This window comes from Streptomyces sp. NPDC033216, from assembly GCF_055577115.1.
Map to the genome: position 1 here is coordinate 1 of NZ_JBVIQK010000039.1, position 42,800 is coordinate 42,800.

Genomic DNA, 42,800 nt, shown 5'->3' on the forward strand with positions numbered 1-42,800 from the left:
GATCCACGGCCGCGACTGTCTCTTCCCCACGACCACACCAACGATCCAGCGAGCCGACAGTCACATGATCAACGGCTTTTGTTAGAGCCAATAAGACCGTGCCAGGAACGGGTCGATCGCCGCCCAGGTTGCGTCCGGGGATCGTGGGTTCATCGCCCGGTCCACAGGCCGCGGGCGACGCCTCGAGCACGTTCTCACCGAGGCGGGGCATGCCGCACTCGCGGAGGGGCGACAGTTGTCGATCGGCGTGCTGCAGGACCTGTTCGCACCTCTCGACGAGGCGCAACGCGCGCAATTGCTGCGATCGCTGCGGAAACTCACCGAGGACACGTGATCAGACATCACGCGGCTCAATCACCCCGGGGCGCCACCTCGAGAAGCGGGGGAGGGCGCAGCGAGGACGGTGGCCTGACCTGGGCAGACGCCCGGAAGGTCCGCATCCTCGTCCCGGCCCCGGCCAAGGGGGCGAAACTCACCCTCGCCCAGCTGCGCGCCGCCCTCAGGCGCAGCGGCCGCACCCCTGCCTTCGATACCGGGACCACACGCCCGCGGGACATCTTCCGCTCCCGGTACGCCCATCAACTCCCGGCCCTCCAGGACGCCTTCGGCCACCAGCTCCTGGCTCTGCTGCAGATCCAGGCCTGGCAAGGTTTCTACTGGCTGGAGCCTGTCCGGCCCAGGGCCTCAGGCGGCGAACGGGTTGGTGTGGCCGGGCAACTGCTGCCCCGGGCGCAGGAACCGCTGGGCGCCGTGTTCGTCGCGCACCGTGAGGAACCCGGCGTCCGTCAGCCGCTGTGCGATCCTCTCGCGGCGGATCGCGCCCACCTTGAACGCCACGGTGAAGAGCAGCGCGACCGCCCCGCCTGAGGCGACCGCTTCGACTGGCGAGCTGTCGATGAGCATGAGGACGGTCAGGACCGCGCAGGCGAGGTAGCCCAGCGCCTTCTGCTTCCGGTCGGCGACGTACTGGGCCATGACGTCGAAGGTGACGAGGTCCTTCAGCACGGCCACGGCACCGACCGCTTCGGGGAGCGGCTTCAGCGAGCCCTGCTCCAGCCCCGGCACTGTCCCGCCGTTGCCCGCCTGCGGATGGGCGGTGATGGTGGCCGCCTCGCGGACGCGCGCGTCGGGCCGCGGGTCCCGGTACATCCGGACCTGGACGAGGGAGTTCTTGAACCCGGTCCTGTACGCCGTGCCGTACGTGTAGCCGTACTGCTCCGCCACGTGCGCCAGGGCGGCCGCCTTCAGCGTGGAGCCCTGGGGGGCGATCTCAACGATGGCCTGCTGACGGGCGATCTGCCGGAGCATCCCCGCTATGTGACGTTCTACGGACATCATGTTCCCCGCCCCCTGGGACCCTGCGCCTGGGCCGACCGGCGCATGGCCTGGTACTCCCGCAGCGTTTCGCTTACCGGCCCGGTCAGAAGGGCCGTGGGGAGTGTAGTGGGTGAGCGCGGGCGCCGGTGGAAGTCCTTCGCCGAGTGCCCCCTGATGCGAAGCTCCAGGGAGCCGGCGGACTTCTGCCACGGTGAGCGAAGCCACGACGCCGGAACCGTTTTGCACCCCCTTTCCTGTAGCGTCGGCCGACATGACCGTGAGGTAGGCGTGGGCGAGCATGGACCACGTGATGTGCCGTACCGGCCGTATACCGGCGGAGTTCGTACTGGTCCAGGCCGCACTCGTTCTTCGAAACCTGAGGGGCGGATGCCGGCAGGAAGCGATCTTTCACCGACCAGCGCTGGGAAGGCGTCCGGCAGAGGCGTCCAGGAACGCGGCAAGTGCCGTCTGTGCCGCGGTGAGCCCGCGCGGGCCGGCACTCAGGGAGTCGTACACGAACTCCACCGTGGTGTCCTCGATGCCGCAGAACTCCGATATTCCCACCCTGAGCCGGCGCTCGATCGCGGTGTCCCAGCCGAACTCGGCGAACCGTTCGCGCGGGTGGCTGGACAGGCCCAGCCAGAGCATCCGCTTGCCACTCAGGCGCTGGCGGCTCCGGCCGTAGGCGAAGCCGTAGTTCCAAACCCGGTCGATCCAACCCTTGAGGATGGCGGGCAGTCCGAACCACCAGACGGGGAAGACCACCACGATGACGTCGGCGCGGTCGATGCGCCGCATGTGGGACCGCACCTCGGCGGAGTACTCCTTGTCCTGGTTCCCCCAGTCCGGCTCGTCCTCGGGGCCGGTGCGGGGGGCGAAGTCCTCGGCGTACAGGTCGAGCAGGTCGACGGTGTATCCGTCCCCGGTCAGGCGTTCCCCGGCGCGGTGGGCGACCTGGGCGGTGAGGGAGTCGGTACGCGGGTGGGCGAGCACCAGCAGGGCGCGCTGTGCCACGGTCCTCACCCGCCCAGCCGGACGAGCATCTTGCCGGTGTTGGCGCCGCGCATCATGCCGAGGAAGGCGGCCGGAGCCTGCTCGATCCCCTCGAACACGGTCTGCTGAGTACGCAGCGTGCCGTCGGCGAGCCAGCCCGCGGCGCGCTCGATCCACTGGGGGAAGAGGTGGAAGTAGCTGCTGACCAGCATGCCGCGCAGGTTCAACTCCTTGGCCGCCGCCTGGAAGAGGTTGTCGGGGCCCGCGGGCGGTGTGGCGGCGTTGTAGTCGCCGATGGCGCCGACCAGGGCGATCCGGCCACCGGTGCGCATCGGGCCGATCGCCGCACGCAGATGGCCGCCGCCCACGCTGTCGAGATAGACGTCGATGCCGTCGGGCGCGGCCTGGGCCAGGCCGGACGTACCCGCCGGCACCGTCCTCGACGTGATCACCCGCCTGGTGGACCGCTCGCTGGTCACCATGGTGGACAGCGAGGACGGCCCCCGCTACCGGATGCTCGAGTCCGTTGCCGCGTACAGCCTCGAACGGCTGGAGGAGGCCGGTGAGACGCGGCTCGCCCGCCGCCTGCACCGGCTTCATCACGTCCGGCTGGCGGAGCGGGCACAGCCGTGGCTGTACGGCCCCGAGCAGCGCCACTGGCTGCGACGCCTCGACAGCGACAGCGCCAACCTGCGCTCCGCACTCGCCTACGCGGCCGGGACCGAGGCGGAGACCGGGGCGGGGACCGAGACCGCGTTCGGGGCGGGGACCGGGGCGGACACGACGGATACCTCGGCCGCGACCGACAGCGACAGCGTGGCGGACGGCCCGTCGGATGCCGATCCCGAGCTGGCAGTACGCCAGGTCAACGCGCTGGCCTGGTACTGGTTCCTGCGCGGCCGCCTCGGCGAGGCCCGGCGGTCGTTCGCCATGGCACTGGGCCCTGGTGCCCCCGACGACCACGAGGCCGCCGCCCGCCACAAGGGCTTCCACGCGGCCCGGCGCAGCGCACAGGCGCGCCAGGCCGCCTTCGCGCTGCCGGCAGGCGACACCACGCGACACCGGCACACCCTCGACGAGGAGTACCCGGAGTACGAGGAACACAGGGAGTACGAGGGGGCGGACGCCAGGGCCCGCTTGTTTCTGGCCCTCGCCCGGTGCGGCTTCGGCGAACCATCGGGTGAAGACCTGACCAAGGATCTGCTGGCCGAGTTCCGGGCCGCCGACGACCGCTGGGGCATGGCCGCGACCCAGAGCACCCGCGCGACCCAGGCCCTGTACCGGGGCGATCTGGCGGATCTCAAACGGTACGCCGTGGACAGCGCGGCGCGCTTCGACGAGCTCGACGAGGGGCGGGGGAAACTGCGGGCGGGCGAGCAGCTGGGCGTACTGGCCGAGATCGCCGGTGATTACGCCGAAGCCGCCCGTCTGCACCGCGACGGCGTGCGCGTCGCCGAGGAACTCCAGCTGTGGACGGACGTCTCGTTCGGATGGTCCAGGCTCGGCAGGATCGCGTTGCTCACCGGCGACTACACCGCCCCGGCCACGTACCACGAGCGGGCCAGACGCCTGGCCGCGGCACAACTGCACCGGCCCGCCGAGCAGTTCGCCGTAACCGGACTCGCCCTGGGTGCCCGTCGGCAGGGCGACCTCGAGAAAGCCGAGGCGTATTTGCTTCCCTGGCTGGAGTGGAACCGCGAGAAGAAAGTGGATTCCGGCATGGCCCTCATCCTGGCGGAGCTCGGTTTCGTCGCCGAGCAGCGCGGCAATGTGCCTCAGGCGAAGAGGCTGCACCTGCAAGGACTGGACGCGGCACGCCGGACAGGCGACCCGCGAGCGGTCGCACTCGCCCTCGAGGGGCTGGCCGGCGCGTACGCGGACCCGGACCCCGCATACGCCGCCCGGCTGCCCGGCACGTCCGCCGGGCTGTACGTTGGCGCAGAGGAACGTCGTAAGACCCGGGTCCCACACCCACCGCCCTCTCGTACCACGCGATCACCGATGTGCGGCGCGATCACCGGTGAACGACACCGGGGCGCCCACTGAAATGACGGCTTCCGGTTCCTTTCGGGCAGTGCGGGGAGCCCGCCATCCCATTCGCTGCGCCTGCAAGCCGCCCCTCCCGCCCGCATTCGGCAGGGGACGTGGGCGCCTCCGAGGTGCTACCAGGGTGGGGACAGGGGAATGGGATCGCAGATCGCTGCGGAGCGGACACAGGCGTGTCCCGAGTGCGGTGTGGACGCGACTGCATGAGCATCTCGGTGCCCCGCCCGGCCTGCTGACCTCAAAAGTGCTGCAGATGCAAACCTGGCCGAGTCCGACGACCTGGACCGGAAGGAGCAGCTTCCCCGGCCCCCGCGTGAGGGTCGGTGGGACGAGCTGGCCAAGGACGTCGCCGCGATGGCCAACACCTGCGGATCATTTTCCGCCTCTCCTGCGGCGCCGCAGGGTGAGGATCGCGAAGATGAGAAGCCCGATGATGATGATGGCTATGGTGGCTCCGACGCTGCCCCCGACAGCGGCGCCGGAACGAGCAAGCGGTGATGACATGTTCTTCTCCTCAGCCTGTCACAAGCCGGTCACATGAATGGGCCGGCACCCGCGCCCATGGCCCAGTAGGCCACGCCGATGCCCTGATCCATTGCTTTGGAAGCGCCGAGCAGCTTTGCTCCGACTCCCACCTTTCCGCCTACCGCACCCACAAGAGCTCCGGCGGCAATCGAAGACCCGCTCTTTCCTTGCATGGCCCCGCCTGCCAGCCTCCATACCGATCGATGCAGCGGTGAGGCCGGCCGCTACGAGCGCGCCGCCGGGTGTGAAGACGGAGGCAAACCCCAGCGCTTGGCCGCCGTGGCTGAGCCATTCACCCCCGGACAACCCGAGCAAGTCCAGGCCGCTGGGGTCGATGCGGTTGACGGGGTCTCTGGCGGCGTAGGCGTAGGGGTTGCTTTCCTTGCCGGAGGGGTCGGGCTGGGTGAAGCGGCCGAGCTGGGGGTCGTAGTAGCGGGCGCCCATCTTGTACAGACCGGACGGGTCGAGGTAGGTGCCGGTGTAGCGGCAGGGCTGGTTGGTGCCGGTGGTGGTGCGTGCTTCGCCGTAGGGGCCGTAGCTGTAGGTCGCGGTGCGCTTGCCACCGGCGTCGACAAGGCCGATGACGCTGCCCTGGACGTCGGTGAGGTAGTACTGGCTCGCCCCGCCGGTCGTCATGGCTGTCAACGTGCCCGAGGCTTCACGGACGAAACCGGTGGAGTTCTCCCGCGTCATGCCGGTCGCGGCGTTGGTGAAGGTCGAACTGCCGCGCGTGAGACGGTCGTTGTTGTCCAGTCCGGCGTAGGTGTAGTTCGACGCAGCACCGGAGGCCGTCAGGTCGGACAGCTGGGTGAAGGGGGGGCCACTGGCCGCCGGAGCGGCTGCCGGTGGGTGATGCTGCGGAGGTCTCGTTTCCGTCACCGTCGTAGCCGAAGCCGGTGTTGCCGTCGAGTGAGGTCAGTTCGCCTGCGTTGTTGTACTCGCGGACGGACTGGGCGTTGTCGCAGGCGGGAAGGCTGGTGCCGGTGGAGCGGCCGGTGATGTTGCTGGCCTTGTCGTAGCAGTGGGCCCAGCCGGCGGTGGTGGAGCCGTCCTTGGTCTCGACGGCCTTGGTTGGTGGGCGCCGTGGTGGGCGCGACTACCACCAGCCTGGGCGCCAGATTCGGCATGCTTGTCCGCCCCGGCCCGCGGTGGCTTCCGTCCAGGCCGTCAGCGGCGACGGCTGTGCGGAAGGGATCGCCGACACGGTCCTGTGGAGTATCGCGATGTACGAGGCAGCGGTCTTCCCGCTGACCCCCGACAGGGCGAGGGCCAGCCACACCCTGGCACCACGTCAGGTACCCACCCCGACAACGTGACAGCGCCAGCCGAGGGCTCCGAATCATGAAGGGGCGCTGAGCTGCCAGGCATCGACACCGACGTCACACTGGTCATCGAGCCAGGGCAGTTCGGAACCGTCGGCCGGCGAAAGGCGGGTGGCCCGGGCCGGCTCGCCCCTCGAGAAGAGCCTCTGGCAGCGCCCCGCCTTGTCGCGCATCACGTGAAGCGGGTGATCCGGCGGAGGAGGGACGGCGGTGTGAGGCCGCGCTGGACGGCCAAGAGGTACGCAGCCGGGCTCTGTGCCTCCAGGGCCTTAGTCTGCTGAACGTGGGTGTGGCGGAGGCTCGTGAGGGATAAGGCTGCGCCTACCGCACCGCCGAGCAGTGGGTGACCGGCGAGGACGCCGCCTCCACCGGCCGCGGCGGCCAGCGCGGGGATCTCGAACTTGACGTTGAGGGCGCTGTAGACGGTGGTGATTCCCTGTCCCTTCATGGCCGCCCGCAGCGCTCGCAAGGGAGCTTCGAAGCGCTGTTCCACCGCCATGTGCAGGTAGCGTTCGCGTGCCTCGGGCAGGGTCGCCCCGGCCAGTTCCTGCTGCAGCAGGTCTACCGTCTCCGCCACTGTCCTGGTGAACGCGGCGAACTCGTCACGGTGGTCCTTGCGTAGCTTGACGATTTTCTCGACGGGCACGTCCCTGAGATCGGCCGGGACGGCGATGCGGATGGCCAGCAAGCCGACGACATCAGCGGAAGGGGCGGGCGGAAGGGACGAGGCGGAAGCCACGGGTGTGCGCAGGAGGACCTCAGCGATGCGGTCGGCGTTCCAGCCGTTTGACGCGAGGTGGGCGTCGGGCTGGTCGGTCGTGGGCGTATACCGGCCCTGGGCGGCAAGCGCCTCGGTGAACGCGCACTTGTACACCCAGGCGAGCGCGGCGTTCATGGTGACCCATCGTCCCTCCATGAGGGACCGCCTTGCCTGGAGACCGAGAGCACGACGTCCGTCAGTGGCGAGACCGGCGGCGAACAGCGCCTCCCGTACCTCAGGGGTGAACTCCTCCCAGTAGGCGGCTGCTGCCCGGGCCTGAGAGGGGCGCATGGAGCGGTTGCTACCGGATGAGGCTCTGAGCGAATGCGGGGACGCGGGATCAAAGAGCGCCGCACTGTGGCTGTGTCTCTCTTCCCATGACTCCGACACGCCGTATCCCGCAGCTCGTAGTGCGTCCGCGTAACGGTCGAGCAGGTCCAGGAACATGGGCGCCACCTGCCGTGCCGCGGAGGTCGGCCCCAAGTTCGTGACGAAGCCGATCTCCTGGGCGAGGACACGGGCAGTCCTGGAATCGGACAGGCGATAATCCTCAGGGACGACTCGCGCCAGCTCTCGCCAGTAGAGCGCTGCGGTCTTCAGCCAGCCTTCATCCCGGAAATGGATGTATGGGTAGTAAAGTCCAATATGCGGTAACAAGGCTTTCTCCTCCCCGATGGCAGCCAGTACGGCAGCCACGCCCGGGCCACCGTAATGCGCAACAATCCCGTGTTGCCAGAACTGCCGAACGGAAGGCGCACGCCGCTCAGGTCCAGGGCCGCCCGGTGGGCAGGTGCAAGCATCTCGCCGCTTTCGGCTGCCGCTGTCAGGCGGCGCCGGTCCGGGGGCTACTGCTACTCAGCGCGGCTGTGGTCCTCGGGGCTCCGCAGGCCCGCCGCGACGCGTCGTGGAGGTGCCGGATCTCGGCGACCAGCTCGCCCTCCTGGCGGGTCTGTTCCTCGGCTGCCGGACGAGTGGCGAGAGGCCGTACGTACCGACCGCTTTGCGGCCGTCGTTCCCGAACGCTCCTCGGCCGACGGGTCCTCACTCGCACCTGAGACAATGGCGATCAGTCACAGCGGGGGCGGCGCGATCGGTTGGGACCGTTCTTGCCGCGGCCGGGGAGGACGGTGCTCGGCGGCGGTGTGGCTGAGGGCGGCGATACCGTCGGAAGACGGACTGAGGATACGGAGCGCTGCTGTTCATGCGGTTTCAGAAGAGCGCTGTCATCGCGGTTGTGTGTGCCTTGGTCGCTGGTGTCTCGGGGGACCGTGCCGGCACCTCCGCGCCCGTGCGGGGACCTGTGGAGAACCTCCTGGACGGCAGGGACTGGGCTCACTTCGCCGGCGCGAAGCCCACGCACGCAGGGGTACGGGTCACCCCCCTCGACCGGCGCGTCACACGCCAGGACGGTACCGGCGGACAGCCGAACCCACCGGTGAACCTGCGCGGTCCCCACATGGTGTTCCGAGGGGATGTCCGGATCGAAGCCGGCCTGCGGCGTGCGAATGACACGGATGCCTACCTGCATCTGTACGGTGAGACGCCGGTCATCTACGACGAATGGCGCTACGAACGGCGCGGCGTGCGCATCGGCGTGGTCGGCGGGAGCCTCCGGATCGACCGCTGGGACGGGGACTCCGACAGACCCGCGATGACCCGGACCTTCGGGAGCGGCCTGGGGCCCGAAGTCCGCCTCGCCGTCGAAGTCCGCGCGAACAGGCTTGTGCTGGAGGCCGACGGCAGGGTCGTGGGGACCGTTCCCGCGCGGGACGTCTTCGGACACGGCCGCATCTGGTTCGGCGCGGACGCGGGAGCCCGCGGGAAGGGCTGGACCCTCAGCGATCTCCACGCGCAGTCACTGGGCCGGGGCCGGATGTCCGTCGTGGACGCGCCTGGCCTGCGAGTACCCCGGTCCAGCGATGCGATGCGTGATCTGGCGGCGGCTCTCCCACGCCCGATCCGTATGGGAACCGCCCTGGCCGCGGGCCCCTTGCTGATTGACAGCGCCTACCGCCGGACGGCGGGTGAGGAGTTCTCCATGCTTACGCCGGAGAACGACTTCAAGCCGCAGTTCGTCCATCCCAGACGCGGTGTGTTCGCGTTCGCGGAAGGCGATACCTTGGTGGACTTCGCCGAGGCCAACAGGATGAAGGTGCACGGCCACACCCTCGTCTGGTTCGAAGCCCTGCCCGCATGGATGCGCGCCGAGATGACGCACGAGCAACGCAGGCGCGTCATGGTGGAGCACATACGCGCGGTAGCGGGCCACTTCCGGGGGAAGGTGGCGGAATGGGACGTGGTGAACGAGCCCATGTCCGACGAGGACGAGGACTACTCCAACGGCAACCGGGGCGTGCGGCCACAGTTGTGGTTCGAAGCGATGGGTGAGCAGTACATCGACATCGCCTTCCATGCTGCCCGCGAGGCCGACCCGCGCGCGGTGCTGTACCTCAACGAGTACGGGGTGGAGGAGGACGGTCCACGCTGGGATGCCCTCTACGCGCTGCTGATCCGGTTGAAGGAGCGGGGCGTTCCGATCGGTGGCGTCGGTTTCCAAGACCACGAGTACGCCGTCGGCGACCGTACCGACCCCGAGGTCTTCCGACGCAAGGTCCGGGCCTTGGCCGGGCTCGGCCTGAAGGCCCGGGTCTCGGAGGCGGACGTCCTCGTCGACGAGGACGAAGAGGACATCCAGGCCCGCCAGCTGGCGGGGAAACTCGCAGTCTGCGGCGAAGAACCCAACTGCACCTCGTTCTCGACCTGGGGTTTCACCGACAAGTACGGCTCCACGGCTGACCTGCGACACTATCCCCCGAGTCCGGGAAACGCTCTCCCCTGGGACGCGACGTACGAGGTGAAACCCGCCTACTGGGCACTGCGTGACGTCCTGGACGACGCTCGCCGCTCAGGTACTGGATAGGTAGCGAACACCGCGAACGACCAGCGGGACCGTTTCATCCTGATTCCGCAGCTCGCGGGGCTGGTGTGGTCCGGGAGTGACGGACTCCTGCCGGTCAGCATCATGATCACTGCGGGGGTGATCGTCGGCCACCTCTTCATGGATCCGAAGCAGAAAGCGGCGTTGGAGGAGTTCCTTGCCCGCCAGGCACCCCTCGATGAGCAGTGAGCGTTCTCCATCCTCGGTCTGAGCTGGCCAGGTGCAGGCAGAGGACGGCTTGGACCAGGCTGGTGATCCGGGTGGTCGAGCATCGGAGCTTGCGCAGGAGTCGCCAGGTCTCGAGGGTGGCGACGGCCTGTTCGACCAGGGACCGGATCTTCGCGGGGGAGCGGTTGACGGCTTTCTGCCCGGCGGACAGCGTCTCCCAGCGGCCCCAGTACGGGGTGCGGACCGGGGCCTTGACCCCCGCTGCCCACCCCCAGGCGTTCCGCTACGGATCCGGGTGTTCAACATCGGCAGGGCCTACAACCTGTTGAAAGAACAGCCCCGCGCCGTCGTACAGATTTCTGATGCCGACTGGGTAGCCGCCTGCCACCTGAGCCTGCTCCAGCCGGGCAATAAGGCGCGTGCTGGTGCCCGGTCTTCGGCCCGGACCAATCCGCCTTCAACGCCGAACACGCCCTGCAGACCGACCTGAACGAGCCGGTCATCATCGCCACGATGGAGGTCGGCGGCCATTCGGCCATCCTGCTGATCGACGGCGTCCACCGCATGTACCGGGCGATGACCGAAGGCCGGGCAACGCTGCCCGCGCACACCCTGACCGTCGCTGCGACCGCGACGATCCGCGAGCGCTGACCCGCGTCGCCTGTACCGGCTGGTACTCCAGCCGGATTTCGCCGTCTGACCTGGCCTTTCACCGGGTGGCGGGAGTGTAGCGGGACTTTGGTCGTGTGAGGGCGGTCTCACGGAGACCGCCCCTCGATCGTGCAACAACGCCGCTGGTAGTGACAGCGGCGGCGACTGCTTGGCGTCGGCGGCGCCAGCTCGACCAGCTCAGCGTGTGATGTCGTCCTCGGCGTCCGCTCAGGTGCGGGGGCCGGACACGACACGCTGCCAGGAGTCGCCGAACCTCCGCCACTGTGAGCTCGATGGCCCCGACTGTCCCACCTGTTGTGCCCCTTTTCCCCAAGACTGGTGTGCCGTGGCGGCCAGGAAGGCGTGCGCGAGCATGGCCAGCGTGATGTGCCGATACCAGCCGACGTAGCGGCGGACTTCGTACTGGTCCGGGCCGCACTCGTTCTTCGCGGCCTGGAAGCGCCGGGACACAGCGGCAGGAGGCAAGAGGGCCCGGGCATTCCTCGCGCGGAGAGGACGGAGAAGAGCGTTACTCGGTAAGATCTTGACGGCCTTTCAGGCATGGCAGGCGGGGACAGCGGCAGTCGGGCAAGGACGAGACATCCGGCCGCTGCCTGCTTGTCCCGGTCGACGGGGCAGGCGGGGAAACGAGAGACGGGGGCAGCGGTGGATGCGGCATCGATGACGCTGCGCGAACTGTTCGGACCGGACCGGCGTCTTGTCGTACCGGTCTTCCAGAGACCGTACGTCTGGTCCGAGGACAGGAATTGGCGGCCGTTGTGGGAGGACGTCACCGCTCTGGTCCGCCGGAGGCTGGCGGGGGACGAGGTCCATCCGCACTTCCTCGGCGCCGTGGTCCTGGACCAGCTGCCGACCCCCACGGGGGCGATGCCCGCCCGGCAGGTCATCGACGGCCAGCAACGGCTGACGACGCTGCAGGTGCTCCTCGCGGCGATCCGCGACGTGGCGAGGGAACTCGACGTCCACGACAAGTACGTGCGCGCGCTCGCCAAGCTCACCGTCAACGACGACGACATGGCCGACGACCCGCACGCCCTTTACAAGGTGTGGCCCACCCACATCGACCGGGCGTCCTTCCGCGACATCGTGGACGGTCGGCTGCGGCGGGCCGCCGACGTGGCGGCCCCCGCCGCTCCCGGAGCCCCGGCGATCGTCCAGGCGTACTGGTTCTTCCGCGACCGCACCCTCGAGTGGGCACAGGAACTGAGTTACGAGAGCACGGCGGACGAGGGCTTCGACGCCCTGGTGCGCGTGGTGCGCGACAAGTTCGAGCTCGTGGTCATCGATCTCAAGCCCGAGGACAACGCCCAGGTCATCTTCGAAGCGCTCAACGACCGCGGCACCCCGCTGCAGGCCTCCGACCTTGTTAAGAACCTCGTCTTCCAGAAGGCGGAGGAACAGGGGCTTCCGGTGGAGGAGCTCTACCGGGACGTGTGGGCCCGGCTCGAGACGCCCGACTGGCGCAAAGAGGTACGACAGGGAAGGCTGAAGCGCCCTCGGCTGGATGTCTTCCTCACGCAGTACCTCACCTGCGAGCTTGCCGAGGAGGTGCTGACTCCCGAGCTCTTCCTGACCTTCCGCAGGTACGTCGCGGACTCCGAGTCGCCCCTGGCCGACTTGATGCGGCGCATGGTGGACCGGGCGGGCGCCTACCGGCAGCTGACGGCCGAGGAGCAGCCGGCCACCCCGGAGGGCCGGGTCCTGCGCACCGTCGGCGTGCTGGACGCCAACACCGTTCTGCCCGTCCTGCTGTGGCTGGTCACCCGCTTCGACGAGGACGACCGGGCCGGTGCGATGAGGGCCCTGGACTCCTACCTGGTGCGCCGCACGGTCTGCCGTCTGACGACGAAGAACTACAACCGGCTCTTCCTGGAACTGCTCAAGGAGCTGAAGGCCAAGGACGACCCGGCGGTGGTGACCGACTTCCTGCTGCGGCAGGACGCCGACTCCGGCTACTGGCCCCGCGATCACGACATCCAGTACGTCCTCCGCTCGCAACCGTTGTACAAGCACCTCACCCGCGCCCGGTTGAGGCTGGTGCTGGCCGAGCTGGAGGCCACGCTGTACTCGGGCAAAACCGAGCGGATCGTCCATGAAGGAGAACTGACGATCGAGCACTTGCTGCCCCAGTCGTGGGAGGCACACTGGCCGCTTCCCGACGACGCGGGCCGCGGGAGCGTGGAGGCTCATCAGCGCCGGGAGGCACTCGTCCATACCCTGGGGAACCTGACCCTGCTCACCAGCAGGCTCAATCCGGCGGTCTCCAACGGCCCCTGGGAGCGCAAGCACGCCGAAATCCTCCAGCACAGCGCGCTGTCCCTGAACCGTTCCCTGCCTGCGCAGTGGGACGAGGAGGCCATCGTGGCCCGGGCGGACCACCTGACGGAGGCGTTCTGCCGGCGCTGGCAGCGTCCGGAGGGAGGCGCACCCGCTCTCCCAATCGCACCTCTCTCGGCCTCCGGGGCGGCGGCACAGACGAACACACCCGTCGCCAGGCCGGCGAGGGTCAAGGTGCCCCAGGCCCGCCGTGACGTCGCCCTTCACATGCGCGAGGCCTTCGCGGGTCTCCCGGTCGGGAGCGTCCTGACGGTCGCGCAGATCGTGGCGGCCCGCACCAGCCAGTACGAGGCTGGTGAGATCAGCGCCGGCGCGGTGAACGCCAGACTCAACAGCGACAACGTCCCCGGCCTACGGGTCGTCCCCGGCTCCAGCCCGCTGTCCGCCCGCAAAATCACCTGATCCGCCGTCGCGCCGGGGCGAGTATTCGACGGATGGATTCCGCGGGGCGTCGTGAGGATCCTTCAATCCAGCCGCAGCCATTGACCGAGGGCCGTGAAGTCTTCGTCGGTGGGCCGCGGGACGGCACGGCGCGATGGAGGAGTGCCTGCAGGTGCTGCACGCAGTTCGTACTCGACCGGAGTGAGCATCTCCAGGGCCGAGTCAGGGTCCCCTTGCATGATCGACGTCTGTCCGGATTCATCCGGTGATGCCGAGGGCGGCCAGGGGCCTTCGCAGCATCCCGACCGCTTCCCCGAGCAGGTCATGGCCTCACGGGCATGCGTGGACAGCGTTCTGAGAGCGGCCGTATCCACGCAGCGCAGTCCCAGTGCCCCGCAGACCCTGCGCCCCTTCCGCTACACCCGCGAGAACCTCGAAGAGCGTCTCGACCTCATCTACACCAGCCTTGCCCAGGACGCAGAGGCGTACGACCCGGCGGACCCGGACATCGAGCCGGTCTTCCGCACCCGGGACTCCGTCCTCGAACGGCTCAAGCAGCTCGCCCCCTTCAACCTCCTCGACGGTGTCCGGCTGCGCTACCTCACCGAAGGCAAGCCCATCGACGAGGTGCACGCTCTGCTCTTCCGGATCTGGAAGGAGGAGGTCGGCGACGGCAACCCGGCCCTGAACCACTCGAACCTCTACCGCACCTGCTGCAACAGCTGGGGATCTACCTGCCGTCCGTCGACTCGTACGCCTTCGCTGCCCGCACCGATCTCCTGGACTCCGCCCACACCGTGCCGGCGTTCGAGCTGGCGATCTCCGCTCACCCCGAGGCGTACGTGTCCGAGCTTCTCGGCATGACCCTGTTCCTCGAATGGGAAGTCCTGGGAGTCGCGCCCGTGGCGCAGCTGTTGGACCACCTCGGGATCGACTCGCGGTTCTTCCGCATGCACATCGGCATCGACAACGCGGCGGACGGGCACGGCGCCCTGGCCCGAGAGGCCGTGATGCAGCATCTCGACCAGGTCCACACCCTGGGCGGCGAACGAGCCGTCCAGCAGCAGTGGGAGCGGATCTGGAACGGCTACGTCGCCTTCCAGAGCACGGGCAACCTGGGTGAGGAACTGGTGGCACGGCTCACCACACCGCCCAGGGCCGAGGAGCGCCTGCTCACCTCGATCCGGGACAAGGCGTCGAGAGCGGCGCTCGACCACGACGGGAAGAAGCTCGCCGGTACCTGTCTCAACGACTGGTTCGCCGACCCGGAGGGACTCCTGAACGCGCTGAGCGAGTCCGACTGGGTCTGCCCCGGAGATCCGGACGCCAGCGCGTTCTTCCGGCTCCTGGCCTGGGACGGTCCGATGTACAAGGTCTCCGACACCGAGGTGACCGGACTCTGGCGGGACTGGATCCGCGCGCTGGTCGAGCAGCGCACGCAGGAGCGGGCGTACTCCCCGCTGGAGGCGATGGTCCTCCTGGCGGACGCGGTGCGCGCCCGACCGGCCGCCCACCTGTCCGACGCGTGCACCCTCATCGGCCCGCAGCCCGGCGACCCCGACCACCTCGTCGAGAGGCCTGTCGCCTGGTGGGCACTCCAGCCCGCCCCGGTACTGCTCGCCGCGATCGCCCATCCCGCCAACGCCCTGTTCGACGCCGCTGCCGGCACCGGCGGCGGCGGTCCGCCGCCCGCCGAGCGGGAGGCCTCATCCCAGCCCGGCGGGAGTTTCGTCCACGCGATCTTCGACCGGGCGGATCACACGGATCTCACCAAGGACCTGCCGGTGCCGAAGCCGGTACGCGACATCGTCTGCGACTGGGTCGAGGCAGGCTGCCCGCTGCCCGACGCAACAGCTCCCCTCAGCCGGGTGAGCATGTCCACCGCGCAGGCCGCCACCGATGCCGACAACCCGCTGCGGCCGCTCATCAACGGCAAACGATCCATTGACGCGTGGGGGCGACTACGCGGACGTTCTGGTGGCCGGCGCCGGTCCAGGCGGCTGTGCCGCCGCCCTCACCCTGGCGGCCACCGGTGCCGACGCTGTCCTCGCGCACCGGCCGCACCTCGCCAATGGCATGTCGGAGAGAGCCTCGCACCCACCGCACGGCCGCTGCTGGACAGGCTCGGCATCCTGGACAGGGGCGTGTCGCACGGGCACGAGCCGTGGTACGGGACCCGCTCCGTCTGGGGAGACAGCACCCTCACGGCGTCCGACTTCAAAGGCGGCCCCTACGGCCCGGGCTGGCTTCTCGACCGGCGCGCTTTCGACGTCTCGTTGCGTGACGCCGCCCGCGAGGCGGGGGTGCGCCGTCACGACGACAGTGTCACCGCCGTGAGCCGCGTCGGGCAGCTGCGGCGCGTGTCCTTGTCCGGCACCGAGGTCGTCATGCGCTACCTCCTCGATGCCACCGGGGCGAGTGCCCGCGTCGCCCGCAGGCTGGGGCCACACGTCGTGGCCACCGACCACCTCGTCGCGATCGCTGCCGTGCTCTGCGGGCGTACGCCGGCGGGCGACACCGGCAGCGGCGCCGAACGCACCTCGCTCGTGGAGTCCGCCCCCCTCGGATGGTGGTACACCGGACGGCCTGTGGGAGATTGCGAGGCCGTTGCTGCCGCCGGCACGGGTAAGGCCGCAAGGTGGCGGGGTGGCCAACATCGATGATGAGGCGGTCTTCGCCGCGATCATCTACGTGTTGGTCAGTGGCTGCGCCTGGCGGGCGTTGCCGCCGTGCTTCGGAGCGTCGAAGTCGACCGTGCACCGCCGCTTCGCCATCTGGTCGCGTGCGCGAGTCTGGGGACGACTGCATCAAAAGGTCCTGCAGATCCTGAACGAGCGGAACTTGGTCGACTTGTCCCGTGCGGTCCACGACTCCGCGCACGTGCGCGCTAAAAGGGCGCGAACACAGGTCCGAGCCCCGTGGACCGGGGTAAGCCCGGTTCCGAGATGCACGTCCTGTCGGACGCGAACGGACTGCCCCTACGCGTCGGAGTCTCCGCGGCCGACACTCACGACAGCCAGTCCCTGAAGCCGATGCTGTCCCCTTTCCACATGGGACACGAATTTCCATGGAGCCGACTCCGAGCCCCAGCGCCTTCATGCCGACAAGGCGTACGACGTGCCTCACCTGCGGCGATGGTTATGGGGCAAGCGCATCGGCGTCCGCATCGCCCGCAAGGGCATCGACTCCAGCGAACGGCTCGGCCGACGCAGGTGGGTCATCGAGCGCACCATGTCCTGGCTGACCGGCTACCGCCGCCTCAACCACCGCTATGAGCGAAAACCCGGCAACTACCTGGCCCTTCTCGGACTGGCAGCCGCTCTCTGCTGCTACAAACGCCTCCTCAAACTGACCATGCAGGACACGGCCTTACTACGGCGCCCTCAAGCCGCTGCTCGAAGATCACGCCGAGCACCTGGCCAAGGAGATCGACAGACGCTGAGCCTGTGCGTGGATGGGCAAGGTCAGGCCCGCGCGGTCCGGAATGCCAGATACCGGCTGAAGGCTTCGTTGCTGTCGGGGGTGAAGCGCCACTCCAGCAGGGCCGACCGCAGCTCCGGCTCGGTCAGCCAGCCATGCCAGGCGACCTCATCGGGATCGGGGACCATGGCGTCCGGCACCACGGCTTCGTGCACGCCGAGCCAGTGAGGGCTCAAACCGCTGCGGTTGATGAAAGTGAAAAGCAGGCGCGGCAGCGCACGAATGCCCAGTTCCTCGGCCAGTTCCCTCGCGGCGGCCTGTTCGTAGGACTCGCCGACGTTTGCGGCGCCACCGACCTCGACCTCATAGAGCCCGGGGAAGCGCGATACCTGCTCCGACCGTCGGTGGACGAGGATCCGTCCACGCTGATCACGACACACCGTCACGGCGACTCGGTGCAGCCAACCCTGCCGGATGGCCTGCCGGCGGCTGACCACCATCCCCAGCACACGATCTTGATCGTCGACACGCTCCACCAGTTCATCCACGACGCACACCCTGGCAGAGCCCGCTGACAACGCCGCTTCTCTGAGCCCGCAGAGGCCGACCCAGGAGAACTGGGCCCTGTCCGGCGGATCATGGTGATCATCGCAGGGGATAGGGTCAGCGGCGCCGTATCCATGACGGGTGATCGCTGGAAGGGGCTGCTGGACGTGTGGCCGGACTCGTGGGCAGTAGTAGCCGAATCCGACCGAGCGCAATGGGACTATGCGCCACTTGAGCGGGTCCGCCCACTGCGCTTCGGTATGAGCGTGGAGGAGGCGACCATCGCCATGGAGGGATGCGGATTCGCCTCCGACACCGTTTCGGAGCTCGGCAAGTTCGGCCCATTCAGGCAATTGCGCACGCGATTTGCCGCAGTGGGCGCCCCGTGCCACCAAGTGGCCGTTGTGGCCTACTTCGTCGGGCCGATGGGGCTGACCTGCGCCGCTGTTGACGCCTTGACCGGACCCCAGGTCACTTTCGAGGGAATCCGGCTGATAGGTCGACCCCCCTCAGAGCTGTCAGCTGAGCTCACCGCCTACCTGGAGAAAACCGGCAGGGGCATCGAGATCACCACAGGAGGGGACATCGGCTCGCAGGAGCTGGGGATGAACCCTCGAGCGCAGCGAGCTGGCGACATTCTGCTCACGCGGCTGGTTTTCGGCAGGCCCAACGACTGGGTCAACACCATGTTCGACTGCATCGCGGCCGACGAATGGCGGTGGCATTGAGCCCGCTTGCCCTTCCCCGGCAGAAGAACCTCCGCACGCAGGTGACTGTCTGACCCCGCCTACTTCGTCGCAGACGCCTTCGCCCACCCGAAGGAGAACAACGTCACGTCAGCGGCCAGACGACAGCCACCTCACCGTCCGACCCCATCGATGACGCTGAAGGCCGCCTGGGCTGCGTAGCCGCCACCCCCGCACCCGCACCCGTCAGCGTCTCGGCCGGAGATGCCTCTCCTGGATCCAGGACCATCCCGAGGATTCTCCTCTGACGGAAGACAAGCAGGCTTGAGCGGTCAGTACGCACGCAACCCAGCACGTGGCGAGCCCTCCGGCCCCGAGCTTTGCTGGCATGCGACACCGCACTGCCGCGGCACAGCCGCGCAACACAAAGGTTCCCCTGATGAGCTTCGCTGTCACACCCGACGAACTCCGCAGCACCTTCGGACTCTCCGGCGTGGTCTACTTCCCCCGCTACGAATCCCCTGACAACCAACTCGACACACGAACCGCAAACTTCCTCAGTCAGGTCGGACTCCCACACGACGAGACATTCAAGTCCCAAGCCAGCATCGTCCAGGAAGAGTCGGTCCTCCTGACCGAATGGTTCCGACCCGAAGACGGACCTCTGCCCGAGGAATGCCACTCATGGCTCGTCCTCGGATACCTCGCAGCCTCCGTCATCGCCCTCGACCCCCACACCGGCAAGGTATACGCATTCGGCGAAGGCGAACCCCTCAACGCCTACACGCCTCTCCACCGCGACACCGAATCCCTCGTCTACACCCTGAACCTGTTCAAGAAGTTCGAAGATCAGGAACGAGACGACGCCGATGTTGAGGAGCAAGTCGAGCAACTGCGTGCAACTGTGGAGACCTTCGATGCGACTCCCTTCGAGGATGATCAGTCGCAATGGAGCCTCATCCTTGACGAAATCCTCGAAGGTATCCGGTAAGCCTTGAACAAAATGAGGAGCTGCCCAGGGCAATGATGACCATCACCGCGTGACACTTCTGCGGCGAGACCTGCGCCCCGCTCATCCCCAACGCCACCTGGCCCGCGCTGCCCGGCCGGCCAGCCGCCACGACCGCACCGGCGCAGGCGCCTGCCCGGCCCGTCATCGTGACGGGCGGATTCTCCCCACTCTCCGCCACCCCGGCCGAGAACACCGCCGCACCCGCACGGCGCTCACGCCGCACCTCCCAGCGCCTCGACCGCCGCCGCTTCGGGCAGGCACGCTGAAAGAGCTCGGATGCGGCACCGTGACGGGCGCGGCACCACGCACGGGCTGAGGATGGGACACATGCTCTGCCGGCTCAGGCGTCCCAGGCACGGGGACGGTTCAGCGTTTCCCATTCGGGGCGCAGCAGGGAGAACACGGCGAGGTCATGTCGGCGGCCGCGGTGAAGACAGGCGGCGCGGCTGATCCCTTCCTGGGTGAACCCGGATCTGGCAAGGACGGCGCGTGCAGGGGCGTTGTCGATGTGGGTCGCCGCGGTGAGCCGGTACATCGGCAGCTCACCGAAGGCCAGGTCCACCACAGCGTCGAGGGCAGCGGTGCCGTGGCCGTGCCCGCGATGTTCAGCGGCAAGCATCAGCTCGATCTCAGCTGTGCCGTCGACCATGTTCTGGCCGGTCAGCGCCACGTATCCGACAGGAGGGCCGTCGGGCGGGAGGATGAGGAAGTCGTCGCGGTCGTCGTCTTCCATGTCGCGCTCGATGCGCTCGCGCACGGCGGTGAGCGAGCGTGGCCAGATTCCCAGGTGGTGGGCGGCTACCGGGTCGGACCGCCATCCGTGCATGAGCCCGGCGTCCTCCACGTCGACAGCCGCGAGACCGACGGACTGGGACCGCCAGGAAAGCTCTCTCACCACTTCTGCTTCTGCGCCCTGCTCGTCGCCCGCGGTCCTGACGTCTTCGGTCACAGAAGGATGCTAGGGGCGTCTTCAGGCCGGGACCACCAAGTTTCTTCCGTGAAGGTCTCACCGTCGTAGGCGGCCGGCGGCCTTTGGTGCGGCCTGTGGCGCATGTGGTGGCCGATCCGGTCCGCAGCCTTGCAACGACGGTTCGGATGCCTCGGCGAGGGCATACGTTGAGCTGCCCTGTTGTTGACAGGTCCGCACCCCCTGCGTGCGGCAACGGTGGCCTGTCCTGCGCCCATGGCCACAGGCTCACCGGTCAGCTGCTCTATCCTTCTGCCGTGGCGAACCGGCGGCGGTCTGTGATTGACGCGTTGTGGGCTGTTGACCGGGCGCTGGGCGGGCAGCGGCGTCCGACCCGGGTCCAGAAGTGGGTGGCCCGGCACCCGGTCGGTGCCGGCCTGGGAGCGGCAATGCCCTTCACGCTCTTCCTCCTGACGCTTTCGCGTGAGGAGGAACCCGACGATTTCGCGCTCGCGGTGTTTTTCGGGCTGATCATGGGACTCGTCTTTTACCTCACCGCCGTCTCGGAACGGCTCCGGCAGCACCGACTCAAGCGCCTGGGACTCTGGGACGGAACCTGAGAGAACCGCGGGGCGGCAAGAAGCTCCCGTCCTTCGCCTCTTCCTGACGCTGGTGTGTCCAGGCTGGCCCGCCGTGGCACGCGCTTCACCCGGGTGCCGGTGAGGCGGCAGGAGCCGGCCGCCGGTGCCCGCCCACCGGCATCCCGGCACTGCCGAGGTGGTCGGTGATCTCGCCTTCCAGGGCGGACTCCAGCAGCCGCTTCGTCAGCTGCTGCAGCAGCCCGCCCTCACCGGTCAGCTGCAGACCCTCGGCCTGGGCTCGGCCCACCAGCTTGTCGATCAACTGGTCGTCCACGGCCTTTGCCTGCACAGCCTCCACGGGCTCGACACCCTCGGATCCGGACACATTCTCACTGCTCATCGGTGCAACTTCCATGATCGGGAGTTACACCGAACGTCTTACAGACCCACCGAGTGCGAAGCAGCCTGAAGAGCTGGCGAGGTGCTCAGCCGGTGGTTCGTGAGGTGTCCGGGGACCGGGCGAAGTCGGCGAGCGTGTGAAAGTCGTTCTCCCGTAGGCCGATCCGCAGGTTGACGTGGTGGAGGAGTCCGTGCCCTTGGTGGTGGGCGGTCACGTAGGTCTGATCCAGCTCGCTCTGCTCGTCGTCCATCCAGGCGAAAGGACGGCCGCCCGCGTAGTCCACCAGCGGTCCGGTCTTCCAGTGGACTCCATCAGGGCGTTCTTGGAGCAGGGCGTCGCCGAAGGCGACGAAGGGAAGTTCTGGAAGGCCGAGGACCGGTGCGATCCACCGGTTGGCGTCGTCCATCCATGTGGTGGCCCAGCACAGTTCGAAGCCGAGCTGGAGCAGGATGTGTCAATGCTCTGGGTTGAGCCAGACTCGCAGGGGCCGCCGTCGGGACGATAGGCCCTGTCGTCCCGATGGGCGTCGTTCCGGGGCACCCCGAGTGTGGTGTAGCCGTCGGGACGCCGCTCCGGCTTGGCCGCATAGGGGTTGAGTGGCCCGTCCACGACGAGGAACAGCAGTGGTCGGTTCACGGTTTCCCCCGGTCTTGCGCATTGTGGACTGCCCTGATCAGCGTAGCGGTGGGATTGTCTCGGCATGGAGTCGGCTTGAGTGATGATCATGATGTGGCGAGTGTGATCACGGCATCGGAACCGTCCTGGATAGCCCCGTTCGCGGGGCTGAGCCCGCGCTGCTTCGGCAGACTACTGACCACGCTGCGGCGCGATGGAGCAGATGTGATCACCGAGGCCGGCCGTGGAGTCTGCCGCTGGAGGACCGGGTGTTGCTGGTCACGGCCTACTGGCGCACCAATCTGACGTTGCGGCAGCTCGCCCCGCTGTTCGGCGTCTCGAAGTCAACGGTCAGCCGAGTCATCAACCACCTCGGACCCCTGCTCGCGCTCCAGCCCCGCAAGCGGTTCGCCAAGGACACCGTGCTCATCGTGGACGGCACCCTGGTCCCCACCCGGGACCACACCGTCGCCGAGCGATCGAAGACATCTCATGTCGCTGGAGGTCAACTCGGTGGGTGCTGGTATGACGTCCAGCCCCAGTGATCGGAGGTAATGGGCCTGACATGTCGTAGCCGCCCGGTAGCATCGCCGCGCGCCACTAGGCGGAAATCAGAGAGGACCGAACATGCAGGTCGCTGGCGTTGAGTTTCGGGTGAACCACCCGGTTCTGGCGCTGGGGTCGACCGACTGGCTGCCGGTGTTGGAGCTGGGAGGCGAGGCCGCGGTCGGATGCGACACCCATGTGGTGGTCCGGGTTCAGGCTCAGGTTCGACTCATCAAGGTCCGGCTCTTCACCGAGCCGCTCGACGAGGGGCTGGGGCCGGATCCTTCCTTCACGACTGTCTTCGAGGGGCCGATGTCGTTGGCTGACGGACGGCTGGTCATCGGTGACGTCATGGGGGTGACGCGCTTCGTGAGCCTCATCGGCGAAGCGGGTAGGCGGCGAATCCGTGTCTCAGTGAACGAGCCCGGCTGGAGCGCGGCCGCAGTCGACATTTTCGTGGGCCCGAAGCTCTAGGCAGCGAGCCCGACGGGTGCAGCGAAGGCCTGTTCAGGGTCGTAGGTCATGTGGTTCTGCAAGCAGTGGTACAGGCAGCCGAGTAGCTTGTTGAACAGGTTCCTGAGAGCTGCGGTATGGCGTTCCCCACCAGCGCGCCGGCGGTCATAGTGGGCGCGTGGAGCCTGCGTGCGCAGGGCTGCGAAAGCCCACATGTGCCCGGCTGAGGCTAGTCGCTGGTTCTTGACGGTCCGGGCCACAACCACGTGGCTGCGGCCGGAAGCCCGCGTGACAGGGGCCGCGCCGGCGTATGCCTTCATGGCTCTGGCGTCCGCGAAGCGTTCGCGGTCGTCTCCGATCTCGGCGAGGACGCGTGCTCCAGAGAGCACGGAGAGCCCTGGGAAACTGGTGATGATCTCGGCATCCGGGTGCGCGAGGAATGCCTCTTCCGTGGCCACCGCCAACTGGGCCACGCTGACGCAAGCGGCGTCGACCTGTCGGATGAGCGCCACTGCCTGCTGTCCCAAAGCCTGTTCGACCTGCGGCAGCTGCCGCAGGGAGTCCGCGCGAAAGACTGCCCGAAGTCGCTCGACCTCGGCTTCGATCCCACAACGTGGACGTTCACCGCGCTTGAGTAGCGCGCGCAGCTGGCTGCGGGTGAGCTTGGCGGCGTCGGCCGGCGTGGGTGCGGCAGTCAGGATCACGCGGGCACGCGGCGAGTCGAGTCCGGGTTTTCCAGCGCCGTGAAAGGCGGTGAGGGCGGCTGGATAGTACTCACGCAGGTGTGACCGAAGCCGGTTGATCATCTGCTGCCGGTCCCAGATGGCGTCCTGGTGAGCGCGGGCCAGGACGGCGACGGCCTGCCCCGCCTCGCTGTCGTCGGGCAGAGGCCGGTGGGCATGCCGGTCGGTCCGGAGGATGTTGGCCAAAACCCGGGCGTCCGCTGCGTCGGACTTGGCTCGGGAGACGCTGGCACGGTCGCGATATCGGGCCGCGGCCAATGGATTGATTGCGTAGATCTGACGGCCGGTGGCCCGCAAGGAGGCGACGAGAAGCCCGCGTGGCGTCTCGATGGCGACCGGGATCGGTTCTGCTGCACTGTCACCGTGCTGGGTCAGAAGTTCCATCAGCGCGTGGAAGCCGGCGCTGTCGTCGCTGATCCGTAGCTTTGCAACTTGGGTCCGTCCTGGTCGACCAGGGCTATGTCGTGGTGCCCTTCCGCCCAGTCGATGCCGCAGAAGATCTTGTTCAACCCTGTGCCTCCGTATGAATCTGCAGGTTGGGCCCGTGCGGAGCACGCGGCGCTCTAATAGAAGTGCTCGAGGCACGCCATCTCATGAGCCGTTCGTGTCTCCAGCGACCGACAGGGACCTCGGTCTGCTGGAGAGCTCATGGCTCACGAACTGCTGAGAGGTGGCCCCTGTCGGCGGGCTGAGGACATGAAACCTGGGATCCGAGCTCCTGCCGGGCAGGACCGGTCTTTGACGAGAGATCCAGGTCCCGGAACTACCGAAGGTCTCCGCCCGGCAGGGCGCGGGCGAGGCAGAGCCGGTCTGAACACAGGGATCAAAGCCCCAGAACGGCGGCAGGCGTCCACCTCGCATCGGGGCCCTTGCACTGCCGTGCTCGGGCTCACCGATGAGCTATTAGAACTACCGGTACTCCACAAACCACCAGGTCGTCATCGACGCCGACACCCGGCTGATCGTGATGGTCGGCCGGCCGCTCGCCGGGAACCGCAACGACTGCAAGGCGTGGGAGGAGTCCGGCGCCAGGGCCGCCGTGTAACACTGTCACGATCGCCGACGGCGGCTACCCAGGCACCGGACTCGTCATCCCGCACCGCCGACAGCGCGGCGTATAAAGACATGGAAGATCCTTCGCGACTGTCGCCTCAAAGGCGACGGCGTCCACCACGCCATGCTCGGCATCGCCCGGATACACAACCTTGCTCTCGCCGGATAGGTAAGCGGGCCGCACGGCGGCCCACCATGCCCGAGGCGACTTCGAGATCTTTACGGGACTTCCCAATGCTGATGTCAAGCGGCGACTGGGGCAGAGAGCGAAGCGTGATAGCACTCTCTGTCACGGATCATCGCCCACAAGACGTTGATTCGTCGGCGGGCGAGAGCAAGGAGAGCCTGCTTGTGTCCCTTTCCCTCACCACGCTTTCGTTGGTAGTACGCCTTGGAAGCGGGACACGACTTGAGGCTGGCCAGCGCCGACAGATACATGGTCCGCAGCAGACCGCGGTGATAGCGGCGGGGCCTGCGAAGGTTGCCGCTGACGCGGCCCGAGTCATGGGGCTGCGGGGCTGGGCCGGCGAAGCCGTCCAGGCGGTCAGCACTGCCAAAGGCGTCCATGTCGCCGCCCGTGGCCGCGATGAACTCAGAGCCGAGCCTGGCGCCCATGCCTGGAAGACTGCGGATCACCTCGGCGTGCGGATGTTCGCGAAAACGGGCCTCGATGAGAGCGTCGAGTTCCGCGATCTCCTCATCAAGGGCCATCACCCCCTTCGCGAGGCGGACGACCATGGCCGCGGCCAGCTGTTCTCCGGGCAGCGCGGTGTGCTGGCCCTGGGCGGCCTCCACTGCGGTGTGGGCGAGTGCAGCGGCGCCTTTCACCTTGCGGTTCTTCAGCCAGGTCTCGATTCGTCTCGCACCTGTACGGCGGATCGCTGCCGGAGTCTGGTAGCCGGTCAGGAGCATGACCGGGCCCTTGTTGGTCAAGTCCAGCGACCGCTCCAAGGCCGGGAATATCTCCAGCAACTGAGCCCGCAGACGGTTGATCTGCCGGGTGCGGTCGAAGACGAGGTCCGGGCGCCGAGTCGTCAGGGTGCGCAGGTCGACGGCGATCTCGTCACCGGGTCTGAGCAACCCCAGATCCCGGCGGATGCGGGCCTGGTCGGCGATGACGAAGGCGTCCTTCGCATCGGTCTTTCCTTCACCTCGATAGGTAGCCGAGGCGCGGTGCACTGCCAGGCCGGTGAGATAGGCGACAGGCTGATCGTGGGCAGTGAGCAGGCCGATCAGAAGGGCAGCACCACCATGGTTGAGGTCGACGGCCCACAGCACATTGTCGGATATTGCGAGCACGTCGCCGAGCAGTGCCAGCAGTTCAGCCTCGTCGTTCTGGACCCGGCGCGAGAGCAAAAGCTCGCCCTCCGCGTTGATCACCACGGCGGGTGATGGGTCTTGCCGATGTCCACCCCGACCCAGATCTCGGGCACGTTCGCCTCCTTCAGCTCGGCCCATATCGATCCCGCAGACGACCTCGCCGGCGTTGTCCTACAGCAGCGATCGAGTCGCGTCTCCGAATCAGCGGTCGAGTCGTCGCGGGGCTCCGAACGGCCAAGTCCCGTAAGCCATCCAGCGGCTCAACCTTTACAGCCATACCCTAGGCCCCCGGGCCCTCCGATCTTACGAACGACCAGAGCAGACCCACGTATGGAAGGTAGGACAGTCCTTAGCCTGTAGTCGGCGGTGGCTGCGAGGACGCCGTGCCCGTGGACGGCGGCGCAGTCGCGTGCAGCGGCCGGCCCTCCTTTCGAAGCAATCCAACGCTTCCTCGTAACGTCCCTGGCAGCTGCCGTACGTGCCCCAGACCGTTCAGCGCTTGTCCTCGGATGAAAACGTCGTCGGTCAGTTCGCACTGCCGAATGGCAAGCAAGGCATCGTTCTCGGCTTCCCGTAGCCGACCGGCTGCCGGCGCGGAATTCGCGCTGAAGAAGTGCGCGCTAGCCTCACTTCTCGGATCGCCGTAGTGCAAAGCGGCGGAGGAGAGGAGCCTGGAAACACCAGCCCAATCACAGAAATGGAGGTCCCTTCGGAACGGGCTGAGAGCGAGCAGCAGAGAGGTGGCCGAGCGCAGCAGGTCACGTCCTTGGCTGTCACGGTCCCCCGTGTCTGCTGATCGGGACAGGATCACGCTGGCTATCTGACTGCACAGCATGAGGGCGCTCTCACCTTCCGCAATGGCCCACTCCCGTGCTCTGGCGGCCGATGAGAAGTTGATTCCGCTGCCCATCCCTCCCTGAAGGACTTCCCGCACTGGATTTCCGGGGACCGCGCACTCAAACGCTGAAATGGCCGAGGCCAGTTGGAATTCCATGAGAGGGTGCAGCAGAGGCAGGACGTCTTCCGGGGTTTCCCGAAGGAAGAAAGCGCGCGTTATTTCATGCAGACGGTACACCCCTGGCGCTGGAGACTCGACCAGTCCGATGTCGACGAAATGTTCGAGCGTCCTTTCTATTTGTGGCTCGTCTGATCCCAGCAACGCGGCAGTCGCCTTCAGGGAAAGGGTGGGCGTCCTCACTGCGGCAAGCATTCTCAGCACTAGTCTCTGCTCATCGGACAATCGTCGGCAGCCCGCTTCGAAGACCGTGTCGAGGGTCAGTTTTCCGACCCTGAATTCATCGAAGCGACGGTGCTCGTCAGCGAGCCGCTGGACCATCGAATCGATCGACCACCGTGGTCTCGCGGCCAACCGGGTGGCCACGATGCGTATGGCCAGGGGGAGGAAGAAACACTGGGAGACGAGAGTCACCGCGCTATCGCGTTCCGCTTCCAACCGGGTAGCGCCGATCATCACGGCCAGGAGGTCAAGGGCCTCCTCGGTGGACAAGGGCGACACTTCGGCCTGTAGGGCTGCTGGAAGACCGGCCAGTCTGGTGCGGCTGGTGATGAGTACGCCACATGTTGCTGCCCCGGGCAAAAGAGGGAGCACCTGATCGGCGTCACCGGCGTCGTCCAGAACGACCAGGATACGGCGACGGTCCGTCACGCTACGGAACTTCGCTGCTCGGGCCTCGACTCCCTCGGGAATCGCCGTCGGAGCGAGCCCTAGAGCAATCAGGAAACGTGCGAGGATCGTTGCCGGTGTTGCTGGCTCGCCGACCCCCCGCAGATCTGCGTACAGCTGACCATCGGGGTAGGAGGCCCGCACTTGATGAGCAACATGAAGAGCCAGGCTTGTCTTGCCCGCGCCCCCCATGCCGATCAACGTCACCACCGGGAGGCTGGACCTGGTCTGTGTGTCGAGTGCCGCGGACAGCGCTGCAGCGCTGTCCGCTCGGCCCGTGAAATCCGCTGGCGCCGGCGGGAGCTGAGCCGGTGCAAGACTCAAGGCCTGGTGAGAAGCGGGGATCGACGACTGAACCGGAGGCGACGTCACCTCACCTCCACCGGTGGGCGGGGGCGAGACGTCCGCCGGGAATGCGTTGTCCGAAGCCCCCTCAGGCGAGGTCAGAGGCAGGCTCTGCGCCGAGTGCTTCGTGAGGGGTTGTTGCTGTCCAACGGGCATCTGGTCCAAGCTGCCGTGCAGGACGGCTTCGTGCAGTGCCGTCAGTTCAGACCCGGGCTCGACGCCTAGCTCGTCGACGAGCAGGCGTCGGGTCCGGCGGTAGACCGCCAGCGCTTCTGCTTGGCGCGCGCTCTGGCAGTGAGCCCGCATCAGCAAGCCGACAAGCCGTTCGCGCATGGGATGTGTCTGGACCAGCGACACGAGCTCCGCTGTGTAGTCATCGGCACGGCCCATGGCCAACGCGGTGTCGATCCGCTCTTCCTGGAGACGCAGCCACAGCTCGGCGAAACGTTTCCGCTCCCGCTCGGCGAAGGGGCCGGGAACTGCTGTCAGCGGTGTCCCGCGCCACAGTGACAGTGCGTTCTCCAGATGACGCAGGCCGCCCTCCAAGTTGCCGACCCGCCGCAACTGCTTCGCCTCTTGCGCCAAATTCTCAGCCCGCAGGAAGTCACCGCTGCATCCGTCCAGGTCGAGCCGATAACCGTCACCCAACGACAGCAGCACGCGCGGCGTGGTCCGGTCACTCTCTACGATCTTCCGCAATCGCCAGGCATATGTCCGAATTGTCGTGATGGCCGATCGCGGTGCGTGCGGGCCCCATAACCCTTCGGAGATGTCGGCTGCTGTGGCTGTGTGGCCCCTGCTCAAGAGCAGTACGGCGAGCATTGCCTGCTGTTGCGGACTGCCCACCCGGAAGGGTTCATTGTCCCGATATATTTTGAATTCACCTAGTATGTCAAACCGAAGTACCGGAACATGTGGTGACGGGTCAAGCATGCGGTCGGCTCCTCGTAGGCACGCGCCTACACGCAGGGCGGGGCGGGGATGTACAGGTATCGCTTAAGTTACTCGATGAGACCTTTGGCCGGTTTGGGTGATTCTCTGCCTTGTTCTGCTGTCCAGCGGCGGGATGGATGACTCCACCACGCTCCGATTCCTAAACGTAATGACGCAGGTGAAGAGTTCACGCTTTGGAGGAGAGGAAGAGGCGCCCCTCGAGCCGGGGAACGGATCGACTGCCCCCGGAACGTGAGGCCCGGCATTGAACGGGACGGCCAGCGGCTCGCGGGCAGGCCACCGGCAGACCCCGTGAGATCTCGATCGCAACGGGGGATCGGAGCTCTGGGCTCGTTGAGAGGTTGCCCCGGCGACTCGGAAGACACACTCTCCGTGCCTGCCGAAGGCTTCGGTGATCGGCTTCCTTGCCGTCCGTGGGGCTTTGGGGCGATGAGTTCGACGCGTCTGCGCCGGCCGGCCTCGGGTAGGGCGGCCGGGTCCGTAGCGCTCCAGGAGCCACGTGCCGGTCCGGTGGTCCGGTCGCGGGCCGAGTATGCGCTCCAGTGAAGGAATGGTGCGGGCAGCGTCCGTGACGACCGCGGGGGCAAGTCCGGTCCTTGAAGGCAAGATTCGTGCCCTGACACACAGGTTGTCGCAACAACCACCCAGGGACGTGCTGAGACGGCTCAACCGGATCATGCACGGCTGGTCCCACTACTTCAGATACGCAGTCGCCAAGAGCACCATGCAAGCCCTCGCCCTTTTCGTCTGGCGGCGAGTTGACCGGTGGTGGATGCGGCTGCACCGATGGAGCTGGACCGATCCGCGAAGGCACCTCACCGACCACACCGGCCGGTGGCGGATGTAAGGGGGCGAACTGTTCAGCCTCGGCCGGGTGCCAACCGAGCGATACCGGTACCGCGGCAACAAGATCGCAAATCCCTGGGCCCTGGCCAACCACGCCTGACGGCAGAGACCGCGGAGAGCCCGGTGCGTGGAAACGTGCACGCCGGGTTCCGCGAGCGGCCCGCAGAAACGGACCGGTGGCGACACCGGCACCGCGCTGCGGGCCGACTGAACCACCGCGGCGCCCAACTGCGGTTCACCGGTGCCGACGGCATGCGTCTGACGGCGTTCGCCACCAACACCAAGGACACGGCGATCACTGCGCTGGAGCTGCGGCACCATCAACGGGCCAGGACCGAGGACCGGTTCCGGGCCGCCCGAGCCACCGGCCTGCGCAATCTGGCGCTGAACGGTGTCGCGCAGAACCAGGTCTGGCTGGAGATCGTCCAGATCGCACTGGACCTGCTGATGTGGATGCCGATGCCGGCAATGCGGGGTTCGCCCGGCTGTGGGGGCCCCGCCGCCTGCGGCTGTTCTCTGCCGCCGCCCAGCTGGTCACCACCGGACGGCGCCGCATCCTCCGCCTGGCCCGGCACTGGCCCCGCTGGCAGTGCATTGGCGTAGGCGCATACCCTGGCGTCGGCGGGAGTATGGGGCGGGTTCTCTTCCCGTCAGGGACGGCAACGCCCGGACCTATGCTCCCGCCGGGCCGGTTTGAGGGTCAGGCGGACAGGCCGCCGTCGACGACGATGGTGGTTCCGTTGACGTAGCTCGCGTCGGGACCCGCGAGGAATGCGACCGCGGCGGCGATGTCCTCCGGGCGCCCGACTCGGCGCGCCGGGATGGCGGCCGCGATGTCGCCGGTGTCCGCTTCCATCATGTCCGTGTCGACCAGGCCAGGCTGAACGCTGTTGACGGTGATCCCCCGCGGTCCGAACTCGTGGGCCCATGCGCGGCCGTAGGCCTCCAGCCCGGCCTTGGACGCGGCGTAGTCGCCGGCCGGATAGCCGAAGCTGCGGGCCGCTCCCACAGAGCTGATCATGATGATCCGGCCGCCCTCGGTGAGGTGGGACGCGGCGGCCCGGGCCGCGGCCACCGCTCCATGCAGGTTGGTGTTGAATTGCCGCGTCACCACCGTGTCCCCGTCACGCTCGGGATCCTGTAGCAACCCGGTGACGGAGATGCCCGCGTTGCTCACCAGGATGTCGAGGCGACCGAACTGTTCAGCGGTGTGGTCGACCGCGCGAGCCATCTCTTCTCCGTTGGCGGCGTCGACGCGCAGCGCCTCCACGCGCACGCCGGTCTCCGCGCTCACCTCCTCGGCCAGCTCCTTGGCCCGCTGCTCGGAGGAGATGTAGGTGAAGGCGACGTGCACGCCCTCCTTCGCGAGCCTGCGCACGATTCCCGCGCCGATGCCGCGGGATCCTCCAGTGACCAGCGCGACACGAGTTGAGTCGGACTGAGCGTTCATCAGGTTCTCTTTCCCCGGGTGGTGTGGCGGCGGCAGCAAGAGAGCGCCGCCGTCCCTGAGCGCTGACCAAACGCGTTGTTCAGGCGCATGATCATGCCATGACTAGTTGTAGAGTCAAGTACCAGTGTCCCAGGGTGAAACCTGTCAACCCGGCATCACGGCGAAACGGACCTCGATCGGCTGCGGCGAGCTGATCCACCCGAGCCGCACCATCCAGTCGAAGTCGAAGTCGAAGTCGAAGTCGAAGTCGAAGTCGAAGTCGGCACGGCGCCAAGCTGACGGGTTTGTGGATTCCTGGAGGGAAACCCGAGGAACCGGCTGGTGGTTGAGCTCCTAGCGGCAGGGTAGCCCGCGGGTTCCGGACCTTCCAGGTGGCCTGACAGCGTGAGCTGGTTCCCAGCCACCAGTGGGTTTCGGCCCCGCTTGAGCGGGCGAACGAGGTCTTGCGGGCGGTCTCGGCCTTTTTTCGCGGGCCACCTCGGCCCGACCCGGCCCAGGCGACCGCGCCCGTCGTGCGCACCCGCACCTGGGGGCGAGCCGGCACTCCGGAAACTTTCCATCCCCTCCTCCACCTGTTGCCGAGGGCGCCAGGCCGGGAAGGAGGCCATGCGAGCGACGCCGCCGGGACGCCGAGCTCACAGGAAAGATCCGGCAGGTCCACGCCGACTCCGGAGGGGACCTACGGCGCACCCCGCGTGCACGCCGTCCTCCAGCGTGAAGGCGTCCGCGTCGGCCGCGAACGCGGTGAACGGCTCATGCGCCAGGCCGGCCTTGCCGGGATCAGCCCCCGGCGGGCAGGGGTTTCACCCGACGTGACCCGGACACGGATCCGGCCCTGGACTGGTACGACGCGACTTCACCGCGAACGTGCCGAACCGGTTGTGGGTCACCGACCCCCCGACCATGATCGCGACGATGGAGGGCACACGTCGGCCGTCCGCGATCCGCGACGCGTTCTCCATCGGGTGAGCTGCCCCGAATTCAGTTTCGTAGAGTCCCATCTTGATCGTTCAGCACTCGTCCGGGAGTGCGGGATGGACAGCTCCTGGGCCACCGCCGCGTGTCCGCGCTCGCCGGCGTAGACGAGGCAGACCGACCCCGGGAGTTCCCGATCCCGCCGGCGGTGCCGGTGTACTGGCGCTGGACCCCTACGGTGTGAGTGCCCTTCTTCACGACGCCGACCAGCACCGCGGACTCGTCGTTGAGGTGCTCGACGACGTATTCGCGCACGTCGTCACGGACCGCGTCGGGGCCCCGGGAGGCCCGGGACAGCGGGTGCTGCATGCGGTGCCGGCCGGCTTCCCCGGCCCGCACGGCGGTCATCCAGCGATTCCTGCGCGGCAGGTCCGACAGCAGGACGGCCCGCCGGCGGAGTCCGTACCGGGCGAACCGGCCCGCGATCGGGCCCATGGCCACCTCCCCGCGGTGGCCGATGCTCTTCCACCCGCTGGAAGGCCGGCACCAGCTCACCGTCGTTGATCGTCGCCCAGCCGTCGCCGAGCGACCACGCGGATGTGGCTGGTTCGGCACACCGCCCGAGAAGTGACTGGTAGAACCGGGACAATTCATCGACATCGGCAAGACCAGCACCACACACCGCCGCTTGGCGAGTGTGCAGGGGCATGGAGCAGCACCGCAGATCAGGCGAAGACGAGCCTGATCACGCTCTACAGCTGGAGTACTAGTAATTGTCGATCAGGCGTCTATGCAACGTATATGAGGACGTGGGTACGCTCTCGGTAGCGGCTCAGACGTCATGTGTCCGGCGGCTCTTTGATTTCCGCATACCATCCATGGAGATTGACGCGGAAATCAAATTTCTCTACCTTCATGGTGGCGACGGGTTGCAACGTCGATTCGCTGCGGCAATATGGTGCTGCCCCGTCGGGTCGCCGCATCTGAGGCGATCGATCAATTCTCGAAAACCAGACTACTCGATGAGGTTCACATGAAGAGAATGACCAAGCAGATGGTGTCCCTGGCGAGCGTGGCCTTCGGCGTCGCCCTCCTGGCCACCCCTCAGGCTTCGGCAGCCGCTGCCTCTCCTCAGTGGGGGTACCAGAATCAGCTCATCCACCAGTACACCAACGCACTGGACTGCCTCGAAGCGGAAGAGTCGCTCAATCTTGCGGGGAACTACCCCGATGCCAAGGGCCAGTACTACTACTGCGCCGAACCCAACTACGTGAACCTGTGGTTCCGTAAGGCTGTCTGACGTCGGTCCCTGACTGATGGTCCGAGGCCCCGGCCGAGGACGTGAATGGGATCAGGCGGGCCGCCAGTAGCGGCACAGCAGGACGGCGCAGCGCCACCGTGAGGGCGTGGGGAGACCCTGAGCAACCCACGTATCCGCTGGTTGTGCGGTGGCGCTCGCCGTCACACGAGTACCGGTGCCGGACGTCGGCTCGGGATTTCGAACGTACAGCATGGCCACTGTGATGCTGTTTGTTCCGGTAAGTAAATGGAGTGCCGCGTTATTCGCCGGCAAAATCGGGGGAATAGCGTCTGTTCACCGAAGGCACGGGCCGGCCGCAGCCCCTCCCGGCTGCCGGACGTGTGCCACCCCGGGCGGGGTCCACCGGAAACCATGGTCGAAATGTGGTTGATCACGCGGCTCACGCGTAATTCCGCACTGTTTTCCTCTTGTCGTCCTGCTGTCAGGCGCTTTGGTGAGGTGCCGTCCCTGTCGCCGTGACACTTCTCGACGACCCATCCTGGACGCCGTCCGGATATCCCGAATCACGCATGACGAAACATGCAACAGTGAGGCCACGATAATGAAGCGTCCACTTCCCCGCGTTCAACAGGTGGGATTCTGCGCGGCAGTCGCCGCACTGCTCACCGCCGGTTCGCTGGGTTACGCCCTCGATGCCGAACTCGGTCAGCCGGAGCAGGTCGCAGCCGCTGCGGACGGCCTCCTGATGCGGTGTGAGGACACTTCCTGGGGCGGCAGATACGGGGGGCAGCCGATCGGTGACCAGGACTTCGTCGACGTGTCCGGCCCGCGAGGCCACCGTGCCGCCTCCACAGTCCGGGGACTGGACGGAACCTCGGTTCTGTCCAGCGTGCCACGCCTGGAGACACCTGTGCGGCGTATCTCCATGTGAGCGCTCGGGTGTCTCGACGTGACACGTGCGGGGTGAACACCGGTCCCGCGCAGCGGCACCCGTGAGGAGATGCCACCACGAGGAGTTCGCTGCTCCGAGCCACGTCGGGGCATCGGGCCCGCCCGCCGGGACCGGCTACCCTCCCAACAAGACGGCACCGGCGCGATGCCTGACGACAGGACCGGCACTCGACGGTGACCACGCCAGCACCACTGTGGCGGGTGACTCAGCCATGTACCGAAGGGCATCCGGCACGGCCTCACGAACAGGCGGCTGCGCGCCTCGAGATGTCAGGCGCTTCCCGATGTGGAACGACGTCGTCTGCGGCCCATGCGGTCGGACCGCCGCCGGACGGTGCGCGGAGCGCGCCCGCCTGTTCCCCATCGGGTTGTCCGGGGCCACTCAGTACGCTCATACATTGCTCCGACGCCCGGTGCGACGCGACCGCCGGCTCTGGTGAACACGTGTAACGGCGGTGTTTGCTGATGTCTCCCAAAACGGCAGCATCCCATCATTGCGCAGGGGCAGAGTCGCCCACTGAGTGCCGGAAGGGACATCCCCGTCGACACACTCATCGAGTGCGCACGGGAAGACCATCACCGGATCAGGCGAGTCCGGCCCGGCTCCTTGCCATGGGGGCACACGCCCCCCTTCGAGACAGCATCTCCTCCATCACGGGAGCGACGCATGAGCAGGACCCACAACAGGGAAACGGCAGCCGACCTAGCGGCGGACGCAGCCCTTCTCGAGATGTCCGACAACATCGGCCTTTCCGCTCTGCTGGACCGTCCGGCACCCTTCACGCTCGCAGAGGCGGCAGCAGCCGCCGGTGTGACCGGGTCCGCGGTCGCCGACTTCGTCGAGGCTCTGCTGCGAGCGGGTCTGGTGGAACCAGGACAGGGCGAGGAGCACTTCGTACCTTGCCGTGACATGGCCGATCGCCGGTATGCGGCCGGATACCTGTCATGGGCGCTGAACGCGAACCGGCCCTACATCGATCACGCGGCGGAATTCCTGCGGGATCCCGTCACCGCGGGTGAGAAGTACGGAAGGGACGGTCACAAGGTGGCGGTCTCCTCCCGCTGGATCGGTTCGTCCGGCTTCTATCCGGGTGTGATCTCGGAGATCGCAAGTCGTAAGCCGCGGCGCATCGTCGACCTCGGCGCGGGGGCCGGCGGGCTGCTGATCCAGCTGCTGACCACCCTTGCGGACAGCACCGGTCTGGCTCTGGACCTGAGTGCGGCTGCCTGCGAGGAAGCGGAGCACGCCGCGCGGCGGGCCCAGGTGGGCGACCGCCTGGAGGTGGTCAACCGGCCGATCGAGTCACTTGTCGAGGACACCTCTCCGGTCCGGGGCGCGGACGTGGTGCATGCGGGGTTCGTCATGCATGACGTGGTGAGCCGGCCCGAGGTCCTCGACGCCGTTCTGCGCGCCTGCCGCACGTCGATGGCGGACGGTGGGTGCCTCGTGGTGACCGACGCGGTGCCGTACGCCCCCGGAGACCGGGAGCGTGCCTTCAGCGCGCTCTTCACTTACCTGCACCGTAGCTCGATGGGCGTCCGGCTGCCGTCCGAGGAGGTTTGGCACACGGCGTTCCGGCGTGCCGGCTTCTCCGAGGTGAGCAGCACGCCGCTGCCCATGCCGGGGAGCCGTGTGTTCCTGGCGCAGGGGTAACGGCTGGGGGCCGGGACAGCGAGCGGACGGCCTGGACAGGAGAAGCATGAAGTCTTCACTCGATGACACCAGCAGCAGGGCCAGGGCCCTCTACGAAGCGCGGGCGAAAGGCGCACCCATCGCACCGTTCACCGACTCGGACGCCACACTGGGCGAACAGGACGGGTACGCCATCCAGCGGGAGCTGGTCGACATGCTCCTTGCGGACGGAGACACCGTCGTCGGGTACAAAGCCGGGCTGACGTCCGTCCCGATGCAGGAGATGCTCGGGATGCGGACGCCGGACTACGGACCGGTGCTCGCCTCGACCGTCTACTCCGACGGGGCGACCGTACCGAACTCCGCGTTCATCTCACCGAAGGTCGAGGCGGAGATCGTCTTCCGCCTGGGGAAGCCGCTGCACGGCCCCGGCATCACGATGGCCACCGCTCGCGAGGCCATCGCCGAAGCCATGGCGGGACTGGAGATCGTCGATTCGCGGATCGAGGGCTGGCGCATCCGGATCGCCGACACCATCGCCGACCTGGCGTCGAACGGGGCGGTCGTGCTGTCCGAACCGGTGGCGCTGGAACCGGACTTCGACTTCCGGCTGACCGGCATGGCCTTCTCCCGGAACGGTGACCTCGTGGCCACCGGAGCCGGAGCCGCAGCACTGGGCGACCCGGTGAACGTCCTGGTGTGGCTTGCGAACACTCTCGGGAAACAGGGCGTGACGCTGGAGGCCGGCCAACTGGTCATGACAGGCGCTCTTCATGCCGCGGTGCCGATGAGCTCGGGTGACACCTTCGTCGCGGAGTTCGACCGGCTGGGTCCCGTCACGCTCCACGTCGACGGTGTCCTGCCGCCCGGCCGGCAAACGATCTTGCTCAAAGAAGGGCGAAAACAATCATGAAGAGGCAAGGACGGCTGACTGCGGCGGTGCTCGGGGCCGGCCTCATCGGAGTCGACCTCGCTACGAAGATCATGCGGTCGGAACTTCTGGACTGCGGACTGGTCGTAGGGCGGGACGAGAGGACACCGGGATTGCGCCAGGCGGCCGCGCTGGGCCTTCCGGTGTCCGCGCAGGGCATCCGCTCCATCGTCGAGGCGCCTGACTCGTTCGACATCGTGTTCGACGCCACCAACGCCACCGCGCACCCCGAACACGCCGAACTCCTCAAGCCCTTGAACATCAAACTCGTGGACCTGACACCGAGCAGAGTCGGCCGGATGGTGGTGCCGACCGTCAACGGGGCCGACGTCCTGGAGCACGACGACGTCAACATGATCAGTTGCGGCGGGCAGGCGTCGGTACCCGTTCTGCACGCCATCGCACGGACGCACCGGATCGACCGCATCGAGGTCGTGAGTACCGCGGCCAGCCTGAGCGTCGGCAGGTCCACGCGCCTGAACCTCGACGAGTACGTCGAGACCACGACGGATGCGGTGCGCAGCTTCACCGACGTCAAGGACGTCAAGGCGATCCTGAACATCAGCCCGGCGAGACCTCCGGCGGTTTTCAGGAGTGCCATGTCGCTGCTCGGTGAGGGACTGAACGCGGAATCGGTGCGCCCGGTGGTGGAGGCCGCCCTGGAACAGGTGCGGGCCTTCGCGGGAGGCTGCCGCTTGACGGCGTTCACCGTGGACGAAGGCAGAGCCTTCGTCGCCGTGGAAGTCACCTCGTCCGGTGACCGCATCCCCTCGTACGCCGGAAATCTCGACATCATCAACTCCGCCGGAATCAATGTCGCCGAGCGGTACGCCGGCAGCCTAGTGAGCGCAGGCAGGAAGACGCCATGAGCCGACCGAAGCATGAGGAGCAGAACAAGCCGAAGCACGTTCTCATCCACGACCCGTCCCTGCGCGACGGCCATCACGCCGTCCGCCACCAACTGGGCGTGGAACAACTGCGCGCCTACGCGGAGGCAGCGGACGCCGCCGGCGTCCCGGTGGTCGAGGTGGGTCACGGCAACGGGCTGGCAGCCTCGTCCCTGCAGGCAGGGGAGGCGAGACTGAGCGATGACGTCATGCTGTCCACAGTGCGGGAGGCGTTGCGTGACAGCAAGATGGCCGTCTTCATGCTTCCTGGATGGGGCACCACCGAAGACCTGAAGAAGGCCATTGCCCACGAGGTCGACGTGGTCAGGATCGGAACGCACTGCACCGAGGGAAACCTGGCAGAACGGCATCTGGGGTTCCTCCGCGACAGCGGGGTCGAGGCGCAAGGTGTCCTGCTGATGAGCCACATGGCCGCCCCCGACCGGCTGGCACATGAGTGCGCCCGGCTCGTGGAGTGGGGAGCCGGCGCGGTGGGGATCTTCGATTCCGCCGGCCACTACCTGCCGGCGGACGTCACGGAACGGATCACTGCCATCCGCAGTGCCGTCGACGTGCCGGTGCTGTTCCACGGCCACAACAACCTCGGTATGGCGGTGGCGAACTCGGTCGCCGCGGTCGAGGCGGGCGCCAGCATCCTGGACGCCTGTGCCAGGGGGTTCGGAGCAGGCGCCGGCAACACCCAGCTCGAAGTCCTGGTACCGGTCCTGGAACGCATGGGGTGGCGGACCGATATCGACCTGTACGGTCTGCTCGACGCGGCGGACATCGCAGAACGTGAGCTGATGCCGCGGCCGCCGACCATCGACTCCGTAGCCGTCGTCAGTGGCCTCGCCGGGGTCTTCTCCGGTTTCAAGGCCCGGGTGCTCGACATCTCCCGGCGCGAGAACGTCGATCCGCGCGACGTCTTCTTCGAACTGGGCCGACGCCAGGCCGTCGCGGGCCAGGAGGACCTCATCGTGGACGTGGCCCTCACTCTGCGGGAAGCACGCGAGAAGTGAGTACCGCAGCGCCGTCGCCGGAAATTAGAGAAGGGCGCACCGTGTACGAAGTATTGCGGACCATCCTCGTGGACGACCTCGCCGTGAGCGAGGACGACCTCATGCCGACCGCCACCCGCGAGGAGGTGGGGCTGGACTCCCTCGCTGCCCTGGAACTCGCCGAGGCACTGAACAAACGGCTCGGTATCGAGATCGAGGACTACGAACTGCTGGAAACGACCACACTCGCCGAAGTGGCGCAGCTGATGGCGGAACGCACGGCGCGTACCTGAAGTGCCCCGAGTCCGCCCGCCTCACATGGCGACCGCGCGGACTCCACCCGGCGCATGCACTGCCCCGCAGGTCCGAACACCGGAAAACGCAGGCGCTCTCCGACGCCATCTCCTCAGTCATGGAGCTCGATGTCTCTCCCCCGGCTACGTGCCGTTCTCGACAGCTTGGCCTCCTACCGGCCGTCGGAGGGCCTGTACGCGTCATCAGTACGGACCGTTCCGCTCTCGGCGAACGAATCCCCCCATCAACCCTTGGTGGATGTCACCGAGGCGATCGAGCGGGCAGGGGCCACGGTCAACCGGTATCCCGACCCCGGATCCGCCGCGGTGACGCGTGCGCTCGCCCGGGTCCACGGGATCAGCCAGGACCGCATCCTCGTCGGGGCCGGATCCGTCGCCCTTCTGCAGACGCTCTTCCAGGCCGCTGGTGATCCGGGCAGCGAAGCGGTGTACGCCTGGCCGTCATTCGAACTGTATCCCGTACTGGCCGAGTTGGCCGGCTTCGCCTCCGTACGGGTGCCCCTGGCCAGCGGCACCCATCAACTGGGGGCGATGGCCGCCGAGATCACGTCACGTACCCGGCTGGTCGTCGTCTGCAATCCCAACAACCCGACCGGGACGGTGGTCGGCGGTGACGACCTCGCACGGTTCCTGGCGGACGTCCCGCCGACGTGTCTGGTCGCCGTCGACGAGGCCTACCACGAGTACGTCCGCGCACCGAAGGCGTCCAGCGCGCTGGACCTCTGCGCCGCACATCCGAACCTGGTGGTGCTCCGCACCTTTTCGAAGGCCTACGGACTCGCTGGACTGCGGATCGGCTACCTCATGGGTGACGCCCGTGTCGTGGACGCGCTGCGCAAGGCCTGTCTCGCCTACTCGGTGAGCACGGTCGCGCAGGAGGCGGCTGTGGCGGCTCTCGCACGGGAGGCGGAGTTACTGAGCCGCCTCGATGCCACGGTCGCGGAACGCACCCGAGTGCGTGAGGCCCTGGTGGCGGACGGTTGGGCGATCCCCGCGAGCGAGGCCAACTTCTGCTGGCTCCCGCTGGGCGAGGACGCGGACGACTTCGGCCGCTGGTGCACAGGCAGAGGCATCGCGGTCCGGGTGTTCCCGGGCGAGGGGGTCCGGGTGACGATCGGTTCCGCCGGGGACAACGACGACTTCCTCTCTGCTGCGAGCGCCTGGCGCGGCAGGGCCTCCTCGCCGGTCGGAGCACTGGCTCGGCCGACGCAAAAGAGAGCGGTGAAATGAGTCTCATCGACACGGTCTCCGGCGCCCCGACGGCCGGCACCGGCCCCCAGTCGCGTCACGTGGTCGTCGCCCCGGGAATGTGCAGCGGCGGATCCCTGCTCATCGGCCAGATCGGTGATTGGACCTGGGAGCAGGTGGCGGCCGCGTGCGGAATGAACGTGCATGCGGCACGCACACCGGACGGTGACCCCGCCTACCTGTCCTTCTACCACTTCCGCGTACACGGTGGAGCGGTCGTCCACCCCCAGGCACTGACCTTCGGGGACGAGATCCAGGTGTCCTCACGCGTGTTCCAGCTCGGCAGCGGGTCGGTGATCACGCTGCATCGGCTCGCACCCGCGAGCCTGGGACTGGAGGACGCACCGCTGCATCCCTTCGAGGTGTACGAGCGCCGGCACCCGGACTGCCTCTACGCGACGAACTTCAACCGGTGGATCGCTCGCAGCAGCACCGGCAGCAACCGGAGCCTGTCGCAGGTCTGCCCCACGGACTTCTCCGCCGCCGCACTGCCGCCTCTCCCGAACGCCTACTCGCCTCGCACGCGCCTGGGCCGTGCGCGCGCCGCGGGCACCTTCCAACCCCCGGCCCCGCAGGGCTGCGTCGAGGTGGCCGAGCCGCACACCGTCGAGTACGCGCTGGATGTCGTGCGCGACCTCAATGGTGCAGGACTCATGTACTTCGCGTCCTACTTCACCGTCTTCGACACGGCGTTGCTGCGCGTGTGGCGCTCGCTCGGCCGCACCGACGAGCAGTTCCTGCGGCGCAGGGTGATCGACCAGGAGGTCGGGTACTTCGGCAACGCCGATCCCGGTGCGGTGTTCGCCATCACCGTGCGCCGGTGGCTGCGTCCGGCACGGCCGGGTGTCGAAATAGCGGACATGGCCATGCGTGAGAAGGCGACGGGGCGCTTGATGGCCGTCGCCAGCGTCGAATTGGAGATCGGCTCCTAGTCCACAACCCTGTGAGGCACCGAAAGGTGCCACGGCTGCCGAGGAATCTCCGCCGGGTTCCTGCCGATGAACTGCCTCGCCCCGGCGTGGTTCTGCGCCTAGGTTTTTATTCGCTGGAATCGATCTCGGCGGAAAGTCCAGGTTGAGCTCCCTGATCGCGTGGTCGCGGTCATATGTCGTCCGCCGGAGGAACAAAATGATCCCCTTGTCGTTCGCGCAGCAGCGGTTGTGGTTCATCGAGCAGTTCGAGGGGGCCAGCGCGCTGTACAACACGCCCATGGTGGTGCGGCTGGACAGTGCGGCGGACGCGGCGGCTCTGCAGTCGGCGCTGGGCGATGTGGTGGCACGGCACGAGAGTCTGCGGACGGTCTTTCTCGAGGTGGACGGGCGTCCGTTCCAGCGCGTGCTGGAGGTGGACGCGGTTTCTCCGGTGCTGGAAGTACGCCAGTGCGGTGACGAGGCCGAGTTGGAAGCTGCGGTGCGGGACGCTTCCGGGTGGGTGTTCGACCTGTCGACCGACATTCCCATGCGGGCATGGCTGTTGTCCGAGCCGGGCGGCGAGAGCGTGTTGGTGCTGCTGTTGCACCACATCGTTGTCGACGGGTGGTCGCTGCGTCCCTTGCTGCGGGATCTGGGCGCTGCTTACGAGGCGCGGGTCCAGGGTGTGGCGCCCGCGTGGGATCCGTTGCCGGTCCAGTACGCCGACTACGCGGTGTGGCAGCGGGAGTTGCTGGGGTCGGCCGACGACGAGAACAGTCTGCTGGGGCGTCAGCTCAGGCACTGGCGCGGGGTTCTGGAGGGGCTGCCGGAGGAACTGGCGCTGCCTTACGACCGGCCCCGGCGTGCGGTGCCCTCGCACCGTGGCGGCACCGTGTACTTCGAGGTGGACGCCGGCGTGCACGCGGGGCTGGTGCGACTGGCCGCCGACTACCGGGTCAGCATGTTCATGGTGGTGCAGGCGGCTGTGGCGGCGTTGTACACGCGGCTGGGCGCGGGACACGACATCGTGCTGGGTACGCCGGTGGCCGGGCGGGGCGAGGAGGCGCTCGAGGACCTCGTGGGCTTCTTCGTCAACACGTTGGTGCTGCGCACCGACACCTCGGGTGACCCGACGTTCGCCGAGCTGCTCAGGCGGGTACGGGCCGTCGACCTCGAGGCGTACTCGCATCAGGAGGCACCGTTCGAGACCCTGGTGGAACACCTCAACCCGGCGCGAGTACCCTCACGCCACCCCCTGGTCCAGACCATGGTCACCCTCAACAACCAGCCGGCCCCGGTCGTCCGCATGGGCGACCTCGAAGGCCGGCTGGAGCACGTCGATCTGAACGTCGCCAAGTTCGACATCCTCTTCAACCTGGTCGAGAGGCACTCCGACAGCGGCAGCGCCCAGGGGATGAGCGGCCTGGTCGAGTACGCGACCGATCTGTTCGACGAGGAGACAGTCCGCACGATGGCCCGACGCCTGACCCGCCTCCTCGGAGCGGTCGCGAACCGGCCCGAGGTGACGCTCGGTGGGATCGATGTGCTGGCGCGGGATGAGCGTGAGCGGGTGTTGGGGGAGTGGAGTGGTCGTGGGGGGCCGGTGCGTGGTGAGACGCTGTCGGCGTTGTTCGCAGCGCAGGTGGCGCGGACGCCGGGTGCGGTCGCGGTGGTCTGTGGTGATGTGGGGGTGTCGTATGCGGAGCTGGACGCGAGGGCGAACCGGCTGGC

At 67.6% G+C, this 42,800-nt stretch carries 31 protein-coding genes and 13 pseudogenes; 27 read left to right on the forward strand and 17 right to left on the reverse strand.

All coding sequences use genetic code 11. From position 1 onward, the window contains the following. Positions 1-390: 390 nt before the first annotated feature. Positions 391-633: pseudogene (locus ACZ5Y0_RS34905) on the forward strand (IS110 family transposase); the annotation flags it as partial. A gap of 51 nt (positions 634-684) precedes the next feature. On the opposite strand, the gene ACZ5Y0_RS34910 reads toward ACZ5Y0_RS34905, so the two are convergent. The 3 genes from ACZ5Y0_RS34910 to ACZ5Y0_RS34920 all read right to left on the reverse strand — a co-directional run bounded on the left by ACZ5Y0_RS34910 (position 685) and on the right by ACZ5Y0_RS34920 (position 2,792). After that, positions 685-1,338, reverse strand: coding sequence for a hypothetical protein (locus tag ACZ5Y0_RS34910; protein ID WP_469132675.1), 654 nt, complete (start codon positions 1,336-1,338; stop codon positions 685-687). A gap of 387 nt (positions 1,339-1,725) precedes the next feature. Next, positions 1,726-2,331, reverse strand: coding sequence for an NAD(P)H oxidoreductase (locus ACZ5Y0_RS34915; protein WP_469132676.1), 606 nt, complete (start codon positions 2,329-2,331; stop codon positions 1,726-1,728). Between the two features lie 5 nt (positions 2,332-2,336). Next, positions 2,337-2,792, reverse strand: a complete 456-nt coding sequence (locus tag ACZ5Y0_RS34920) for a zinc-binding dehydrogenase (protein ID WP_469132677.1) — start codon at positions 2,790-2,792, stop codon at positions 2,337-2,339. Between ACZ5Y0_RS34920 and ACZ5Y0_RS34925 the strand changes: the two genes are divergently transcribed. Then, the gene (locus tag ACZ5Y0_RS34925) at positions 2,755-4,356 is read left to right on the forward strand and encodes a hypothetical protein (protein ID WP_469132678.1); all 1,602 of its coding nucleotides are present in this window, start codon (positions 2,755-2,757) and stop codon (positions 4,354-4,356) included. The genes ACZ5Y0_RS34920 and ACZ5Y0_RS34925 overlap by 38 nt on opposite strands. 354 nt (positions 4,357-4,710) lie before the next feature. Then, on the forward strand, positions 4,711-4,854 hold the full coding sequence (locus ACZ5Y0_RS34930) for a hypothetical protein (RefSeq protein WP_469132679.1): 144 nt from the start codon (positions 4,711-4,713) through the stop codon (positions 4,852-4,854). Positions 4,855-4,878: 24 nt separating this feature from the next. On the opposite strand, the gene ACZ5Y0_RS34935 is transcribed toward ACZ5Y0_RS34930, so the two are convergent. Both ACZ5Y0_RS34935 and ACZ5Y0_RS34940 read right to left on the reverse strand, forming a co-directional pair. Then, a complete protein-coding gene (locus tag ACZ5Y0_RS34935; RefSeq protein WP_469132680.1) occupies positions 4,879-5,760 on the reverse strand; it encodes an RHS repeat-associated core domain-containing protein in 882 nt (293 codons plus the stop codon). A gap of 615 nt (positions 5,761-6,375) precedes the next feature. Beyond that, the gene (locus ACZ5Y0_RS34940) at positions 6,376-7,659 is read right to left on the reverse strand and encodes a DUF6236 family protein (protein ID WP_469132681.1); all 1,284 of its coding nucleotides are present in this window, start codon (positions 7,657-7,659) and stop codon (positions 6,376-6,378) included. 760 nt (positions 7,660-8,419) lie between these two features. On the opposite strand from ACZ5Y0_RS34940, the gene ACZ5Y0_RS34945 reads away from it, so the two are divergent. After that, a complete protein-coding gene (locus tag ACZ5Y0_RS34945; RefSeq protein ID WP_469132682.1) occupies positions 8,420-9,883 on the forward strand; it encodes an endo-1,4-beta-xylanase in 1,464 nt (487 codons plus the stop codon). A 223-nt stretch (positions 9,884-10,106) separates the two neighbouring features. On the opposite strand, the pseudogene ACZ5Y0_RS34950 reads toward ACZ5Y0_RS34945, so the two are convergent. Then, positions 10,107-10,313, reverse strand: a pseudogene (locus ACZ5Y0_RS34950) (IS5/IS1182 family transposase); the annotation flags it as partial. A gap of 269 nt (positions 10,314-10,582) precedes the next feature. On the opposite strand from ACZ5Y0_RS34950, the gene ACZ5Y0_RS34955 reads away from it, so the two are divergent. After that, a complete protein-coding gene (locus tag ACZ5Y0_RS34955; RefSeq protein WP_469132683.1) occupies positions 10,583-10,720 on the forward strand; it encodes a hypothetical protein in 138 nt (45 codons plus the stop codon). Positions 10,721-10,948: 228 nt separating this feature from the next. Here ACZ5Y0_RS34955 and ACZ5Y0_RS34960 read toward each other — a convergent pair. After that, a pseudogene (locus tag ACZ5Y0_RS34960) lies at positions 10,949-11,179 on the reverse strand (IS701 family transposase); the annotation flags it as partial. Positions 11,180-11,401: 222 nt separating this feature from the next. On the opposite strand from ACZ5Y0_RS34960, the gene ACZ5Y0_RS34965 reads away from it, so the two are divergent. The 4 genes and pseudogenes from ACZ5Y0_RS34965 to ACZ5Y0_RS34980 form a co-directional block, all read left to right on the forward strand. Next, entirely contained in the window at positions 11,402-13,480 is a 2,079-nt protein-coding gene (locus tag ACZ5Y0_RS34965; protein WP_469132684.1) for a DUF262 domain-containing protein, read from the forward strand. A 216-nt stretch (positions 13,481-13,696) separates the two neighbouring features. After that, on the forward strand, positions 13,697-14,323 hold the full coding sequence (locus ACZ5Y0_RS34970) for a hypothetical protein (protein ID WP_469132685.1): 627 nt from the start codon (positions 13,697-13,699) through the stop codon (positions 14,321-14,323). Next, positions 14,257-16,122: an iron-containing redox enzyme family protein gene (locus ACZ5Y0_RS34975; protein WP_469132686.1), complete on the forward strand. Its 1,866-nt coding sequence runs from the start codon at positions 14,257-14,259 to the stop codon at positions 16,120-16,122. Before ACZ5Y0_RS34970 ends, ACZ5Y0_RS34975 begins: the two co-directional genes overlap by 67 nt. Next, positions 16,046-16,813, forward strand: a pseudogene (locus ACZ5Y0_RS34980) (IS5 family transposase); the annotation flags it as partial. The gene ACZ5Y0_RS34975 and the pseudogene ACZ5Y0_RS34980, both read left to right, overlap by 77 nt. A 110-nt stretch (positions 16,814-16,923) precedes the next feature. On the opposite strand, the gene ACZ5Y0_RS34985 reads toward ACZ5Y0_RS34980, so the two are convergent. Beyond that, positions 16,924-17,379 (reverse strand): NUDIX hydrolase, encoded by a 456-nt coding sequence (locus ACZ5Y0_RS34985; protein ID WP_469132704.1) that lies wholly within the window; start codon positions 17,377-17,379, stop codon positions 16,924-16,926. A 138-nt stretch (positions 17,380-17,517) separates the two neighbouring features. Here ACZ5Y0_RS34985 and ACZ5Y0_RS34990 point away from each other — a divergent pair, with 138 nt between their 5' ends. Together ACZ5Y0_RS34990 and ACZ5Y0_RS34995 are read left to right on the forward strand one after the other, a co-directional pair. Then, the gene (locus tag ACZ5Y0_RS34990) at positions 17,518-18,153 is read left to right on the forward strand and encodes a hypothetical protein (protein ID WP_469132687.1); all 636 of its coding nucleotides are present in this window, start codon (positions 17,518-17,520) and stop codon (positions 18,151-18,153) included. Positions 18,154-18,550: 397 nt separating this feature from the next. Beyond that, a complete protein-coding gene (locus ACZ5Y0_RS34995) occupies positions 18,551-19,102 on the forward strand; it encodes an SUKH-4 family immunity protein (RefSeq protein WP_469132688.1) in 552 nt (183 codons plus the stop codon). A 361-nt stretch (positions 19,103-19,463) separates the two neighbouring features. Here ACZ5Y0_RS34995 and ACZ5Y0_RS35000 read toward each other — a convergent pair whose 3' ends face one another. Beyond that, the gene (locus ACZ5Y0_RS35000; protein ID WP_469132689.1) at positions 19,464-20,072 is read right to left on the reverse strand and encodes a GNAT family N-acetyltransferase; all 609 of its coding nucleotides are present in this window, start codon (positions 20,070-20,072) and stop codon (positions 19,464-19,466) included. Positions 20,073-20,347: 275 nt separating this feature from the next. Between ACZ5Y0_RS35000 and ACZ5Y0_RS35005 the strand changes: the two genes are divergently transcribed. After that, positions 20,348-20,650: a hypothetical protein gene (locus ACZ5Y0_RS35005; protein WP_469132690.1), complete on the forward strand. Its 303-nt coding sequence runs from the start codon at positions 20,348-20,350 to the stop codon at positions 20,648-20,650. 151 nt (positions 20,651-20,801) lie between these two features. On the opposite strand, the pseudogene ACZ5Y0_RS35010 reads toward ACZ5Y0_RS35005, so the two are convergent. Together ACZ5Y0_RS35010 and ACZ5Y0_RS35015 are read right to left on the reverse strand one after the other, a co-directional pair. Beyond that, positions 20,802-21,011 (reverse strand): annotated as a pseudogene (locus tag ACZ5Y0_RS35010) (IS256 family transposase); the annotation flags it as partial. Positions 21,012-21,096: 85 nt separating this feature from the next. Beyond that, a pseudogene (locus tag ACZ5Y0_RS35015) lies at positions 21,097-21,647 on the reverse strand (hypothetical protein). Positions 21,648-21,740: 93 nt separating this feature from the next. Between ACZ5Y0_RS35015 and ACZ5Y0_RS35020 the strand changes: the two are divergent. Next, positions 21,741-22,111 (forward strand): annotated as a pseudogene (locus tag ACZ5Y0_RS35020) (transposase family protein); the annotation flags it as partial. A 142-nt stretch (positions 22,112-22,253) separates the two neighbouring features. Continuing rightward, a complete protein-coding gene (locus tag ACZ5Y0_RS35025; RefSeq protein ID WP_400867385.1) occupies positions 22,254-22,646 on the forward strand; it encodes a hypothetical protein in 393 nt (130 codons plus the stop codon). On the opposite strand, the pseudogene ACZ5Y0_RS35030 reads toward ACZ5Y0_RS35025, so the two are convergent. Beyond that, positions 22,643-23,877: pseudogene (locus ACZ5Y0_RS35030) on the reverse strand (IS110 family RNA-guided transposase). The gene ACZ5Y0_RS35025 and the pseudogene ACZ5Y0_RS35030 sit on opposite strands and share 4 nt — an antisense overlap. Before the next feature lie 398 nt (positions 23,878-24,275). Here ACZ5Y0_RS35030 and ACZ5Y0_RS35035 point away from each other — a divergent pair. Beyond that, positions 24,276-24,590: pseudogene (locus ACZ5Y0_RS35035) on the forward strand (transposase); the annotation flags it as partial. 74 nt (positions 24,591-24,664) lie between these two features. Here ACZ5Y0_RS35035 and ACZ5Y0_RS35040 read toward each other — a convergent pair. The 3 genes and pseudogenes from ACZ5Y0_RS35040 to ACZ5Y0_RS35050 form a co-directional block, all read right to left on the reverse strand. Beyond that, positions 24,665-25,854, reverse strand: a pseudogene (locus ACZ5Y0_RS35040) (IS110 family RNA-guided transposase). Between the two features lie 236 nt (positions 25,855-26,090). Continuing rightward, on the reverse strand, positions 26,091-28,469 hold the full coding sequence (locus tag ACZ5Y0_RS35045) for an AfsR/SARP family transcriptional regulator (RefSeq protein ID WP_469132691.1): 2,379 nt from the start codon (positions 28,467-28,469) through the stop codon (positions 26,091-26,093). Between the two features lie 636 nt (positions 28,470-29,105). Next, positions 29,106-29,273: pseudogene (locus ACZ5Y0_RS35050) on the reverse strand (IS110 family transposase); the annotation flags it as partial. A gap of 1 nt (position 29,274) precedes the next feature. Between ACZ5Y0_RS35050 and ACZ5Y0_RS35055 the strand changes: the two are divergent. Next, entirely contained in the window at positions 29,275-29,571 is a 297-nt protein-coding gene (locus tag ACZ5Y0_RS35055; RefSeq protein ID WP_469132692.1) for a group II intron maturase-specific domain-containing protein, read from the forward strand. After that, positions 29,511-30,151: pseudogene (locus tag ACZ5Y0_RS35060) on the forward strand (transposase); the annotation flags it as partial. The gene ACZ5Y0_RS35055 and the pseudogene ACZ5Y0_RS35060, both read left to right, overlap by 61 nt. A gap of 119 nt (positions 30,152-30,270) precedes the next feature. Here the strand turns inward: ACZ5Y0_RS35060 and ACZ5Y0_RS35065 are convergent. Beyond that, positions 30,271-31,020 (reverse strand): SDR family NAD(P)-dependent oxidoreductase, encoded by a 750-nt coding sequence (locus ACZ5Y0_RS35065; RefSeq protein ID WP_469132693.1) that lies wholly within the window; start codon positions 31,018-31,020, stop codon positions 30,271-30,273. A 512-nt stretch (positions 31,021-31,532) separates the two neighbouring features. Between ACZ5Y0_RS35065 and ACZ5Y0_RS35070 the strand changes: the two genes are divergently transcribed. Then, a complete protein-coding gene (locus tag ACZ5Y0_RS35070) occupies positions 31,533-32,102 on the forward strand; it encodes an IS3 family transposase (RefSeq protein WP_469132694.1) in 570 nt (189 codons plus the stop codon). On the opposite strand, the pseudogene ACZ5Y0_RS35075 reads toward ACZ5Y0_RS35070, so the two are convergent. Beyond that, positions 32,039-32,430, reverse strand: a pseudogene (locus tag ACZ5Y0_RS35075) (transposase); the annotation flags it as partial. The gene ACZ5Y0_RS35070 and the pseudogene ACZ5Y0_RS35075 overlap by 64 nt on opposite strands. 538 nt (positions 32,431-32,968) lie before the next feature. Between ACZ5Y0_RS35075 and ACZ5Y0_RS35080 the strand changes: the two are divergent. The 9 genes from ACZ5Y0_RS35080 to ACZ5Y0_RS35120 all read left to right on the forward strand — a co-directional run. Next, positions 32,969-33,235 carry a hypothetical protein gene (locus ACZ5Y0_RS35080; RefSeq protein WP_469132695.1) on the forward strand — a complete coding sequence of 89 codons (267 nt, stop codon included), beginning with the start codon at positions 32,969-32,971 and terminating at the stop codon, positions 33,233-33,235. A 1,579-nt stretch (positions 33,236-34,814) separates the two neighbouring features. Continuing rightward, a complete protein-coding gene (locus ACZ5Y0_RS35085; protein ID WP_469132696.1) occupies positions 34,815-35,801 on the forward strand; it encodes a class I SAM-dependent methyltransferase in 987 nt (328 codons plus the stop codon). A gap of 46 nt (positions 35,802-35,847) precedes the next feature. Beyond that, positions 35,848-36,693: a 2-keto-4-pentenoate hydratase gene (locus ACZ5Y0_RS35090; RefSeq protein WP_469132697.1), complete on the forward strand. Its 846-nt coding sequence runs from the start codon at positions 35,848-35,850 to the stop codon at positions 36,691-36,693. Further along, on the forward strand, positions 36,690-37,580 hold the full coding sequence (locus ACZ5Y0_RS35095; protein WP_469132698.1) for an acetaldehyde dehydrogenase (acetylating): 891 nt from the start codon (positions 36,690-36,692) through the stop codon (positions 37,578-37,580). Before ACZ5Y0_RS35090 ends, ACZ5Y0_RS35095 begins: the two co-directional genes overlap by 4 nt. Beyond that, complete coding sequence (gene dmpG, locus ACZ5Y0_RS35100) at positions 37,577-38,617, forward strand: 4-hydroxy-2-oxovalerate aldolase (RefSeq protein WP_469132699.1); 1,041 nt, start codon at positions 37,577-37,579, stop codon at positions 38,615-38,617. The genes ACZ5Y0_RS35095 and dmpG overlap by 4 nt, the downstream gene beginning before the upstream one ends. A gap of 41 nt (positions 38,618-38,658) precedes the next feature. Continuing rightward, positions 38,659-38,889 carry a phosphopantetheine-binding protein gene (locus tag ACZ5Y0_RS35105; RefSeq protein WP_469132700.1) on the forward strand — a complete coding sequence of 77 codons (231 nt, stop codon included), beginning with the start codon at positions 38,659-38,661 and terminating at the stop codon, positions 38,887-38,889. A gap of 129 nt (positions 38,890-39,018) precedes the next feature. Beyond that, on the forward strand, positions 39,019-40,140 hold the full coding sequence (locus ACZ5Y0_RS35110) for a histidinol-phosphate transaminase (protein ID WP_469132701.1): 1,122 nt from the start codon (positions 39,019-39,021) through the stop codon (positions 40,138-40,140). Beyond that, positions 40,137-41,090: an LnmK family bifunctional acyltransferase/decarboxylase gene (locus ACZ5Y0_RS35115; RefSeq protein WP_469132702.1), complete on the forward strand. Its 954-nt coding sequence runs from the start codon at positions 40,137-40,139 to the stop codon at positions 41,088-41,090. The genes ACZ5Y0_RS35110 and ACZ5Y0_RS35115 overlap by 4 nt, the downstream gene beginning before the upstream one ends. Before the next feature lie 196 nt (positions 41,091-41,286). Continuing rightward, positions 41,287-42,800, forward strand: a 1,514-nt coding sequence (locus ACZ5Y0_RS35120) for a condensation domain-containing protein (RefSeq protein WP_469132703.1), incomplete at its 3' end; no start/stop codon positions are given.

Bases quoted from the DNA above. Each gene is read 5' to 3' on its own strand.
- ACZ5Y0_RS34910 (WP_469132675.1), bottom strand. From the start codon at position 1,338: ATGATGTCCGTAGAACGTCACATAGCGGGGATGCTCCGGCAGATCGCC.
- ACZ5Y0_RS34920 (WP_469132677.1), bottom strand. From the start codon at position 2,792: ATGGTGACCAGCGAGCGGTCCACCAGGCGGGTGATCACGTCGAGGACG.
- ACZ5Y0_RS34930 (WP_469132679.1), top strand. From the start codon at position 4,711: ATGGCCAACACCTGCGGATCATTTTCCGCCTCTCCTGCGGCGCCGCAG.
- ACZ5Y0_RS34945 (WP_469132682.1), top strand. From the start codon at position 8,420: ATGGTGTTCCGAGGGGATGTCCGGATCGAAGCCGGCCTGCGGCGTGCG.
- ACZ5Y0_RS34955 (WP_469132683.1), top strand. From the start codon at position 10,583: ATGGAGGTCGGCGGCCATTCGGCCATCCTGCTGATCGACGGCGTCCAC.
- ACZ5Y0_RS34965 (WP_469132684.1), top strand. From the start codon at position 11,402: ATGACGCTGCGCGAACTGTTCGGACCGGACCGGCGTCTTGTCGTACCG.
- ACZ5Y0_RS34970 (WP_469132685.1), top strand. From the start codon at position 13,697: ATGATCGACGTCTGTCCGGATTCATCCGGTGATGCCGAGGGCGGCCAG.
- ACZ5Y0_RS34985 (WP_469132704.1), bottom strand. From the start codon at position 17,379: ATGGTGGTCAGCCGCCGGCAGGCCATCCGGCAGGGTTGGCTGCACCGA.
- ACZ5Y0_RS34990 (WP_469132687.1), top strand. From the start codon at position 17,518: ATGGTGATCATCGCAGGGGATAGGGTCAGCGGCGCCGTATCCATGACG.
- ACZ5Y0_RS34995 (WP_469132688.1), top strand. From the start codon at position 18,551: ATGAGCTTCGCTGTCACACCCGACGAACTCCGCAGCACCTTCGGACTC.
- ACZ5Y0_RS35025 (WP_400867385.1), top strand. From the start codon at position 22,254: ATGCAGGTCGCTGGCGTTGAGTTTCGGGTGAACCACCCGGTTCTGGCG.
- ACZ5Y0_RS35055 (WP_469132692.1), top strand. From the start codon at position 29,275: ATGGTGCGGGCAGCGTCCGTGACGACCGCGGGGGCAAGTCCGGTCCTT.
- ACZ5Y0_RS35065 (WP_469132693.1), bottom strand. From the start codon at position 31,020: ATGAACGCTCAGTCCGACTCAACTCGTGTCGCGCTGGTCACTGGAGGA.
- ACZ5Y0_RS35080 (WP_469132695.1), top strand. From the start codon at position 32,969: ATGAAGAGAATGACCAAGCAGATGGTGTCCCTGGCGAGCGTGGCCTTC.
- ACZ5Y0_RS35085 (WP_469132696.1), top strand. From the start codon at position 34,815: ATGAGCAGGACCCACAACAGGGAAACGGCAGCCGACCTAGCGGCGGAC.
- ACZ5Y0_RS35090 (WP_469132697.1), top strand. From the start codon at position 35,848: ATGAAGTCTTCACTCGATGACACCAGCAGCAGGGCCAGGGCCCTCTAC.
- ACZ5Y0_RS35095 (WP_469132698.1), top strand. From the start codon at position 36,690: ATGAAGAGGCAAGGACGGCTGACTGCGGCGGTGCTCGGGGCCGGCCTC.
- dmpG (WP_469132699.1), top strand. From the start codon at position 37,577: ATGAGCCGACCGAAGCATGAGGAGCAGAACAAGCCGAAGCACGTTCTC.
- ACZ5Y0_RS35110 (WP_469132701.1), top strand. From the start codon at position 39,019: ATGTCTCTCCCCCGGCTACGTGCCGTTCTCGACAGCTTGGCCTCCTAC.
- ACZ5Y0_RS35115 (WP_469132702.1), top strand. From the start codon at position 40,137: ATGAGTCTCATCGACACGGTCTCCGGCGCCCCGACGGCCGGCACCGGC.